This is a genomic window from Pseudoalteromonas sp. HF66 (assembly GCF_011806445.1).
In the GTDB taxonomy this organism is placed as follows: Bacteria; Pseudomonadota; Gammaproteobacteria; order Enterobacterales; family Alteromonadaceae; genus Pseudoalteromonas; species Pseudoalteromonas apostichopi.
Genome location: NZ_JAATOU010000008.1, coordinates 1 through 57,671 on the forward strand (window position 1 = coordinate 1; position 57,671 = coordinate 57,671).

At 41.1% G+C, this 57,671-nt stretch carries 47 protein-coding genes, 3 tRNA genes and 1 other RNA gene (1 of these 51 running past the window's edge); 35 read left to right on the forward strand and 16 right to left on the reverse strand.

Annotation, left to right across the window (positions count from 1 at the left end; all coding sequences use genetic code 11):
* Positions 1–2 precede the first annotated feature (2 nt).
* The 3 genes from HCZ11_RS09595 (at position 3) to HCZ11_RS09605 (ending at position 344) form a co-directional block, all read left to right on the forward strand.
* A tRNA-Gln gene (locus HCZ11_RS09595) sits at positions 3–77 on the forward strand.
* 67 nt (positions 78–144) lie between these two features.
* Positions 145–229: transfer RNA gene (locus HCZ11_RS09600), tRNA-Leu, on the forward strand.
* A 40-nt stretch (positions 230–269) separates the two neighbouring features.
* Positions 270–344, forward strand: a tRNA-Gln gene (locus tag HCZ11_RS09605).
* Between the two features lie 177 nt (positions 345–521).
* Here the strand turns inward: HCZ11_RS09605 and HCZ11_RS09610 are convergent.
* On the reverse strand, positions 522–1,691 hold the full coding sequence (locus HCZ11_RS09610; protein ID WP_130051174.1) for an FAD-dependent oxidoreductase: 1,170 nt from the start codon (positions 1,689–1,691) through the stop codon (positions 522–524).
* A 257-nt stretch (positions 1,692–1,948) separates the two neighbouring features.
* On the opposite strand from HCZ11_RS09610, the gene miaB reads away from it, so the two are divergent.
* Genes miaB through lnt form a run of 5 tightly spaced genes read left to right on the forward strand, consistent with a single transcriptional unit; the run spans position 1,949 to position 7,383 of the window.
* Positions 1,949–3,394: a tRNA (N6-isopentenyl adenosine(37)-C2)-methylthiotransferase MiaB gene (gene miaB / locus HCZ11_RS09615; RefSeq protein WP_167658319.1), complete on the forward strand. Its 1,446-nt coding sequence runs from the start codon at positions 1,949–1,951 to the stop codon at positions 3,392–3,394.
* Positions 3,395–3,443: 49 nt separating this feature from the next.
* Complete coding sequence (locus tag HCZ11_RS09620; protein WP_054551658.1) at positions 3,444–4,496, forward strand: PhoH family protein; 1,053 nt, start codon at positions 3,444–3,446, stop codon at positions 4,494–4,496.
* Entirely contained in the window at positions 4,493–4,948 is a 456-nt protein-coding gene (gene ybeY / locus HCZ11_RS09625) for an rRNA maturation RNase YbeY (RefSeq protein ID WP_130051172.1), read from the forward strand. The genes HCZ11_RS09620 and ybeY overlap by 4 nt, the downstream gene beginning before the upstream one ends.
* A 22-nt stretch (positions 4,949–4,970) precedes the next feature.
* The gene (gene corC / locus HCZ11_RS09630) at positions 4,971–5,855 is read left to right on the forward strand and encodes a CNNM family magnesium/cobalt transport protein CorC (protein ID WP_130051171.1); all 885 of its coding nucleotides are present in this window, start codon (positions 4,971–4,973) and stop codon (positions 5,853–5,855) included.
* Positions 5,836–7,383 (forward strand): apolipoprotein N-acyltransferase, encoded by a 1,548-nt coding sequence (gene lnt, locus HCZ11_RS09635; protein WP_250661028.1) that lies wholly within the window; start codon positions 5,836–5,838, stop codon positions 7,381–7,383. Before corC ends, lnt begins: the two co-directional genes overlap by 20 nt.
* 87 nt (positions 7,384–7,470) lie before the next feature.
* On the opposite strand, the gene HCZ11_RS09640 is transcribed toward lnt, so the two are convergent.
* The 3 genes from HCZ11_RS09640 to HCZ11_RS09650 all read right to left on the reverse strand — a co-directional run bounded on the left by HCZ11_RS09640 (position 7,471) and on the right by HCZ11_RS09650 (position 10,874).
* Positions 7,471–7,947: an FKBP-type peptidyl-prolyl cis-trans isomerase gene (locus HCZ11_RS09640; RefSeq protein ID WP_167658321.1), complete on the reverse strand. Its 477-nt coding sequence runs from the start codon at positions 7,945–7,947 to the stop codon at positions 7,471–7,473.
* A complete protein-coding gene (locus HCZ11_RS09645) occupies positions 7,944–10,346 on the reverse strand; it encodes a Lon protease family protein (protein WP_130051168.1) in 2,403 nt (800 codons plus the stop codon). The genes HCZ11_RS09640 and HCZ11_RS09645 overlap by 4 nt, the downstream gene beginning before the upstream one ends.
* Positions 10,347–10,415: 69 nt before the next feature.
* The gene (locus tag HCZ11_RS09650) at positions 10,416–10,874 is read right to left on the reverse strand and encodes a zinc ribbon-containing protein (RefSeq protein ID WP_130051167.1); all 459 of its coding nucleotides are present in this window, start codon (positions 10,872–10,874) and stop codon (positions 10,416–10,418) included.
* Positions 10,875–11,060: 186 nt separating this feature from the next.
* On the opposite strand from HCZ11_RS09650, the gene leuS reads away from it, so the two are divergent.
* From leuS to lipA, 13 genes are all read left to right on the forward strand, one after another.
* Positions 11,061–13,649: a leucine--tRNA ligase gene (gene leuS, locus HCZ11_RS09655; RefSeq protein WP_167658322.1), complete on the forward strand. Its 2,589-nt coding sequence runs from the start codon at positions 11,061–11,063 to the stop codon at positions 13,647–13,649.
* A 1-nt stretch (position 13,650) separates the two neighbouring features.
* A complete protein-coding gene (gene lptE / locus HCZ11_RS09660; protein ID WP_130051165.1) occupies positions 13,651–14,142 on the forward strand; it encodes an LPS assembly lipoprotein LptE in 492 nt (163 codons plus the stop codon).
* Positions 14,142–15,182, forward strand: coding sequence for a DNA polymerase III subunit delta (holA, locus tag HCZ11_RS09665; protein ID WP_167658323.1), 1,041 nt, complete (start codon positions 14,142–14,144; stop codon positions 15,180–15,182). The genes lptE and holA overlap by 1 nt, the downstream gene beginning before the upstream one ends.
* A gap of 12 nt (positions 15,183–15,194) precedes the next feature.
* Positions 15,195–15,830 carry a nicotinate-nucleotide adenylyltransferase gene (gene nadD, locus HCZ11_RS09670; RefSeq protein ID WP_167658324.1) on the forward strand — a complete coding sequence of 212 codons (636 nt, stop codon included), beginning with the start codon at positions 15,195–15,197 and terminating at the stop codon, positions 15,828–15,830.
* A gap of 56 nt (positions 15,831–15,886) precedes the next feature.
* A complete protein-coding gene (gene rsfS / locus HCZ11_RS09675) occupies positions 15,887–16,204 on the forward strand; it encodes a ribosome silencing factor (protein ID WP_130051162.1) in 318 nt (105 codons plus the stop codon).
* Positions 16,205–16,231: 27 nt separating this feature from the next.
* On the forward strand, positions 16,232–16,702 hold the full coding sequence (rlmH, locus tag HCZ11_RS09680) for a 23S rRNA (pseudouridine(1915)-N(3))-methyltransferase RlmH (protein ID WP_036967350.1): 471 nt from the start codon (positions 16,232–16,234) through the stop codon (positions 16,700–16,702).
* Positions 16,703–16,710: 8 nt separating this feature from the next.
* A complete protein-coding gene (gene mrdA / locus HCZ11_RS09685) occupies positions 16,711–18,591 on the forward strand; it encodes a penicillin-binding protein 2 (RefSeq protein WP_130051161.1) in 1,881 nt (626 codons plus the stop codon).
* Positions 18,588–19,694, forward strand: a complete 1,107-nt coding sequence (rodA, locus tag HCZ11_RS09690) for a rod shape-determining protein RodA (RefSeq protein WP_167658325.1) — start codon at positions 18,588–18,590, stop codon at positions 19,692–19,694. The genes mrdA and rodA overlap by 4 nt, the downstream gene beginning before the upstream one ends.
* Positions 19,694–20,458, forward strand: coding sequence for a septal ring lytic transglycosylase RlpA family protein (locus tag HCZ11_RS09695; RefSeq protein WP_130051159.1), 765 nt, complete (start codon positions 19,694–19,696; stop codon positions 20,456–20,458). Before rodA ends, HCZ11_RS09695 begins: the two co-directional genes overlap by 1 nt.
* 54 nt (positions 20,459–20,512) lie before the next feature.
* A complete protein-coding gene (locus HCZ11_RS09700; protein ID WP_054551673.1) occupies positions 20,513–21,673 on the forward strand; it encodes a serine hydrolase in 1,161 nt (386 codons plus the stop codon).
* A 183-nt stretch (positions 21,674–21,856) separates the two neighbouring features.
* Positions 21,857–22,135 carry a DUF493 family protein YbeD gene (gene ybeD / locus HCZ11_RS09705; RefSeq protein ID WP_054551674.1) on the forward strand — a complete coding sequence of 93 codons (279 nt, stop codon included), beginning with the start codon at positions 21,857–21,859 and terminating at the stop codon, positions 22,133–22,135.
* Between the two features lie 19 nt (positions 22,136–22,154).
* A complete protein-coding gene (lipB, locus tag HCZ11_RS09710; protein WP_167658326.1) occupies positions 22,155–22,808 on the forward strand; it encodes a lipoyl(octanoyl) transferase LipB in 654 nt (217 codons plus the stop codon).
* Complete coding sequence (lipA, locus tag HCZ11_RS09715; RefSeq protein WP_130051157.1) at positions 22,805–23,770, forward strand: lipoyl synthase; 966 nt, start codon at positions 22,805–22,807, stop codon at positions 23,768–23,770. Before lipB ends, lipA begins: the two co-directional genes overlap by 4 nt.
* Positions 23,771–23,828: 58 nt before the next feature.
* Here the strand turns inward: lipA and HCZ11_RS09720 are convergent, their stop codons facing one another.
* On the reverse strand, positions 23,829–24,422 hold the full coding sequence (locus tag HCZ11_RS09720; protein WP_167658327.1) for a TetR/AcrR family transcriptional regulator: 594 nt from the start codon (positions 24,420–24,422) through the stop codon (positions 23,829–23,831).
* Positions 24,423–25,024: 602 nt separating this feature from the next.
* Between HCZ11_RS09720 and HCZ11_RS09725 the strand changes: the two genes are divergently transcribed.
* Complete coding sequence (locus tag HCZ11_RS09725) at positions 25,025–26,650, forward strand: M28 family metallopeptidase (protein ID WP_167658328.1); 1,626 nt, start codon at positions 25,025–25,027, stop codon at positions 26,648–26,650.
* Positions 26,651–26,705: 55 nt separating this feature from the next.
* Here HCZ11_RS09725 and HCZ11_RS09730 read toward each other — a convergent pair whose 3' ends face one another.
* The 4 genes from HCZ11_RS09730 to fabB all read right to left on the reverse strand — a co-directional run bounded on the left by HCZ11_RS09730 (position 26,706) and on the right by fabB (position 34,967).
* The gene (locus tag HCZ11_RS09730; protein WP_167658329.1) at positions 26,706–31,121 is read right to left on the reverse strand and encodes a FimV/HubP family polar landmark protein; all 4,416 of its coding nucleotides are present in this window, start codon (positions 31,119–31,121) and stop codon (positions 26,706–26,708) included.
* Positions 31,122–31,441: 320 nt separating this feature from the next.
* A complete protein-coding gene (locus tag HCZ11_RS09735; RefSeq protein WP_167658330.1) occupies positions 31,442–32,458 on the reverse strand; it encodes an aspartate-semialdehyde dehydrogenase in 1,017 nt (338 codons plus the stop codon).
* A gap of 32 nt (positions 32,459–32,490) precedes the next feature.
* Positions 32,491–33,612 carry a 4-phosphoerythronate dehydrogenase gene (locus HCZ11_RS09740; protein WP_130051151.1) on the reverse strand — a complete coding sequence of 374 codons (1,122 nt, stop codon included), beginning with the start codon at positions 33,610–33,612 and terminating at the stop codon, positions 32,491–32,493.
* A 140-nt stretch (positions 33,613–33,752) separates the two neighbouring features.
* Positions 33,753–34,967: a beta-ketoacyl-ACP synthase I gene (fabB, locus tag HCZ11_RS09745; protein WP_130051150.1), complete on the reverse strand. Its 1,215-nt coding sequence runs from the start codon at positions 34,965–34,967 to the stop codon at positions 33,753–33,755.
* 179 nt (positions 34,968–35,146) lie between these two features.
* Between fabB and mnmC the strand changes: the two genes are divergently transcribed.
* The 4 genes from mnmC to HCZ11_RS09765 all read left to right on the forward strand — a co-directional run bounded on the left by mnmC (position 35,147) and on the right by HCZ11_RS09765 (position 40,537).
* Complete coding sequence (gene mnmC / locus HCZ11_RS09750; RefSeq protein ID WP_167658331.1) at positions 35,147–37,207, forward strand: bifunctional tRNA (5-methylaminomethyl-2-thiouridine)(34)-methyltransferase MnmD/FAD-dependent 5-carboxymethylaminomethyl-2-thiouridine(34) oxidoreductase MnmC; 2,061 nt, start codon at positions 35,147–35,149, stop codon at positions 37,205–37,207.
* 126 nt (positions 37,208–37,333) lie between these two features.
* A complete protein-coding gene (locus tag HCZ11_RS09755; protein ID WP_167658332.1) occupies positions 37,334–37,969 on the forward strand; it encodes an SDR family oxidoreductase in 636 nt (211 codons plus the stop codon).
* A 245-nt stretch (positions 37,970–38,214) separates the two neighbouring features.
* On the forward strand, positions 38,215–39,051 hold the full coding sequence (locus HCZ11_RS09760; RefSeq protein ID WP_167658333.1) for an ABC transporter substrate-binding protein: 837 nt from the start codon (positions 38,215–38,217) through the stop codon (positions 39,049–39,051).
* 7 nt (positions 39,052–39,058) lie between these two features.
* Complete coding sequence (locus HCZ11_RS09765) at positions 39,059–40,537, forward strand: methyl-accepting chemotaxis protein (RefSeq protein WP_167658334.1); 1,479 nt, start codon at positions 39,059–39,061, stop codon at positions 40,535–40,537.
* Here the strand turns inward: HCZ11_RS09765 and HCZ11_RS09770 are convergent.
* Positions 40,527–41,300, reverse strand: coding sequence for a sulfite exporter TauE/SafE family protein (locus HCZ11_RS09770; protein ID WP_167658335.1), 774 nt, complete (start codon positions 41,298–41,300; stop codon positions 40,527–40,529). The genes HCZ11_RS09765 and HCZ11_RS09770 overlap by 11 nt on opposite strands.
* Before the next feature lie 204 nt (positions 41,301–41,504).
* Here HCZ11_RS09770 and HCZ11_RS09775 point away from each other — a divergent pair, with 204 nt between their 5' ends.
* From HCZ11_RS09775 to HCZ11_RS09785, 3 genes are all read left to right on the forward strand, one after another.
* On the forward strand, positions 41,505–42,221 hold the full coding sequence (locus tag HCZ11_RS09775; RefSeq protein ID WP_130051144.1) for an enoyl-CoA hydratase/isomerase family protein: 717 nt from the start codon (positions 41,505–41,507) through the stop codon (positions 42,219–42,221).
* Between the two features lie 272 nt (positions 42,222–42,493).
* Positions 42,494–43,498, forward strand: a complete 1,005-nt coding sequence (locus HCZ11_RS09780; RefSeq protein WP_167658336.1) for an alpha/beta hydrolase — start codon at positions 42,494–42,496, stop codon at positions 43,496–43,498.
* Between the two features lie 68 nt (positions 43,499–43,566).
* A complete protein-coding gene (locus tag HCZ11_RS09785) occupies positions 43,567–44,118 on the forward strand; it encodes a hypothetical protein (protein ID WP_167658337.1) in 552 nt (183 codons plus the stop codon).
* Positions 44,119–44,220: 102 nt separating this feature from the next.
* Here HCZ11_RS09785 and ssrA read toward each other — a convergent pair.
* Positions 44,221–44,579: a transfer-messenger RNA gene (ssrA, locus tag HCZ11_RS09790) on the reverse strand.
* Between the two features lie 277 nt (positions 44,580–44,856).
* On the opposite strand from ssrA, the gene HCZ11_RS09795 reads away from it, so the two are divergent.
* On the forward strand, positions 44,857–46,482 hold the full coding sequence (locus HCZ11_RS09795) for a DUF342 domain-containing protein (protein ID WP_167658338.1): 1,626 nt from the start codon (positions 44,857–44,859) through the stop codon (positions 46,480–46,482).
* Here the strand turns inward: HCZ11_RS09795 and rnt are convergent.
* Positions 46,466–47,146 carry a ribonuclease T gene (gene rnt / locus HCZ11_RS09800; protein WP_167658339.1) on the reverse strand — a complete coding sequence of 227 codons (681 nt, stop codon included), beginning with the start codon at positions 47,144–47,146 and terminating at the stop codon, positions 46,466–46,468. The genes HCZ11_RS09795 and rnt overlap by 17 nt on opposite strands.
* Before the next feature lie 216 nt (positions 47,147–47,362).
* Between rnt and HCZ11_RS09805 the strand changes: the two genes are divergently transcribed.
* The gene (locus HCZ11_RS09805) at positions 47,363–48,241 is read left to right on the forward strand and encodes an OmpA family protein (protein ID WP_167658386.1); all 879 of its coding nucleotides are present in this window, start codon (positions 47,363–47,365) and stop codon (positions 48,239–48,241) included.
* Positions 48,242–48,265: 24 nt separating this feature from the next.
* Here the strand turns inward: HCZ11_RS09805 and HCZ11_RS09810 are convergent, their stop codons facing one another.
* On the reverse strand, positions 48,266–49,171 hold the full coding sequence (locus HCZ11_RS09810) for a DMT family transporter (RefSeq protein WP_130051101.1): 906 nt from the start codon (positions 49,169–49,171) through the stop codon (positions 48,266–48,268).
* Between the two features lie 405 nt (positions 49,172–49,576).
* On the opposite strand from HCZ11_RS09810, the gene HCZ11_RS09815 reads away from it, so the two are divergent.
* Positions 49,577–50,779, forward strand: a complete 1,203-nt coding sequence (locus HCZ11_RS09815; RefSeq protein ID WP_167658340.1) for an aromatic amino acid transport family protein — start codon at positions 49,577–49,579, stop codon at positions 50,777–50,779.
* 63 nt (positions 50,780–50,842) lie between these two features.
* On the opposite strand, the gene ggt is transcribed toward HCZ11_RS09815, so the two are convergent.
* On the reverse strand, positions 50,843–52,501 hold the full coding sequence (gene ggt, locus HCZ11_RS09820; protein ID WP_167658341.1) for a gamma-glutamyltransferase: 1,659 nt from the start codon (positions 52,499–52,501) through the stop codon (positions 50,843–50,845).
* 61 nt (positions 52,502–52,562) lie between these two features.
* Positions 52,563–53,123: a GNAT family N-acetyltransferase gene (locus HCZ11_RS09825; protein ID WP_130051098.1), complete on the reverse strand. Its 561-nt coding sequence runs from the start codon at positions 53,121–53,123 to the stop codon at positions 52,563–52,565.
* Positions 53,124–53,172: 49 nt separating this feature from the next.
* On the opposite strand from HCZ11_RS09825, the gene HCZ11_RS09830 reads away from it, so the two are divergent.
* Positions 53,173–53,541, forward strand: coding sequence for a hypothetical protein (locus tag HCZ11_RS09830; RefSeq protein WP_167658342.1), 369 nt, complete (start codon positions 53,173–53,175; stop codon positions 53,539–53,541).
* 39 nt (positions 53,542–53,580) lie between these two features.
* Here HCZ11_RS09830 and HCZ11_RS09835 read toward each other — a convergent pair whose 3' ends face one another.
* On the reverse strand, positions 53,581–55,803 hold the full coding sequence (locus HCZ11_RS09835; protein WP_167658343.1) for a TonB-dependent receptor: 2,223 nt from the start codon (positions 55,801–55,803) through the stop codon (positions 53,581–53,583).
* A 523-nt stretch (positions 55,804–56,326) separates the two neighbouring features.
* On the opposite strand from HCZ11_RS09835, the gene HCZ11_RS09840 reads away from it, so the two are divergent.
* Together HCZ11_RS09840 and HCZ11_RS09845 are read left to right on the forward strand one after the other, a co-directional pair.
* Positions 56,327–56,920 (forward strand): helix-turn-helix transcriptional regulator, encoded by a 594-nt coding sequence (locus HCZ11_RS09840; RefSeq protein ID WP_205987928.1) that lies wholly within the window; start codon positions 56,327–56,329, stop codon positions 56,918–56,920.
* A 365-nt stretch (positions 56,921–57,285) separates the two neighbouring features.
* On the forward strand, positions 57,286–57,671 hold the start of the coding sequence (locus tag HCZ11_RS09845) for a VOC family protein (protein ID WP_130051095.1). 457 nt of this gene lie beyond the right edge of the window; only the first 386 of its 843 coding nucleotides appear in the window; the start codon lies at positions 57,286–57,288; its stop codon lies beyond the right edge, outside the window.

The window sequence follows — 57,671 nt, forward strand, 5'->3', positions numbered from 1 at the left end:
GTTGGGATATCGCCAAGCGGTAAGGCAGCAGGTTTTGATCCTGCCATTCCCAGGTTCAAATCCTGGTATCCCAGCCACTTTCTCTACCAAGAAAGTGTTGAAGAATGTCTCTAGCTAAGAGTTGAAAGTAGCAACCCTTTTGATGCGGGAGTGGCGGAATTGGTAGACGCGCTGGATTTAGGTTCCAGTAACTTCGGTTGTGAGAGTTCAAGTCTCTCCTTCCGCACCATGTTCTTGATAAGAACCAAAACTATCAACTTATTCTTTGTTGGGATATCGCCAAGCGGTAAGGCAGCAGGTTTTGATCCTGCCATTCCCAGGTTCAAATCCTGGTATCCCAGCCAACTAACTTCCCTTTCTAATTTCTAATTTCTAATTTCTAATTTCTAATTTCTAATTTCTAATTTCTAATTTCTAATTTCTAATTTCTAATTTCTTCAAAATTGTACTCGATTATATCTACATAAAAAAACGGGCTAATTTTCATTAACCCGCTTGTTAGTATTGATTACGAATTTGTATTAATCTAATGTCCCGCTGATAGCATACTTTAACACCCAGTTTTTTGCAGGACCTGTATTATTTGCAAGCTTTAAAAACTTACTGCGCACCCAGCTAAGTGGTTTAACCTCATTTGAAAAGCCAAAGTAACACGCATCCATCATACTCATCATTAGTAAATTAGCGTGACGGCGTTTTTTCTCATAGCGTTTTAATAAATCATGGTGACCAACATCCTGTTGTTCTGCCAAAATATCAGCCAACGCTACGACATCCTGAAAACCTAAGTTCACGCCCTGACCTGCAAGTGGGTTTATTGTGTGAGCCGAATCGCCAACCAAAACTAAACGCCCCTGTGAATAATCATTAGCATGTTGGCGTGCAAGTGGAAAAACGGCATGTTCAAGTACCTCAAAGTCGCCAGGTAGCTCAGGAAAGTGCTCTATAAGCTTTGCTTTCAGTTGTTCATTTGAGAGTTTATGCCATTGCTTTAATACCGCAGCGTCGTGATAGCAAATTAAATTGGCATACGGTGCCTGCATTGGCAAAAATGCCACAGGTCCGGTTGGGGTAAATTGTTGCCATGTTTTTACTTGCTGCGGTGCATCTAATTTGATTAAAACCCCCATGCAGTGTTGGCCGTACTGCCAACCCGTTACACCTAAGCCAGCTTTGGTACGTAATTGGGACTGTCCGCCATCTGCAGCAACAACTAAATCAGCGGTATATTTAGTATCACCATAATGTAAGGTAATTGCATCAGGCGTTTGACTAATATCTGTAATTAGTGACGTTTGTTCTATTACTTCAATGTTGTACTTAGCAAATTGTTGCCAAAGACTGGCTTGTATTAAATTATTTTCTATTAAATGACCTAAATGTGTTTCGCCAATATCTTTGCAATCAAACAATAGATTCTCGTCTTGCTGCTGGTAGGCTTCAAGCTGTTGATAAGGCGCGATGCGATTTTGCCTAAGTAACGGCATTGCACCTAGGTCGTCGAGTAAATTTTCTGAAAAACGATTAATAGCCGAAATGCGAATATCTACTTTATCTGAACTAAGAATGTGATCAGCATCGATAAGGTGCTTTTCAATGACGGTGACATCCCTACCCTGTTTAGCCAGTGTTACCGCTGTAGCAGCGCCGACCATGCCACCACCGACAATTATTACCTTATTTTTATTCATTTAATATTCGCTCATTTGGCTATTAAAATACGCGACAAATTGTAACGTAATTCAATATTGCGTGTCAGTGCATTTACCGCTTATGAATTTCAAAACAGTAACTTGTTTGATTTCACACCACAAAGATAAAAACTATACTTGGATCTGTGCGGGTATCCAGCTAAAATACGCGTCCTTTAGGTCGGCATACTGCCACTTAATCCTGTTTCTAACACATTTTTGTGTCACTACCGAATTGAAAACGAGGCTATATTTCAATGAGTAAAAAGCTGCATATTAAAACCTGGGGTTGTCAGATGAACGAGTACGACTCTCAGAAGATGGCTGATCTACTAGATGCGACTAACGGCTATCAGTTAACTGAAGAAGCTGAAGACGCAGACGTGATCTTACTCAATACCTGTTCAATCCGTGAAAAAGCACAAGAAAAAGTATTCCATCAGCTTGGCCGTTGGAAACTGTTAAAAGACGACAAACCAGAATTAATCATTGGTGTTGGTGGCTGTGTTGCCTCGCAAGAAGGTGACTCGATTCGTCAACGTGCGCCGTTTGTTGATGTAATCTTTGGCCCGCAAACATTACACCGCTTACCAGAAATGATTAAGCAAGTGCAAAGTGGCGACAGCAGTTCGGTAGTTGACGTTTCATTCCCAGAGATTGAAAAGTTCGACCGTTTACCTGAGCCAAAAGCGGAAGGCCCTACTGCGTGTGTATCAATTATGGAAGGTTGCTCTAAATACTGTACATTCTGCGTAGTACCTTATACGCGTGGTGAAGAAGTAAGCCGTCCACTTGATGACGTATTACTTGAAGTAGCACAACTTGCAGAGCAAGGCGTTCGTGAAGTGAACCTACTTGGACAAAACGTAAATGCGTATCGCGGTGAAACTCATGACGGTGAGATTTGTTACTTCTCTGACCTACTACGTTATGTAGCTGCAATTGACGGTATTGACCGTATTCGTTACACCACATCGCATCCTGTAGAATTTACGCCAGATATCATTGATGCGTATGCAGACGTACCTGAGCTTGTTGATCACCTACACTTACCAGTACAAAGTGGTTCAGACCGTATTCTTAATTTAATGAAACGTGGTCACACTGCACTTGAGTACAAATCTACAATCCGTAAGCTACGTAAAATTCGCCCTAACCTAAGCATGTCATCTGACTTCATCATTGGTTTCCCTGGCGAAAGTAAAGCTGACTTTGAAGCAACCATGAACCTAATTAATGATATTGGTTTCGATATGAGCTTCAGCTTTATCTACAGTGCGCGACCTGGTACTCCTGCTGCTGATTTACCTGATGATGTGACAGAGCAAGAGAAAAAAGAGCGTTTATACCTTCTACAGAATCGTATTACGCAAATGGCACAACAAATCAGCCGACAAATGTTTGGTACTGAACAACGTATTCTAGTTGAAGGCCCTTCTAAAAAGAATCCTATGGAATTACGTGGCCGTACCGAGAATAACCGTGTGGTTAACTTTGAAGGCCCTCACTCAGTGATCGGTCAATTCGTTGATGTACGTATTACAGAAGCATTGCCAAACTCTTTACGTGGTGAGTTAATTCGTACAGAATCAGAAATGAACTTACGTCGTGATGTGGCACCTTCAGCTATTTTAAGTAAAGCTGCTGAAGCTGAGGCCGCTGCGGCCCCTAACGAAATTGGCGTTGCTACTTTCGTACCTTAGGGTGACACTTGGTGCAGGCACTGCCTGCACCCATCAATAGGAAGCAATTTTGAGTAATCAGTTAAAAACATTAGAGATTTATTTAGAACCCGCCGACAACAAACGCCTTTCATCTTTATGTGGTCCGTTTGACGAAAACATTAAGCAAATTGAACGCCGCCTTGGTGTTGAGATAGCACACCGTGATAATTTCTTCAGAGTAACCGGTAAACTGCACCTTGCAGCTGCGGCTGTTGAGATCCTAAAAAACCTCTATATTGAAACTCAACCTATTCGCGGCCTGATTGGCGAAATTGAACCTGAAGCCGTACATTTGGCGATTAGCGAATCAAATGCTCTTGAGCAAGATGAAAATCCAGGTGTATATGGCAAAGACATGGTGATTAAAACTCGCCGTGGCGTTATTAAACCGCGCAATGATAATCAAGGCGTGTATGTTGCTAATATTTTGCATCACGATATTACTTTCGGTATTGGCCCAGCCGGTACTGGTAAAACTTATTTAGCCGTTGCAGCAGCTGTTGATGCCTTAGAGCGTCAAGAAATTCGCCGTATTTTATTAACCCGCCCTGCAGTTGAAGCAGGTGAAAAGCTAGGCTTTTTACCGGGTGACTTAAGCCAAAAAATCGACCCTTATTTACGCCCATTATACGATGCGCTATTTGAAATGCTTGGCTTTGAGCGAGTAGAAAAGCTGATTGAGAAAAACGTGATTGAAGTAGCGCCCCTTGCCTACATGCGTGGTCGTACACTGAATGACGCGTTTATTATTCTTGATGAAAGCCAAAACACCACAGCAGAACAAATGAAAATGTTCTTAACCCGTATTGGCTTTAACTCAAAAGCGGTAATTACTGGTGATATTACACAAGTCGATTTACCCCGTGGTGCTCGTTCAGGTCTTCGCCATGCCATCGAAGTATTAAACGGTGTAGATGAAATTAGCTTTAACTTCTTCCAATCACACGATGTGGTGCGCCATCCGGTTGTTGCCCGTATCGTTGAAGCTTATGAGCGCAACGATGAAGCAGAGCGTTTAAAACGTGCTGAGAAACAACGTGCGAAAGAAGCGCAAGCAAACCAACAAGAAGCAAACTCGTGACCGAATTAGATTTACAAATAGCCTGTGAGTTTGACGACTTACCAAGCTTTGAACAATTCCAGCTGTGGGCTGACAAAGCCCTTAGCAATTACCGTGAAGATGCAGAGCTGACCATAGTGATCAGTGATGAAGCGCAAAGCCAGCAGCTCAACAATGATTACCGCGGCAAAGATAAACCGACTAATGTCTTATCTTTTCCATTTGAAGCACCACCGGGCATTGAGTTACCTTTAGTAGGTGATTTAATCATTTGTCCGGCCATTGTTTTAGCCGAATCAATTGATCAAGAAAAGACCTTTCACGACCATTTTGCCCATATGGTTATCCATGGATGCTTGCATTTACTTGGATTTGACCATATAAAGGACGAAGATGCACTTGAAATGGAAAGCATAGAAAAGCAATTACTTGCCGATCTGAACATCGCTGACCCATATCGAGACGATATTTAAATTAACGGAGCAATTAGACGCAATGAGCGACGACAACTCGCAAACTAGCCAGGGTTCTTCTGGCAAAACGTGGCTGGGCCGCATAGCCCAAATGTTGCAAGGGGAACCCCAGAATAGAGAAGAGCTGGTAGAAGTAATTGCCGATGCGCAAGAACGCGACCTTATCGACCCTGAAACCAAAGACATGATTGAAGGGGTACTAGGTGTATCAGAGCTAAAAGTGCGTGACATCATGATCCCACGCTCGCAAATGGTGACCTTAGAGGTTGATACACCTTTAGAAGAACTATTGCCTATGATGGTTGATTCAACACATTCACGCTTTCCAGTGGTGTGTGAAGACAAAGACCATGTTGAAGGTATTTTATTAGCAAAAGATTTATTACCACTGATCATCAATAAAGATGATCAACTACCTTCATTACGTGAATATTTACGCCCTGCGGTTGTAGTGCCTGAAAGTAAACGTGTTGACACGCTCCTAAATGAGTTTCGTCAACAACGTTACCACATGGCTATCGTTATTGATGAGTATGGTGGTGTGTCTGGTCTTGTAACTATCGAAGATATTCTTGAAATCATCGTTGGTGAAATCGAAGACGAGCACGATGAAAGTGAAGACCTACAAGATATTCGCCAAGTTGCAAAGCACGTTTACGCTGTGCAAGCACTGACTGAAGTTGATGACTTTAACGAATATTTTAAAACCGGTTACAGCACCTCTGATGCTGACACCATAGGTGGTATTGTTTTACATGCATTTGGCCATATGCCAAGCCGTGGTGAAACCATCGAAGTAGAAGGCTTACACTTTAAAGTCACTAACTCAGATAACCGCCGCATCTTACAATTGCAAGTCACCATTCCAAAGGCTGATGATAACGACAGTGAAGAAACTGCTAACTAACCTAAGCCACCTTGCAAAAGATAAAAAAGCCTGGCTCGCACTTGTTGCGGGCCTCTTTTTAACCTTAAGTTACGCACCCTATAACCTATGGTTTATAACTTTTCTTTCTCTTGGTGCCCTGCTCTACTGCATAAACCCACTCGCAAACGGTAAATTAGCTGCTAAACAAAGTGCTAAATATGGCTTTATATTTGGTTTAGGCTGGTTTGGCGCCGGCATAAGTTGGGTTCATGTATCAATAGCGACCTTTGGTGGTATGCCGTTAATAGCATCACTATCATTAATGGTGCTGCTATGTGCTTATTTAGCTCTGTATCCTGCATTAGCCGCTTGGCTGACTACACGCCTTGCTAAAGGCCCATATAGCTTTATCTGTTGGTTACTAGCCGCTATAGCAACCACAGAGTACTTACGTGGCACATTGCTGACAGGCTTTCCTTGGCTTAGTTTTGGTTACACGCAAACAGACAGCCCACTTAATTTTTTAGCGCCCGTAATTGGTGAGTTCGGTATCACGCTTGTATGCATGTTAATTGCGTTTGCCTTATATCGTATAGCATACAAAGATACTAAACCACTTATCGCCTCTGTGGCTCTTTTAGCAGGCTTATATACGATTGCAAACAGCAATCAGCTTCACTACCAAGACAAAACTATTAAAACTGTACTGGTGCAGGGTAATATTAAACAGCATCTTCGCTTTGAGCCGTCTGAGTTTTGGACGACGATGAGCAAATACCAAGATATGACTCGCCTACATTGGAATGCAGATTTAATTGTCTGGCCAGAGGCAGCAGTCCCCGAGCTTGAAGCATTATCAACCGAGTATTTAACAGGCCTCAATAGTGCTGCAACGTTTAATAACACTGCACTTATTACCGGCATCGTCGATTACCAATACGACACGCGTAACATTTTTAATACTTTGATTGTGCTGGGTAAAAAAGAACAAGAAGACAGTGAGGGTGATTATCAGTATTTAGGTAAAAACCGCTACCAAAAGCATCAGTTATTACCCATTGGTGAGTTTGTGCCGTTTCAAGATTTTCTGCGCCCAATCGCACCACTGTTTGACTTGCCGATGTCATCTTTCACCCGTGGTGATGAAGTGCAAAACAATTTACGCGCAAATAGCTTAAATATCTTGCCGGCTATTTGCTATGAAATTGCCTTTGCCGATTTAGTTCGTGGTAATTATCGCAGCGATTCTGATATCTTATTTACGGTTAGTAATGATGCGTGGTTTGGAGACTCTCATGGCCCACATCAGCATATGCAAATAGCGCGTATGCGCGCCCTAGAATTACAGCGCCCGTTAATTCGAGTTACTAACAATGGTATTAGTGCCGTTTACGACCCCATCGCTAAATCACAATTAGCTATGCCGCAATTTAAAGCGGATGTACTCGAAGCCAATATCACTTTAATTAAAGGCGATAGTATTTACAGCCAATATGGTAATTGGCCAGTATGGGCCGTAGTCATATTACTCAGTACTGTTGGTTTGATTTTAAGACTCAAAAAATAACAAAATAAAAGGCTTCATTATGAAGCCTTTTTTGTGTTTTATACTCATTCGCTTAACTAAGTGAACAAGTACTATTGCAGATTAAATTTAAGATTCTATCTTTATCAACTCTACGTCAAATATCAGCAATGAACCTGCTGGAATACTGCCTACGCGTTTACGGCCGTACGCAAGCTGCGGCGGGATATAAAAGGTAAACTTATCCCCTTCACTCATGAGTTGTAAGCCTTCAGTCCAGCCCGCAATCACTTGATTTAAGCCAAAGCTGATTGGCGAATTTCTTACCACTGAGCTGTCAAAAACACTGCCATCCATAAGCGTACCATGATAATGAACCTTTACTTTACTGGTTGCATTTGGTTTTGCGTCATTACCTGAACTTTGCTCAATTTTGTATTGCAACCCAGATGCTGTTTCATGAACATCGTCGGCTTTACTATTGTTCGCTAAAAAGTCCGCTGCTAGTTTTTCATTTTCAAGGGCTTGTAGCTTCGCCTTTTTACTATTTTTAAAAATTAAAAAGCAAAAAATACCAATGATCAGTAAAAGTATTAAATTAATCATTCTGCGTCCTTCTCATCATCATTATCGCCATTAACGATATCAGCAATATTGGCAAGCCTTGCTAATGCTAGGGCATTTATTGAGCCATCAGGATAACCTTGTGGTGTCATTTCGCCTGCGTCTTTATCCATTAATAAACTCAGTGCTTGATCAACTGTTTCAACGGCATAAATGTTAAAGCGTCCTTTTTCTACCGCATCGAGCACTTCGTCATCAAGCACTAAATTGACTTGATTTGATTTAGGAATAATCACCCCTTGCTCACCAGTTAAGCCACGCATTTTACAAAGCTTAAAGAAGCCTTCTATTTTCTCGTTGACGCCACCGATTGATTGCACGTCTCCATGCTGGTTAATTGAGCCTGTAAGCGCGATAGATTGGCTAATAGGTAAATTAGTAATTGCCGATATTAGCGCGCAAAGCTCTGCTAATGAGGCGCTATCACCATCAATGTAACCATAGCTTTGCTCAATTGCGATATTGGCACTGAGCGTTAGGCTAAATTGCTGAGCATATTTATTACCTAAGTAACCGGTTAATAGCATCACCCCTTTTGAGTGAATTGCTTTACCCAGCTCGGCTTCACGTTCAACATCAATAACGCCATCTGCACCTGCGTACACAGTGGCGGTAATACGTGCAGGGGTACCAAATGAAGTATCACCAATGTGCAGCACGGTTAAGCCATTCACTTTGCCCACGGCGTGACCTTCAGTAGCAATTAAAATTTGCCCCTCTTTGATATCACTCAACATGGTTTCTGAAATTTGCCCGGTGCGATATTGCTTACCTACAATAGCTTCATCGATGTGATGAGCATCAATCACAGTTTGCCCATCTTGCTTGGCATAAAAACTGGCTTCTGCCACTAATTCTAATACATCAGCAAAACGAGCTGAGAGCTTGTTATGATGTTCAGCTTGACGATAACTAAATTTTAATAACCTCGCCATCGCTGCTTCATTTACTGTGCAATTAAGTGTCTGCTGACAATATTCAGTGACCTTGGTAATGAACTGATATTGCAGTTTGTCACTGCTTGGCAAATAGTAATCAAAATCAGCGAGTACACGAAATAACTCAGCAAACTCTTCGTCATATTCACCTATTGTGTAATAGAGCTCCCGTGAGCCTAGCAGCACTATTTTTACATCAAGGGGAATAAGCTGCGGACGTAATGTAAAGCTACTCCCCACAGAGCTGTCTTGATAAGGTAAGTCGTTTTTGATTTGATGCGTTTTTAAAGATAACTTAAGGCCATCCCACACTTGTGGGTTAGACATAACTTTCTCTGCATCCATAATCAAATAACCACCATTAGCACGGTGCAATGCACCTGGTTGTATTGAACGGTAACTGGTGATTAAAGAGCCTTGCGAAGTCGCATATTCAATTTTTCCGAAGATATTACCAAACGTTGGATTTGGCTCATACACCACAGGCGCTGCATCATCTTCTTTGTATTCTACTAAGATATTTGGCGCAAAGAAGTCTGTGAGCATCCCTTTACGGTCAAAGTCTTCTTTATTTTCGTCGTTTTCATCGTCGTCGAGCCACTCAAGCACTGCATCAATGATTTCTTCACGAATGTCTTTTAAGTAACGTAACACACCAATATGCGTGGCATATTTGTGTTCAAGGGCTTTAATTAGTGGTTTAGTGGCAAGCTCTGCAGTTGATTTTTTAAGGTTACGCAGTTTCTCAGATGACTCACGCTTCCAGCGAGGCAGCTCAATCAGTGCTTCGATTAATGCATCTTCAAGTTTTTCAATGACCTCATAAAACTCAATACGCAATGGCTCTTCAAGGGCTGCAAATTCACTGTCACTCAGTTGTTTACCGTTAACCAAAGGCGCAAAGCCAACGACGCCATTTTCTTCAATCAGAGCCACACTTTGCTCAAGAGCAGCAATTTCGACTGATGTAATTGCCGCATCGTAAGTATCAGTAAACTCACGGTCGATTGATTTTTTCTTACGTTGATAACCAGGATTATCAAAAGCAGCGGGGAATGTATCGAGTACTTCATCAATGAAAGAATCAATATCGTCTGCTAACTGTTTTGATTGACCAGCTTGCATAAATAACGCAATAGGCTCGCGGTGGTCTTCATAGTTATTAACGTACAACCACTCATTAGGCGTTGGGCGGTCTTTTGAATGGGCTGTGAGCTTGTCTTTTACTAAGGTGTAACGTCCGTGCGCCGCTTCACCCATTACATAGACATTATATCCAGGTAATTCCATCCCCAATGAAAAGTCGAGGGCACTTTGTGCACGTTGCTGGCCAATAAATGGTAAGGCTTCTGGATATGGGTTTTGCATGCAAGTGGCAACATGGCTTGCAGCAATCTCAGGTGCTAACGCAGAAACAGGTAGAGGGATTAGTTTTTTTGTCATTCTAACTTCTTATTTCCCAGTTTTGACTGGGCATTATAGGTAACGCCCAGCACAAGCCTGCGTCACTGATTAAGGTTGTAATGCCTTACGGCGAAAATAAATACCGCCACATTCAGTACAAGGAGTAATTTGCGTAGCATGGTAAACATCGTAACTATGCTGACAATTTTTACATACTAATGTGCCCATGGCTATCCATTCTCCTTCTTGATACACACCATTGTGTTTAAAATCTTGGTTTAATGCTTGCCATTCAAGCTGGGTTTTATCTTCGATATGCGACAATTCGTACCAAAGAGACTCTTTGAGCTCTAGCCAAGCGAGTGAGTCATAATGACTGTCGTTTTCTTTGATATGGTCAATATCGCGCTTTAAATAGTCACGATACTGATATAGCTTTTCTTGACCTAAATCTTTAAGTGCCTGCTCTGACTCAACAAATTTCTCCATTGCATCTTTTAGCTCATTCTCTTTTACGTCTTTAAGCCAAGCACTCAAATCACTAAGCCAAGATTTATAATCTGCCATCGTTTACTCCTTCAAAAGTGATGAAAAATCAATCGTTATACTAGTTGAGTATAGGTTAACCTGTCCTGAAAATATATTTCATTGGAAAATTAATAAAAGCGCCTATTTGCCGCTGTGATTAGCATGTATTTTGGGTTATCCTTATCGACAATTTTTTATTAATTTGCAAGAAGTCTGGAATCGTAGATGCAAGAGCAATATAACCCGCAAGACATAGAGTCAAAAGTACAAGCCTACTGGGAAGAAAACCAAGTATTTAAAGTCACTGAAGATGAGAGCAAAGAAAAGTATTACTGCCTATCGATGTTCCCATACCCAAGCGGCCGACTCCACATGGGTCACGTTCGTAACTACACCATTGGTGACGTAGTATCTCGCTTCCAACGCTTGCAAGGCAAAAACGTAATGCAACCAATGGGTTGGGATGCGTTTGGTCTTCCTGCTGAAAACGCGGCAATCAAAAACAACACCGCACCTGCTAAGTGGACTTACGAAAACATCGATTACATGCGCGATCAGTTAAAGCAACTTGGCTTTGGTTATGATTGGGATCGTGAAATCGCAACATGTCATCCAGAATATTATAAGTGGGAACAGTGGTTCTTCACTAAGCTTTACGAAAAAGGCTTAGTATACAAAAAGATGTCAACAGTAAACTGGGATCCAGTTGACCAAACAGTACTAGCGAACGAGCAAGTAATTGATGGTCGTGGTTGGCGTTCAGGTGCCATTGTTGAGCAAAAAGAAATTCCACAATGGTTTATCAAAATCACTGATTACGCACAAGAATTATTAGATGATTTAGACAAACTAGATCACTGGCCTGAGCAAGTTAAAACCATGCAACGCAACTGGATTGGTCGTTCTGAAGGCTTAGAAATCGAATTCAAGCGTGCTGATAACGACGATACATTCAGTGTTTATACAACGCGCCCTGATACCTTCATGGGTGTGACGTATGTTGCTGTTGCAGCAGGTCACCCAATTGCACAAGAAGCCGCTAAAAACAGCGATGCTGTGGCAATGTTTGTTGATGAGTGTAAAAACACGAAAATCGCTGAAGCAGACATGGCAACCATGGACAAAAAAGGCATTGCTACTGGCTTTTATGCGATTCACCCATTAACAGGTAAGCAAGTACCAATTTGGGTTGCTAACTTTGTATTAATGGATTACGGCTCAGGCGCTGTAATGGCTGTTCCTGCACATGACCAACGTGACTACGAGTTCGCATCAGCTTATGGCCTTGAGATCACTCAAGTTATCGCACCAGCTGCAGGTTCTGAAGAAACGGTTGATTTAGACAACCAAGCTTACACAGAAAAAGGCCTGTTAGTTAACTCAGGTGAGTTCGATGGTCTTGAGTTTGAAGCAGCGTTTAATGCGGTTGCAGACAAACTAGAAGCACTTGGTGTCGGTGAGCGTAAAGTTAACTTCCGTCTCCGTGACTGGGGTGTTAGCCGTCAGCGTTACTGGGGTTCTCCAATCCCAATGCTTAGCGACGAAAATGGTGATGAGCTTGCAGCAACTGAAGACATGCTACCAGTTCGCTTACCAGAAGACGTAGTAATGAATGGTGTTACTTCGCCAATCAAAGCTGACCCTGAGTGGGCTAAAACAACTGTAAATGGCGCGCCTGCATTCCACGAAACAGATACCTTCGATACCTTTATGGAATCATCATGGTATTACGCGCGTTACTGTAGCCCTCGTTTTGACGAAGGTATGATTGAGCCAGGTGCCGCAAATTACTGGTTACCAGTAAACCAATACATTGGTGGTATTGAGCATGCGATCTTGCACTTACTTTACTCGCGTTTCTTCCACAAATTATTACGTGACTTTGGTTTAGTAAACTCAGATGAGCCATTTGAGCGCTTATTATGTCAAGGCATGGTACTAGCTGATACTTTCTATCGTAAAGATGAGAAAGGCGGTGATATCTGGATTTCACCAACAGACGTACAAACTGAAACAGACGACAAAGGTCGTGTTGTTAAAGCGTGGCACAAAGAAGATGGCGAGCCGGTATTCTCTGCAGGCATGAGCAAAATGTCGAAATCGAAAAACAACGGTATCGACCCACAACAAGTTATTGCCGAGTACGGTGCAGATACAGTTCGTTTATTCATGATGTTTACAGCACCACCAGAGCAAACTCTTGAATGGTCTGATTCAGGTGTTGAAGGTGCAATGCGTTTCTTAAAACGTATTTGGAAATACGCTGTTGATGTAGAAACAGTAGGCTACCAAGCGCTTGATAAGTCAGCATTAAACAACGACCAAAAAGTACTACGTCGTGAGCTTCATAAAGCAATTGCAAAAGTAACTGATGACGTTGAACGTCGTCAAACATTCAACACCGCGATTGCAGCAATCATGGAAATCTCTAACAAATTATTAAAAGCACCACTTGCAGATAAGCAAGATGTAGCTATTGCTAACGAAGCTCTTGAAGCATTGCTTATCATGCTTGCGCCTATCACGCCGCATATGTGTCACCAGTTATGGCAAGACCTTGGCAAAGAAGGCGACATCTTAGATGCAGCATGGCCAAAGGTTGATGAATCAGCGCTTGTTGAAGATGAGAAGCTAATCATTGTACAGGTTAACGGTAAGCTACGTGCTAAGTTAACAGTGCCTGCAGATGCAACGAAAGAGCAAGTTGAAACGCTAGCATTTGCTGAAGAAAACGTGACTAAGTTCACTGATGGCGTAACCATCCGTAAAGTGATTTACGTACCTGGCAAACTACTTAACGTGGTTGCTAATTAAGATGGCAGCGCTTCAAGCACTGAAAAACGGACTAGCCCTTGCGCTAGTCTGTTTACTACTAACAAGTTGTGGCTTTCACTTAAAGAAAGCCTCTAATTTGCCTGAAGACTTGAAAGTGATCACCCTTGCTGGTGATGATGAAAAATCAGCGCTATTCGAATTAGTTGAGAAAGAGCTTATTGCTAGTCAAGTAAAGCTAAACGAAAGTGACAGCCTATACCCTGAGTTAATCATCCACAAAGACCGTCTAGAGCGTCAAATATTGTCATTATTTGATAATGGTCAGGTTGCTGAATATGAACTTGCCTATAGTGTAAGCTATACCCTAAAGCGACCAGGTCAAAAAGCCATAAATCAAAGCTTTGAGCTGTATCGTAACTACCAAGACGACCCTGACAATGCCCTTGCAAAGGCAAAAGAACTTGATTTACTATTAAACGAAATTCGTAAACAAGCGAGTCGCCGTATCGTTCGTGAGTTATCACAACTCTAATGCGTTGTTATGCAAACCAACTTCCGAGCCAGTTAAAAAAAGGCCTAGCGCCTTTTTACATGGTCTTTGGTGAAGAGCCTTTTCAAATTGAACAGTGTGTCATACAAATTCGCCAAGCTGCTAAACAGCAAGGCTTTGACGAGGTCATTAAATTTACCTTAATGCCAGGTTTTGATTGGCAAGAAATTGTTGCTCAATACCAGAGTATGTCGCTGTTTAGTGCTCGTACCTTAATTGAGTTTGATTTAAACGAGCAAAAACCAGGTACTCAAGGCAGCCAAATCTTTAAACAACTTGTTGAGCTTGCTAATCCCGATACTATTTTGGTTTTAAAAGGTGCCAAAGCCAGCCAAGATATTCAACGCAGTGCTTGGTTTAAGGCCTTAGATAAACAAGGCTTATTCGTTCCTTGTTATCCCCTCACAGGTAATCATCTAAGTCGTTGGTTGGATGAGCAATGTTACCGTTTAAACTTGAACCTTCATAACAATGCTAAACAAAGCTTGATTGATGCCACAGAAGGTAATTTACTTGCCTGTCATCAAGAACTAGAAAAACTGTCTTTACTCTACGGTAGTGAGCTAATTGACCAACAAGCCGTAATGCAAGGACTTCTTAACCAGTCTAAGTTTGATATTTTTGACTTAAGTGATGCTCTATTAAATGGCCAAGCCAAGCAAGCCGTTAAAGTAATGACTAAACTTGCCGCTGATAATACCGAAGCAATGAGTATTTTTTGGGCTATTAACAAAGAAGCTGCAAATTTACTGGCGATGCAACATGGGCGCTTAAATGGTGCCAACATGTCTGATTTATACAAGCAATTTAATATTTGGAAAAATCAACAAGCGATTGTTCAACAAGCCTTAAACCGCTTAAATATTAAAGTACTCGAACAAATTACAGTTCAGTTAGCTCAGTTTGATGCAGCTTATAAACAAGGGAACCTCGTAGCTCCCTACCAAGCATTAATGCACATATGCTTAATGTTTTGCCAACCAGTGGCAATACCTTTACCTTGCCACCCAGTCTTCGACTAAGAGTGACAATTCATGATTGCTATTTTCGGTGGCACCTTTGACCCGATTCACTTAGGTCATATTAATATGGCCCAGCAATGCGTTCAGCAGTGTCAACTTGATACCCTTTACTTCATGCCTTGCGCTATTCCCGCTCACAAAGCTAAGCCAGGAATAAGTGATGAGCATCGAATTAACATGCTGAAACTCGCGATTGAAAACAACCCACATTTTGCTATTGATTATCGAGAGTTAAATAGAGAAGGTGCATCTTATTCGCTACTGAGCTTAAAAGAGCTTCGTGCAGAAAATCCGTCTTCACCGATTATGTTTTTAATCGGCATGGACTCATTCAATAGCCTAGACAAGTGGTTTAAATGGCAAGAAATTGTCGAACTATGCCATATCGTTGTTTATCAACGTCCGGGTCAACACTGTCAAGTAAGTGGTGAGTTAGCGGTTTATAAAGAAAATGCTTTTACTGAGCAGCTCAGCCAACTGCAACAAACCCATGCAGGTAAGTTATTCTTTTTAGATGGCTTACAAGTTAATGCTGCCTCAAGCGAAATCAGAAAAAAGCTGCATTTAAATGATAATATAGCGGAACTTTTACCTACCACGGTAAGTCAATACATTGCGCAGCATCATCTTTACCAAACAGATGAATAAATACTGTCTGCGTGATAAAATAACAAATTAAGATTATTTATTTTTGAGATAACACTTTGGATTCTAAACAACTACTCGCATTTGCCCTTGATAAAGTCGACGATATGAAAGCCCGTGATGTGGTGCAACTTGATGTTCGTGGTAAGTCTGATATTACTGATTACTTATTAGTATGCTCAGGAAACTCTAAACGCCACGTACAATCTATTGCGGATCACGTTGCTAAAGAAGCACGCCATGCTGGAGAAGAGCCTCTCGGTTACGAAGGCCAAAACGAAGGCGAATGGGTGCTGGTTGATCTAGGTGATGTGGTTGTGCACGTAATGCAAGACCAAACTCGCGACTTCTATGATCTAGAAAAACTTTGGGGCTAACCCTTAGCAAGGACATAGGTAACCATTTTGAAAATACAATTGATTGCTGTTGGCACCAAAATGCCAGCATGGGTTGAAACCGGATTCACAGAATACCAACGTCGCTTTCCGCGTGATATGCCGCTTGAGCTTATTGAAATCCCCGCTGGTAAACGTGGTAAAAATGCTGATATCAAACGTATTTTACAACTTGAAGGTGAAAAGACCCTTGCAGCTATTCCTAAAGGTAACCGTATTGTTACTCTTGAAGTAACGGGTAAACCCATGGATACCCACCAGTTGGCGAAAAGCATGGAAAAATGGCAGCTTGATGGTCGTGATGTCAGCTTGTTGATTGGTGGACCCGAAGGTTTAGCACCAGAGTGTATCGCAGCCTCTGAGCAAAAGTGGTCATTATCAAACCTTACACTACCGCACCCATTGGTGCGCATTATTGTTGCAGAAAGCCTATACCGAGGCTGGAGCTTGAATAACAACCACCCTTATCATCGCGAGTAGTAAAACCAATGCGAAAACACAGACCCACGATTAGAGACCACTCGGCTGAGGCAAACTTATTTGCTCGCCGTGCCTTTGTGGGCTTTGTGTTTGTTACATTGTTAATTGGTGTGTTGCTATCTAACCTGTACAACATCCAAGTTATTGATCATCAAGATTATCAAACACGTTCGAACGATAACCGAATCAAGGTCATTCCTATTGCTCCTAACCGAGGGCTCATTTACGACAGAAATGGCGTATTATTGGCTGAGAACAAACCTGTTTACAATCTTGAAGTGATCCCTGAAGAAGTTGACGATCTTGATAAAGCTCTAACAGAAGTAAAACAGATCATCGAAATTAGTGAGCAACAAAAGGCCGACTTTTTAGATGATATTAAGCACAATCGCCGTTTCAAAAGCCAAGTATTAAAGGCCCGTCTAGACGAGACTGAGGTAGCAAAGTTCTCTGTTAATCAGCATAAATTCCCTGGTTTTAGCATCGAAGCTCGGTTAGCTCGTTTTTACCCCTATGGTGATACCCTCACCCATGCCTTAGGTTATGTTGCCAAACTCAACAAAAAAGAACTCATTAAGCTTGAAGCAGAAGATCAAGCGACTAATTACCGTGCAACTCACGACATTGGGAAGCTTGGTATTGAGAAATATTATGAAGAGCTCCTGCATGGCATGGTGGGTTCACAGCGTGTTGAAGTGAATAACCGTGGCCGAGTTATTCGTACATTGAGCCTTACTCCACCTGAACCAGGTCATGATTTAGTACTCACCCTGGATATTGGCCTGCAACAAATAGCCCAGCATGCTCTAAAAGATATGCGTGGTGCCGTTGTCGTACTTGATGCAAAAGATGGTGGCGTATTAGCTCTGTATTCAAACCCCAGTTATGATCCGAACTTATTTGTACATGGGATCAGTAGTACCGACTACAAAAAGCTGCTCAACCCGGACCGGCCACTTATAAACCGAACTACACAGGGTCGTTACGCACCAGCATCGACAGTAAAACCTCTCATGGCTATTTTAGCGCTTGAGGAAGGCCTGGTTACCGAGCAAACACAAATGTGGGATCCGGGCTTTTTTCAGATTCCAAATGTCGATCACAAATGGCGTGACTGGAGGCGTTGGGGTCATGGTCATGTTGATGTTTACAAAGCCATTGAAGAGTCTTGCGATACCTACTTTTACGACGTTGCGTATCGTTTAGGCATTACTAAAATCAGTGATTTTATGTATCAATTTGGATTTGGTGAGTTATCTGGTATTGATATCCATGAAGAAACTTCTGCAATAATGCCATCTAAAGAGTGGAAAGAAGGTCGCTTTAGAGAGTCTTGGTGGCGTGGCGATACAATTTCAGTGGGGATCGGGCAAGGTTACTGGACTGCCACACCAATGCAAATTGCTAACGCAACCAATATATTGGTAAACCGTGGACTCGATCATCCACCACATCTTGTGCAAGTAGCCAAAAAAGAAAATGAAGTAACGCAAATAAACAATGACGAAAAGCCCCCAGTGGAACTAAAAAATCCTCATCATTGGCAAATTGCTCTCGATGCTATGCATAATACAGTGCACAAAGTCACTGGTACTGCACATAAAGCATTTAGAGGGGCAAGTTACGACCCTGCTGGCAAAACAGGTACTGCGCAGGTGGTAAGTATCGCACAAGGTGAACGTTACGACGCTAAGTCGCTAAAAGAGCGTCAACGAGATAACGCTATCTATGTTGGTTTTGCACCTTATAACGACCCGCAGATTGTTGTCTCTGTAGTTGTAGAAAACACTGGGGGTGGTAGTACGGTTGGAGCTCCTATTGCTCGTCAATTAATGGATTACTACTTCTCAGCTAACCCAATTCAAATTACCCAAAGTGACGCGCCATGATCCCATTAAATAAAAAGCGCTCAATTTGGCAGCGTCTACACCTCGATTTACCGCTACTTGTAGCCCTTTTGGCTATGATGGTTGCAAGTTTAGCGATTGTATACAGCGCCAGTGGCCAAGACTCTGCAATGATGATACGCCATGCAACGCGTATGTTTGGCGCTATTCTCGGTATGTTCATTCTCGCTCAGTTTTCGCCTAATACTTTAAAAAGCATGGTAATTCCGCTTTACTGTGTGGGGCTACTAATGCTGGTAGGAGTGTTATTATTTGGGGTTAGCTCAAAAGGAGCGCAGCGCTGGCTTGACCTAGGTGTAACCCGTTTCCAACCATCAGAATTAATGAAAATTGCTGTGCCTATGATGGTTGCTTGGTATATTGGTCGCAATCATCTTCCCCCTCGCCCACTGCATTTAATTATTGGTTTTGCCATAGTGATGGTGCCAACCATTTTAATTAAAGAACAACCCGATCTCGGTACCTCTATTTTGATAGCTAGTTCAGGTATATTTGTATTGTTTTTATCTGGGCTTAGTTGGCGCTTAATTGGCTTTTTATCAGCCTCAGTGGCATTAGCAGCTTGGCCATTTTGGCATTATGTTATGCTTGATTATCAAAAGCAGCGAGTACTTACCTTTTTGGACCCAGAAAGTGATCCTCTTGGCTCTGGGTATCACATTATTCAATCGAAAATTGCTATAGGCTCCGGAGGAATTGAAGGTAAAGGCTGGTTACAAGGAACTCAATCGCAATTAGAGTTTTTACCCGAACGTCACACCGATTTTATCTTTTCTGTTCTAAGCGAAGAGTTTGGCCTTTTTGGGGTTTGTTTATTGCTGTGTATGTACTTGTTTATTATTGGTCGTGGCTTGTATATTGCGGTAAACGCGCAAGATGCTTTTGGTAAACTTCTTGCCGGTGCATTAACCCTTACCTTCTTTGTTTATGTATTTGTAAATATTGGTATGGTATCTGGGTTACTGCCTGTTGTAGGCGTTCCGTTACCTCTGATAAGTTATGGTGGCACCTCAATGGTGACCTTAATGGCTGGGTTTGGCATTATTATGTCGATCGCCACCGATAAAAGGATGCTTTTAAAATAATGACACAGCGAGTCAATTTCTTATTAATAGCGTTATTCTCAATGCTGCTAGCAGCATGTAGTTCTTCGCAGCAAGGTCGCTATGCTATGGAGCATGATGCTGCGCCGCTTCGTAAACCGACCGAACTTGAAATGCAAGATGCGATAGTTACCCCTGTTGTTAAAAGTGCCAGCGCCAGTCGCCCTTACGAAGTTCGTGGTAAACGCTACACGCCAATGCTTGATGAAACAGGCTATGCAGAAGAAGGCATCGCTTCATGGTATGGCCGAAAATTTCATAATTATCACACCTCAAACGGTGAAGTCTACGATATGTTTGCAATGACAGCAGCTCATAAAACACTCCCTCTACCAAGCTTTGCCAGAGTAACAAATTTAGATAACGGTAAATCAGTGATTGTTCGTGTTAATGACCGAGGACCGTTTCATGAAGATCGGATTATCGATTTATCTTATTCTGCGGCCTATAAATTGGGTTATTACCGACAAGGTACAGCCCGTGTTAAGGTTGAGGCTGTTACCCTTGCAAATTCTGCCCCTCGTTTAAGCTACATTCAGGTTGCAGCGGGAAGTACTCTTGCTAATGTTGAGGCGCTCGCGTTTCAACTTCGTCAGCAATATCATGTGCCAACAAACATTGTTGAAAAAGATGGAATCTATCGATTACGTCTTGGTCCAATAAAAGATGCCGCAGAAGCACAGGCTGTTTTAGAAAAGCTAAAACAAAACCAATTTCAGAACGCGTTCTTGCTTTACAGTGAGTAAGACCTTTAGAATAGGTCAACGCAACATGTTTAACTTTAACCATTAATGAGTACGATGAAATCTATAAAATATAAAATCTTAAGTGGCGTTTGTGGCCTTGTTTGCACTGCTAGCGTATTTTCTGCAACAGCCCAAATTATCCCTGCCCCACCTCAAGTTAATGCGAAAGGTTATTTCTTGGTTGATTTCACCACAGGTAAAGTAATTGCCGAAGGCGAAGCTGATACAAAGCTAGCACCTGCTAGTTTAACCAAAATGATGACCAGTTATGTTATTGGTACTGAAATCAAAGCAGGTAATATTGCTCCAACCGATATGGTTACAGTGAGTGAAAAAGCTTGGGCAAAGAATTTTCCTGAGTCATCAAAAATGTTTATTGAAGTAGGTAAGCAGATCAGTGTTGATGACCTTAATCACGGTATCATTATTCAATCTGGTAACGATGCCTGTGTAGCTATGGCAGAACACATTGCTGGTAGTGAAAGTGCATTTGCTGATTTAATGAATGCGCATGCTGAAAAACTTGGCATGACTAACAGCCACTTTGTAAATAGCCACGGTTTAGATACTAACGAACACTTCACAACACCACGCGATATGGCAACATTAGGTGCAGCTCTTATTCGTGATGTACCAGATGAATACGAAGTATACGCTAAAAAATCATTTACCTTTAATGGTATCAAGCAGTACAACCGCAACTCACTGTTGTGGGATGAAAGCATGAATGTTGACGGTATTAAAACTGGCCATACGTCTGAAGCTGGCTATAGCTTAGTCACTTCAGCAACTAAAGACGACATGCGTTTAATCGCGGTGGTTATGGGCACTGAAAGCGAGCGTGCACGAAAAGTTGAAAGCAAAAAGTTACTTAACTATGGTTTCCGCTTTTTCGAAACAATTACCCCATACAAAGCAGGCGATAGCTTTGCAGAACAACGTATTTGGATGGGTAACAAAGAAAACGTATCGCTAGGTATCTTAGAAGACACGCCAATTACTATCCCGCGTGGTCAGCGTAAAAACTTAAAAGCAAACTTCGAGCTTGATAAAACGTTAGAAGCACCACTGGCTAAAGGAACTAAAGTAGGCACGCTTTTCTTACAGCTTGAAGGTGAAGAAATTGCTCAATACCCACTAGTTACACTAGAAGAAGTGGAAGAAGGTAGCTTCTTTAGCAAGATCTACGATTACCTGCGTTTACAAATTCAGTAATCTGCTAGTAAAGTTTATAAACGCCTTGCACCGCAAGGCGTTTTTTTTTGTCTGAAAAATGATAGAATGCGCCCCATATAAGTCGCGCTGGGTCGAGTGCGTCGTAATCTAAGTTTGCTTAACGCCAAGAAATGGCAGAGAACACCTCTATTAAGCATACTCACTGTTTGAGGAGTCACCGTCGTGGTTCAACCTGTAAAAAATACTAAGTTTGACGAGTATTTAGATTTTCCTTGCCCATTCACATTTAAAATCATGGGTTTAGCTAATGTAAATCTAACAGATCAGATCCTAGAAAAGCTGCAACCAATTGCACCTGGCGATTATGCGCCAAAGGTAAAACCAAGCAGCAAAGGTAATTACGAATCTGTAACGCTTGTAGCTACCGTTACAAGTAAAGAGCATATTGAAGAAATTTATAACGTGATCAGCAACATCGATGACGTACGTCACATGCTATAGACCGATTACGGAGTAAATCGTGAGCGAAAGAGAATTAATCGTTCGTCAATTAGGTCGTCAGCGTTACATGCCAATTTGGCAAAAAATGCAATCTTTTACCGACACCCGTGATGAGCACACAGCCGATGAAATTTGGCTCGTTGAGCACGAGCCTGTATTTACTCAAGGCCAAGCTGGTAAAGCTGAGCATTTATTAAATACCGGTGATATCGAAGTGATCCAAGTGGACCGTGGTGGCCAAGTGACATACCACGGACCAGGCCAGCAAATGATGTATGTGCTGTTCAACTTACGTCGTTTAAAAATAGGTGTAAGAGAGCTAGTTACATGGCTTGAAGAGTGTATTATTGACACGCTAAAAGAATATGACATTGATGCCTACGCCAAAGCAGATGCACCTGGTGTCTACGTAAACGATAGTAAAATCGCCTCATTAGGCCTTCGTGTTCGCCGCGGTTGCTCTTTCCACGGTTTAGCACTTAATGTAAACATGGATCTAGCGCCATTTTTGCGTATAAATCCATGTGGCTATGCTGGCATGAACATGGTGCAAACAACCGACCTTAACGGTCCGCAAAACCTCGAGCAAGCAGGTGCAGGGCTTGTAAAACACATGATTAAAAAGCTTAATGCTACTGTGGTTAAGCATACTGAAGGGTTTGAAAACGAATGAATAAACCAGTCAAAATGGAACCAGGCGTAAAACTGCGTGATGCAGAAAAAATGGCGCTGATACCAGTTAAAGTTTTACCGACTGAAAAAAACGAAATGTTACGTAAGCCAGAGTGGCTGAAAATTCGCTTACCTAAATCAACCGAACGTATTGATGGTATTAAACAAGCGATGCGTAAACATGGTTTGCACTCAGTTTGTGAAGAGGCATCATGCCCTAACCTATCTGAATGTTTCAACCATGGTACAGCTACCTTTATGATTTTAGGTGCTATTTGTACTCGTCGTTGTCCATTCTGTGATGTTGCACACGGCCGTCCATTAAAGCCAGATGCAGCAGAGCCTGAAAAGCTAGCGCTGACCATTAAAGACATGAAGCTTAGCTATGTTGTTATTACCTCGGTAGACCGTGATGATTTACGTGATGGTGGTGCACAGCACTTTGCTGACTGTATACGTGAAATTCGTAAGCACAACCCAGAAATCACCATTGAAATTTTAGTGCCAGATTTTCGTGGTCGTATGGACAGAGCCCTTGATATCTTAATCGAGACGCCGCCAGATGTATTTAACCACAACCTAGAAACTGCACCGCGTTTATACAAATTAGCGCGTCCTGGTGCTGATTATAAGTGGTCACTTGAGCTTCTACGTCGTTTTAAAGAAGCGCACCCTAATGTGAAAACTAAATCAGGTTTGATGGTAGGTTTAGGTGAAGAGATTAGCGAAATCGAAGAAGTGTTACGTGACTTACGCGAGCATAACGTTGATATGCTAACAGTAGGCCAATACTTACAACCTTCTAAGCACCACTTACCTGTTAAACGCTATGTGCCGCCAGCAGAGTTTGATGCATTAAAAGACTATGCAGACGAAATTGGCTTTACTCATGCGGCCTGTGGTCCATTTGTTCGCTCAAGCTACCATGCTGACCAACAAGCAGCTGGTAAAGAAGTGAAGTAAGACTTCTTATAAATATAAAAAGCCCGCATCAAGCGGGCTTTTTTTATGAAACAGACAATCAGCGCCCATATCGCGCTAAGAACATTTTCACGGTTTCACTAATCACTTTACTATCAGAGTCGCCAGCTTGACGTTCAAAGCCATACAGCAATGGATAAAAAATTAAGGACTTTAATTGATATACAAATTGTTTTGCAGCGAACTCAACATCATCAATACTTAAAGCCTGCGCTTGGTTTCCTGCTTCTAAAAACGACACAAGATCTTGCATGCAGCCCATGTTGTTACTAGCTAATGATTTAGCTAAATCAGGCTGTTTTAACATTTGCATGAAGGCTACTTTCGCCACTTTTAAAAACTCTTCAGAGGTTAGTAGCGCTACTTCTTGCTCGGCAATACAGGTTAACTGCTCTGCTATTGGCAAAGAAGCATCAAACACAACAGCTTGCTCTTGGCGTACTTTTTCAAACATAAACACAAGAATAGCCTGGAACAACACATCTTTATTTTCAAAGTGGTTATATACCGTACGCTTAGAGGCGCCTGCCAAGCTTGCAACCTGATCCATACTTGTATTCTCAACACCCTGCTGAAAAAATAATGTCTCTGCTGCATTCAAAATATCTAATCGCTTTCTCTGTGATAGTTTCATGTGCCCCTCCAATCAAGTTACTAGTGTACCGTAAAAACAAAAAATGCACTAGACAGTTTACTTTTACAACAAGCCACAAAAAACTACACAGGACATTTACTTATAATAAAAATTGAGATTTTCAAAAATGGTTAGCAATCGCCACTCTATCTTGATATAACCCAATTAACCCCTCAACAAAAAGCATACCAAGCGCAAGTATCATTCAGTACCCAGTCGTTGCCGAGGTTTTAGAACTCAAGATACCAAGATTAATAACACTTAATCGTTCACTTGATAGAGTAATACCAATTCGCTCATTAAGTGGTCTATTTTGAGGCAATAAACCCTCGTTGATAACAAGCCAAAAATTTCGTTATTTAGTTGTGATCGACAATTGCTCCTGCATGCTACCTTCTGCATCCATGCCGTCGTAAATAAGAAATTTTAACGCAGGTAGCGACAGGTTTAATCCCTCAAAATGATTAAGTATTATTGCGGACTGGTATAAAAGTGCATTATTACCCTTTCATCCTGAATAATTAGTTATTTGCAGACTCTTTCTGGACAGCCCCCCTTCTCGTCCCATATAGTGAAACCTTGTGCAATCAACCAGAAAAACTATGACAACTCACCTTAAATATGCAAGCTTGGCACTTGCAGTTGGTTTATTCGGCTGCTCTGAGCAACCAATATCTAGCGCTAATAAGCCAAGTGCTGAAAACCATGAAGCCGTTAACATTGCCAATGTGCGCTCACATATTAAAACACTTGCCTCTGATGAATTCTTAGGCCGTGGCCCTTTGACTGAAGGAGAAACGCTGACCATTAACTATTTAGCTGACGAGTATAAAAAACTCGGCTTAACAGGTAGTTATAATGGCGAGTTTTTACAGCCAGTTACTATGGCAAAACTCACCCCAGATCAAAACATGACCCTAAAAGTGGGTGATTTAAGCTTTAATGCTGGCAGTGATTTTACCGCCCGCACTCAGCAAATTAACCCTGAGATTAATATTGATGGTTCTGATGTTGTGTTTGTTGGCTATGGCATTAATGCACCAGAATATAACTGGGATGATTTTGCTGATATTGATGTCAAAGGCAAAACCATTATCGTACTTGTTAATGATCCAGGTTTTGCGACCCAAGACGAAGCACTTTTCACAGGTAATGCCATGACCTACTACGGCCGTTGGACTTACAAATATGAAGAAGGTGCACGACAAGGCGCAAAAGCGGTATTCATCGTTCACGAAACAGCTCCTGCGGCATACCCTTGGAGCGTAGTTGAAAGCTCGAACACTGGCAGTAAATATACCTTAATCGACCAAGAGAAAAATGTTTCCGACATTCCTGTTATGGGTTGGATTGATGAGCAAGCTGCAAATGAAATCTTTGCTCAAGCCGGCCTTGATTATCAAACTGAAAAAGCCAATGCATTAAAAGCAGATTTTAAACCCGTAGATTTAAACGCTAAGGCAGAGCTGACACTGCAAAGTGATATCTCTCAAGCTCAGTCGCATAACGTTGTTGCAACCCTAAAAGGCAGCGAAACTCCTGATGAGTACATTGTAATTGGCGCACACTGGGACCACTTTGGTACGAAGCAAACTGATGACGGCGTAAAAATCTATAATGGTGCTGTAGATAATGCATCAGGTAGTGCAGCAACAGTGGAAATAGCCCGAATTCTTACCGAAATGCATAAGAACAAGCCATTCAAGCGCTCTATTATCTTTGCCAACTTTACGGCTGAAGAAACGGGGCTTATTGGTTCTCAGCAATTTGCGACTGGCGAAATTGTACCAACCAAACAAATGGTCGCGTTGCTTAATATTGATGGTATGAACGTGCTAGACGGCGTTGACTACATATTACAATACGGTAAAGGCATGTCTGAGATGGAAGACTACCTTGCAGATGCAGCTAAAGCACAAGGTCGTCATGTAAAAATGGACCCTCGCCCTCAAAATGGCTTGTTTTTCCGTTCAGATCACTTCTCACTAGCTAAACAAGGCGTTCCAAGCTTACTATTTATGAGCCTAGGCGATACAGATCCTGATTATATTGCTCATAAATATCATAAAGAAGCTGACGACTATTCAGCCGAGTGGTCTATGGGTGGTGTTGAGCAAGATATTGAACTGATCGTTGATATTGCAGCCAAGCTTGCTAATAACGGTGATTGGCCAAAATGGAAAGCCGAGTCTGACTTCAAAGCTCGCCGCTTACAAGACAAGCAATAGCCTTCGCTTAGATATAAAAAACCGAGCTATTAGCTCGGTTTTTTATTGATTAATATTACTCACTTATCTTAGCTTTTAATGACTGTGCTTCTTCTTGCACTTCATCAGGGCCATTCGCTATCACATCTTCAATAGCTTGCAGTGCTGCATCAAAGTCGTCTATTTCGATATATGCCCTTGCTAGGTCCAGTTTAGCTGAGTAACCACCACTTTCGGCATCAACATCAGTTGGATTATCACCTGCAAGTAAGTCATTAAAATCACTCAATCCTACATCCATATCAACCTCGTCATAAGGTTCATGGTCTAGAGCTTCATCATCACTTTGTTCAAGTAATGAATCAATATCTACAAACTCATCAGCTGTAGCTTGTTGCGCTTGTTCATCTTGATCCTCTAAGGCCGCTACTTCAGGTTCAACTGTCTGTTGACTTTCACCCTGTAAGTCTTCATTTAATAGGGCATTAAAATCAACATCAAATTCACTGGCATCAGCAATATCAGCTTCATCTGGCTCTGCTAATTCATTTAACAGCGCATCAAAGTCTGTTTGAGTGAGATCAGCCATAAAATCATCATCGATTTCATCATCTGACAGCTCACTTAAATCAGCCTCGTCAGCTAAATTAGACTCGATATCAGCTAATGTTTGCTCAGCTTCTGCAGCATCATCAAGTTCAATATCGTCTAATTCGAATTCAGGGAAATCCTCTAATTCGTCTTGGCTTTCAGCAACCTCATCATCAATTGGCTCTTCGCTAGTTAACTCTGTTGTGCCTTCATTTTCTGATTGTTCCGGCAAGTCGCCCTCAGAATCAAGAACATCATCTTCTGTGAATTCATTATCAAGCAAGATGTCATCATCAAAATCATCGTCTAACTGACCAAGCTCATTACCCGTTGCTAATGAGTTAGCAAGGTCTTGCTCTGCCTGACTTAACTGTAATGGCTCATCTTCGTCTAACTGATTAGAAGTGTCTTCATCAGATTCATCTAATTCAAAACCTGCTTCATCTAGCTCAAGTTCTGGATACTCTTCCAACTCTTGGCTAGGAGTCACCGTATCTTGCTGTAATGGCTCTTCATCGGCAGTTAAATCAAATTCATCGGTTAGGTCTTCATCTGCAAGTGGATCATCGCCTAAATCAATTTCAACTTCTTCAATGTCTTGCTCTGGTTCATCTATTGACCAATCTGGTGCTTCGACATAATCATCTTCTTCACCAATTTCATTTAATAACTCATCAACGCTTTTCAGTGATGAATCATCAAATTCATCTAGACTATCATCTTCATCTAATAGCTCATCGCTATCTTCATTAAACTCTTGATTTAACGCCTCATCAATATCAACTTCGTCACTATCATCCGCGTCATCAACCAACTCAGAGGCAATTGATTCAACATTCATGTCATCAACAGCTTGATCTGCATCGGCTAAATCTTCTAGCGACTCTTGTAGATTCTCATCATGCTCTGCACTGTCACTCTGTTCATGGCTTAAATCTGAGATCTGCGCTTCGGTGTCTTGCTTCAGCTCATTTGTTTGCTGAATAAGCTCTTCTAGCTCATCATCAACGTCAGAGTCCTGCTCATCACTGCTCTCTTCATCAAGCAAAGGGTCGATATCTGCTACATCTAGTTCATCATCTTGCGCAGCATTGTCATCAATATCTGAATCACTATCATCTGTTAACTCAGGTTCTTCTGACTCTGCATCAACCTCATCGAGTAATGAGTCGATGTCATCAGTATCAAACTCATCGCTTAAATCATCTGTAATAGGCTCTTCGGTAGGCTCTTCAGCGGATTCTTGTTCTGGCTCTTGTGCTTCATCTAATAATGAATCAATGTCGTCAACATCAAGAGCATCATCAAGCTCGCTTTCATCGATTAAATCGTCTGCACTAGGTTCTTCGCTTAGCTCTTCAACAAGCTCTGCTTCAGGTTCTTGCTCGTCTTGTGCCTCATCTAATAATGAATCAATGTCGTCAACATCAAGAGCATCATCAAGCTCGTCTTCATCGATTAGATCGTCTGCACTAGGTTCTTCGATTAGCTCTTCAAGAAGCTCTGCTTCAGGTTCTTGCTCTTCTTGTGCCTCATCTAATAATGAATCAATGTCGTCAACATCAAGAGCATCATCAAGCTCGCTTTCATCGATTAAATCGTCTGCACTAGGTTCTTCGCTTAGCTCTTCAACAAGCTCTGCTTCAGGTTCTTGCTCTTCTTGTGGCTCTAGATCGTCTTGTGCTTCATCTAATAACGAGTCAATATCGTCAACATCAAGAGCATCATCAAGCTCGTCTTCATCGATTAAATCATCTGTACTAGGTTCTTCGGTTAGCTCTTCAACAAGCTCTGCTTCAGGTTCTTGCTCTTCTTGTGGCTCTGGATCGTCTTGTGCTTCATCTAATAACGAGTCAATGCCATCAACATCCAGTGCATCATCAAGGTCATCGTTTTCTAATGCATCATTCGCTTCAGCTATTGGCTCTTCTGTTTGCGCTTCATCAATTAAGCTGTCGATATCAAGGTCATCTTCATCAATGAGTTCATCTGCACTTGCCTCTTCGACAGGCGCTTGTTCTTGATGAACTTCATCTAATAGCGAGTCAATGTCATCAACATCCAGTGCATCATCAAGGTCACCGTTTTCTAATGCATCATTCGCTTCAGCTATTGGCTCTTCTGTTTGCGCTTCATCAATTAAGCTGTCGATATCAAGATCATCTTCATCAATGAGTTCATCTGCACCTGCCTCTTCGACAGGCGCTTGTTCTTCTTGAACTTCATCTAATAGCGAGTCAATGTCATCAACATCCAGCGCATCATCAAGATCGTCGTTTTCTATTGCATCATTCGCTTCGGCTGCTGGCTCTTCTGTTTGCGCTTCATCAATTAGGCTGTCGATATCGAAATCATCTTCATCAATAAGTTCTGCTTCAACGTTAGTTGTTGCGGCATCATTATTTTCATCTAGTAAATCATCAATATCGTCTAGGTTTACTTCTTGATTAGAATCTGTGTTATTTTGCTCATCAATTAAGCTATCAATGTCAAAATCATCTTCAGCGTCATCTTCTGCGAGCTCTTCACTAAGCGCTGCCATTTCATCATTCGCGTTATCTAACGAGTCATCTTCATCAGTATCAAATAAGTCGTCAATATCGTCAGCACTTAAAATATCACCAGATGAATCAGCTTGAGGCTGCCCACTATCAAGATCAATTTCATCACCCAAACTGTCGTCATCGGTTTGATCGAAATCTTGCTGCAAAAATGCATCTAAATCATCATCGTCAGCATTACTTGAAGACTCATCATTAAACTCGATGTCATCACTTAATAGCCCTTCTAGCTCATCTTGATTTAGAACACTGTCGTCTTCATCAAAGCTATCATCAATGCTGTCGTCAAAAATGATGTCATCATCTGGCAACATGTCTTGGTCTAAGTCATCATCTAAACGAACACTCAAGTCATCATTTTCTTCAACCGGATCTGGAACTAGTGGATCATTTTCTACTATCGACTCTAACTCATCATCAGGATTATAACTTGGACTTTGTGGTAAAAATTCATCGTCGTCACTGCCATCAGTGTCATCGCTAGAGTTGTTACGTTTTTTCAAAAACATCACAACAGCAGCAATGATTAGTAATGCAGGAATAAACATTAATGCACCGAGAACAAATGGGTTACTCAGTAAATCCGAAAAGTTGAACCCACTGTCCTCTTCAATCTTTTTTGCTTTTTGCTGCTCTATGATTTCATTTTGTTTAGTGATCAGTTCTTTCAGCTGCTTTTGAATTTCACTGTCTTGGCCAAGTTGATCTCGAACGGTTTCAAGCTCTTTAGAGATACCTGTAAGTTGTTTTTTGAGCTTATTGTTCTCTGCTAAGATTTCTTCAACATTTTCAACCGACGATTTAAACTGCTTTTGTAACTCGACAAGCTGCGTGCCCTGTTCTGTTTTAATGGTGTTGATTTCTTGCTTAAGCTCTTGCTTTGCTTCGTCTACATCAACTTTACGGGCTTGGGTGACTTTCTTTTGCGATTCATTGATTTCAGCGGTAGTCAAAGTACCGTTTTTCTTCTTTTCCCATAGCTCATCATCTTGTTCAGAACGCGCTTTTGCTAGCGTCGGATTGACCGCACGCATTTCGGCAATAGTTGGGATTTTTAGATATGCGCCATCACGCATATGATTAAGGTTTTGGTCTAAAAATGACGATGGGTTTTTGTCATACAAAGCTTGCATGACCTGATAAATACTTACAGAGTTGTCAGGGCGAATTTTAGCGGCAATGCGCCATAATGTATCGGTCGGTTTAATTGGACCAATAGAGCGCCCCTGCGCACCGTAATCGACACCTTTAGGGCCTTTAAGTGTGGTGCCTTCATCAGAGTATGTCGGTGTTACCACCAATGCAGACGCTAATATGAAGAGTGTTGCTAAACCGCGCATGCTGATCCTTTATGTTTTAAATGTTAACACAGCAACCTTAGTTGCTTAAACATCAAGTAATTCTTGCAGAATTGATTCTTAATTATGTTTTCTTGCAAGCTCTATTCCAGCTGCAAACTATAACTTAGTTGCCTTGCAATATCTATTGCAACACCTTGATAGTAAATAGCTTAAATAATAGCGGCTGAGAGGCTTTTTTATTGTTATCGTTAAGTTTATACGCTTTTACAACGTATGCGGCAATAATTTGGCAGTGAATTCACAAAAAAAGCGGCAAATTGCCGCTTTTTCTCAAATTTAGCTCAGCCTAAATCATCAGTTTACAAGTAATTTGCGATTAGCTCTTCAGCAATCTGCACACTATTTGTTGCTGCACCTTTGCGCGTGTTATCACTAACAACCCACATATTTAAACCATGTGGATGCGAAATATCAGCACGTAAACGACCCACGTAAACCGTGTCATTACCACTGGCGTCTGACACCGCTGTTGGATAATCGGCTAAGTCTTCAATAAACTCTACACCTGGTGTATCGTTTAATAGCTGCTTAACATGTTCAATATCTACTGGCATACGCGTTTCAATATTAATCGCTTCACTGTGACCAAAGAACACGGGTACACGAACACAAGTAGGGTTAACCACAACACTGTTATCACCTAAGATTTTTTGTGTTTCGTTGACCATTTTCATTTCTTCGCGGGTATAACCGTTATCTTCAAAACTGTCGATTTGTGGGATCACGTTAAAGGCGATTTGTTTAGGGAAAACGGCATTATCCATTGGGCGTGCATTCATTAAGTTCGCTGTTTGTTTAGCTAGTTCATCAACCGCTTCTTTGCCCGCACCTGATACTGCTTGATAAGTTGATACGTTAATGCGGTCAATACCATAAGCGTCATAAATAGGCTTTAACGCCACCAACATTTGAATAGTTGAGCAGTTAGGGTTTGCAATGATGTTTCGGTTTCTGAAATCCGCTAAGCTTGATGCATTCACTTCGGGAATAATTAATGGTACGTCAAAGTCATTACGAAAGTGTGATGTATTATCAATCACCACACAGCCTGCGTCTGCCGCAATGGGTGCGTATTTTTCAGAGACACTACCGCCTGCTGAAAATAAACCAATGTGAGCTTGGCTAAAATCAAACTCTTCAACATCGATTACTTCAAGGCTTTCACCGCGAAATTGAATTTCTTCACCGGCACTACGGCTACTTGCGAGTAAAAATAATTGGTCTACCGGAAACTTACGATCTTCCAAAGTTTCGATAATTTGACGACCCACTAAACCTGTGGCACCTAATACGGCTACATTAAATTTTTGCGACATGTGTTTTCCTCTTTTGAATAAAGCAAATGACTTTATTCGTTAATTCTAAATCCCAGTGCAGCTAATGCGCCTTCACATGCACTGTTAGCAGCCACCGACAAAGTACTAAACTCTCGTCGTGGCGGGTAATTCTTACGCAAACTATCAAAGCCTTCGCTTGCTAATTTACTTCGTAAAATGCCATCGTCACGACGTACATCATAAATTAAGTGCACCAAGCGGCCGATATCGTCTTGGTTAAAGGTTTCACCTAATGTGACAGAATGACTAATTGGCTCTGGTAAAAAGTCGTCCAGAGATTTAAGTGCTGCGATACCTTCAAGCTCACATACTTTCTGATACAGCATTTGTGTACCGCGGGCCTTACCTTCGAGTGTATGCCCTGCAATATGCACGCTGGCATAACGCACATAATCAAGCAGAGGAGTCAGTATATTGGGTTCGTTTTCCCAAACATCAAGCACGCAATCTAATTTTGCGCCTTGTTTAAACAGTGCAAGCAATGCTTTGTTATCAATCACATCACCACGGCTTGCATTGATAATAGTCATTCCAGGCTTAAGTGCCTTTAAGCGCGTTTCGTCTAGCATGTGCAAGGTTTTATGTGGCCCTTGCTTAACCAGCGGCACATGAAAAGTTACGATATCAGCTTGAGCTAATAATGCGTCTAACTCAATATGCTCTGCCAACTCACCGGCTTCATGTTTTGGTGGATCGCATAGCAGCACATTCATACCAAGCAGGCTTAGCTTATCACGTAAACAGCTGCCTATGCTGCCAACGCCAACTATACCTATAGTTTTACCTTGTAATGAGCTGGAATTTTCTTGGCTCAAAGAATATAAACTGCTAATAACATATTCAGCGACTGCAACTGCATTACAACCTGGTGCGCTACTAAATGCTATATTTCGCTCAGCGAGTAGTTCGGTATCAATGTGATCAACACCTATAGTTGCAGTGCCCACAAATTTTAATTTATCTGCTTGAGTTAATAAGCTTTTATCTACATTCGTAACAGAGCGGGTTAACAAAATATCGACCCCGACAAGCTGCTCTGGCTGTAGACTACGACCATCAAATCGCTCAACATCACCAAAATCGGCAAAGTACTGCTCAACCAATGGCATATTTTGATCTGCAAGAATTTTCATTTGTGTGTCCGAAAGGCAGAAAGTGGCGCTATTGTAGCGAATTTATCAGTATTCGGATAGGTAACAACTAAGACGATTTTGGGGTTATTTATGTGAAAAAGCCGAGCAATTGCTCGGCTTTAAGCAAATACTGGAGAGGTTTAACCTTTATATTTGCTCATTACTAGTGTGGCGTTAGTGCCACCGAAACCAAAGCTGTTAGACATTACATTGTTAAGTTCAACGTCTTTACGCTCAGTTACGATATTTAGACCTGCAGCTTGCTCATCTAGTTCATCAATGTTGATAGATGGAGCAACAAAGTTATGCTCAAGCATTAATAACGAGAAGATTGCTTCGTGAACACCTGCTGCACCTAAAGCGTGACCTGTCATCGCTTTGGTTGCACTGATCATTGGTGAATTACCACCAAATACTTCTTGAATAGCACCAAGCTCTTTAACGTCGCCAACAGGTGTTGAAGTACCGTGGGTATTTAAGTAATCAATACCGCCTTCAAGACCTTGCATTGCTTGTTTCATACAACGAACTGCGCCTTCACCTGATGGAGCTACCATATCGTAGCCGTCAGATGTTGCACCGTAGCCTGTGATTTCTGCGTAAATATGCGCGCCACGAGCAAGTGCATGCTCAAGTTCTTCAACAACAACGATACCGCCACCGCCAGAGATAACAAAACCGTCACGGTTTGCATCGTATGTACGTGATGCTTTCTCTGGTGTTTCATTGTACTTAGTAGACAATGCACCCATTGCATCGAATTCCATAGCGAGTGTCCAGTGAAGCTCTTCACCACCACCTGCAAAAATTACGTCTTGCTTACCTAGTTGAATTTGCTCAACCGCATGACCAATACAGTGTGCTGATGTCGCACACGCAGAACTTATTGAATAGTTAACACCTTTAATTTTGAATGGTGTTGCAAGACACGCTGAAGTCGTACTCGCCATAGTACGCGGTACCATGTATGGACCAACACGTTTTACGCCTTTTTCACGTAAAATATCAGCCGCTTCAACTTGCCATTTAGATGAACCACCACCTGAACCCACTAATAAACCAGTGCGCTCATTTGAAACTTGCTCTTCACTAAGGCCTGCATCTGCAATTGCTTGAGACATTGAAATATAAGCGTATGCAGCAGCATCGCCCATAAAACGCATTGCTTTACGATCAACAAACTCTTTAACATCAATATCGATTTTGCCAGATACATTACTACGTAGGTTGTAGTCAGCAAATTCTTGGTTGAACGCAATACCACTACGGCCTTGTTTTAATGATTCTAATACTTCTTCTTTGTTGTTACCGATGCTTGAAACAACACCGATGCCCGTAATAACGGCTCTTCTCATGGGTAATTACCTTAGCTCTATACTAAATTGTGTTCTATTTTACGCTGAAATTACTTTCGAAGTGGTCAGCTTTCTAGCGTACACATGTACTCTGAATGTCTAGCTTATAAATAACGCCAGACTATTTCAAAGAAAACACGTAAAATAATGAAAAAAGTTTGTAGTTAATTAGTTAAACCATGATCAAAAACGCACATATTCATTTTAATCACCTTGGTACCCCTGTCGCCGATCAGTTTGACGATGTTTATTTCTCTAATGACGATGGCTTAGCCGAATCACATTATGTGTTCTATCAACAAAACCATATCCCGCAACGATTACAAAATCATGACCGTAACCACTTTACGATTGCTGAAACAGGCTTTGGTACGGGGCTTAACTTTTTAAATACTTGGCAACACTTTGCTGCTTACCTTGATAGGCAGCATGCAGAGCTAGAAGTTCAAAATCAACACGACCTTAGTGGTAAAAAAACTGACAAAAAAAGTGTTAACCGCCTGCACTTTATCTCTTTTGAAAAGTTTCCTATTAAGCGTGATGATCTCGCCCAAGCACTCAAAGCCTGGCCTAATTTAAATGAATATAGTGAGCAACTGATTGCTCAATACCCTATTAATCTGGCAGGTTGTCATCGCCTTGAATTTGCAGGCGGCAAACTAATACTCGATCTTTATTTTGGTGACGTGCAAGACAGTATTGATACCATGAGCTACCCAAGCGAAGGGGTTGTTGATGCGTGGTATTTAGATGGCTTTGCACCAAGTAAAAACCCAGATATGTGGCAGCAAAGCTTATTCAACAAGATGCGAGCTATCTCAAGAGCAAACGCCACACTCGCCACTTTCACGGCCGCAGGCTTTGTAAGAAGAGGACTCATCGAAGCGGGCTTTAGCATGAGTAAAGCAAAAGGCTATGGCAAAAAGCGCGAAATGCTGATTGGCGAGCTCACCGAACCTAATGAGCAACAATCAGGGCCTGCGTATTTTGCTCATCAGCAAAGTGAACTGAGTAATGTAGCTGTTATCGGCGGCGGTATTGCCAGTAGCAGTGTACTGTATTCACTGGCAAAAAGAGGCCTAAAAGCCACGCTTTTTTGCCAAGATGAAGCGCTTGCCATGGGCGCTTCACATAATGTGCAAGGAGCTGTTTATCCGCATCTACAAGCGAAGAATTCACCGCACAGTGAAATGTTTGCCCATAGCTTTTTATATGCGATGCGTCTTTACCAGCAATTACTTGATGATGGTTTTGACTACCCTCACCAGTGGTGTGGTGTATTGCAACATGCAGTTAAACAAGGTCTAGCAGATAAACATCAAAACCTTGCCGATAAAGCGCTTTGGCCAGCTGAATTAATGCGTAATGTAAGCGCTGAAGAAGGTGACGAAATTGCCGGCGTGGATACGGGTTATTCAGGTGTATTCTTTGCAAAAGGCGGCTGGGTAAATCCACCAGCTCTGGTTATAGCACTATTTTATGCCGCAAATTCTTTAAGTGCGACTACCAATAATAAAATGGACAGTCACTTTAATTGCCATATTGAAAAGTTAGAAAAAACCGCTGATGGCTGGTTATTACACTCTAAAGAGCAAACATTCGGACCATTTAGCGATGTAATTAACTGTGCTGGTGAACACAGCGATCAGTTCAGTCAAACTCGCGCTCTGCCCGTTGTGGGTGTGCGCGGCCAAGTCTCGCATGTGCAAGCAAGCGAGCAGTCAAAACGCCTAAAGACCGTGCTTTGCCATAAGGGCTATTTTACCCCTGAATATCAGGGTCATCATTGTATGGGCGCGACCTTTGAAAAAAACTCAAAAAGCCGTGAAGTTAAAGAGCAAGACAACCACACCAATCGCGAACAACTATTAAGTTTTTACACAGACAGCGAGTTTGCAACGACCTTAGGTGAGATAACAGCGGCAAAAGCAGCAGTAAGATGCACCTTCATCGACCATCTACCCATGGCTGGTGAGTGGGCTGAACAAAGTGATTATGTAAGCGCGTTTGCTAATCTTCGCTTAGGTAAGCGATATCAGTACCAAACTTTAACGAAACCTCTGCAAGGCTTGCATGTACTCACTGGCTTTGGTGCAAGAGGCCTGTGCAGTGCCCCTTTATGTGCAGAGCATTTAATTGCTTGTTTAAACAATGAACCAAGACCATTTAGCGAACGCGTGAGTCAAGCTATTCACCCCGCCCGCTTTATTGTACGCGACCTAATTCGTAATAAAATTTAATGATTCGATGGGGCTTTAATTAGCCCCGTTATTTTTCTTGATTACAATTTCGTTCTTAGTTTCCCCTTTAAAAATAAATTCACACCCCAAGGTCTTTACTTACAAAGCAATTAGAAGGAGTTTGATATGAAGACCTTAATCATTGGTGCAACGGGTCAAATAGGTAAAATGACCACCGAAAAAATGCTGGCAAGTGGTCATGACGTGGTGGCTTTGGTTCGAGATAAAAGCAAGCTGAGCACGCTTGAAAGTAGTCATTTAACGATTGTCGAGCAAGACCTCGAAAACGATTTTAGTCGCGCCTTCGAAGGCGTTGAACAAGTTATTTTTAGTGCTGGCTCTGGTGGGTCAACGAGTGCAGATAAAACCTTACTGATTGATTTATGGGCTGCAGTAAAAGCGATTAATTATGCGGTTGATGCCAAAGTTAAGCACTTTATTATAGTCAGTTCAATTGGCGCTGACGCCCCAGATAATATCGAAAGCAGTATAAAACCGTATTTAGTGGCAAAACACATGGCTGATCAACATTTGATCAATAGCGAATTAAACTACAGCATAGTCAGACCCGGCACACTGAAAAATGATGCAGCAACTGGATTATTAACAACTACGCGACCTGCAACCCGCCAAGATGCGGTGATCAACCGTGAAGATGTAGCAGATACCCTGCTATACCTTGCTGAACATACACCGAAAAAACCACAAGTGTTTGAATTATTTAATGGTGATAAGTCAATCGACAGTCTACTGAACGATTGATACCAATTTGCTTAATTAAGTGGTCTATTTTGAGGCAAGAAAACCTTGTTGATAGCAAGGCAAAAATTTCGTTATTTAGTTGTTTAAATCAGAAATTTTTAACGCAGATAGCGACAGGTTTAATCCCTCAAAATGATTAAGTATTATTGCGGATTGGTATGAATACGTATGCATAAGAAATAAGATTGAGAAAGCGCGTAAAGCACTTTAGTTTATTATTTACATAATAATAACAAAGGTGCTTTATGCGTCATTTTGCTTTTCTTTTTTGCTTTGCTTTTACATCTGCTTGTTATGCCGCACCGGTAAAAGTACAGAGCTACAGTGGCGATACCTCCCTTCCCCACAAATTATTGATCAGCGCCATTGAACGGGCTGGCTTAGATTATGTTCACCCTTACGAAACCAATAAAGATATCTCTAACGCGCGTATCCTAAACGATGTAAAAAACAACCAGCTTGATGTGATGTGGAGCATGACATCAACTCAGTTAGAGCAAGATTATCAGGCCGTTTATATTCCTTTGTTTCGTGGCTTACTTGGCATGCGAGTAGCAATTGTAAAAGCTCAAAACCGCGAGCTGTTTAGCTCGGTAAATAGCTTGCAAGATTTAAAACGCTTCACCGCTGGGCAAGGTAAAACTTGGCCAGATACTAAAATATTAAAAGCGAACCAATTGCCCGTTGTTACCACATTAAAATACCCTAACTTATTCCCTATGCTTGAAGGCGAACGTTTTGATTACTTCCCACGTGGTGTGAATGAGCCTTGGGATGAAATTGCCAACCACTCAGAACTTAACCTTACGGTTGAACCACACTTGGTAATTAAATACACCGCCCCTCTTTACTTTTTCGTCAACAAAAACAATCACACACTACACAAGCAATTAAATGATGCCCTAAAAGAGATGATTGAAGATGGCACATTTAACGCGATGTTTTTGGCAGACAGCCAAGTACAAACTGTTTTATCAAAAGCCAACTTAAGCTCGCGTCGCGTTATTGAGCTAGATAACCCAACGTTATCGTCGAACACACCCAATAAAAATAGCCCTTTGTGGTTTAACCCATTTCAATGAGCGCACAATGAAATCATTAAAATATAAAATGACCTTGGCACTGTCTTTGTGCCTTTTACTTAGCGTGATCTTCGTGATCAGCGCAAACTACCTACTTGCAAAATCGAATCAAACACAACAATGGCAAGAAGACATCACTGCCCTTAATGAGCAAATGCAGGTTATTTTAGCTGAACCGGTATTCTCTTATGACGAGCCGTTAATCAATCAGATTATTAAAGCCTTTTCGCAAAACAAACATGTACATAGTATTTCAGTGACAGATCATCGCAATAAGCCACTTGCCGCTATCACTAAGCAAAGCAATAACGCATCAGTTAGCAAAACTATTGATTTACACTATTTAGATAATTTAATTGGCCATATAAAAATTGGTTACTCACAACAAGCACTGCATAGCACCATTGCTGAGTCGACACGCACCATGTTTATTACCTTGCTGGTCTCTTTTATCGCCTTGGGTACGGTGATTATTTATATCGTGCGACTGTTAGTGATAAAACCTATCGATAGCGTAAACAGCCTTGTTGATGAAATTGTCAAAGGTGAAGGCGACCTTACAAAACGTATTAGCTATCAATCTAGTGATGAAATTGGCTATTTAGTTGATGGTTTCAATCGATTTATAGCGCAGGTGCAAGAAATCATCACTGAGTTAGGCAGCACAGCCAGCGAGCTTGAAATGATTGCCAGCACAGTAAACGAGGCCTCAGTGCGCTCTAAAAACGAAGCTGAGCTTGAATATAACCGCACAGATTCTGCAACCAATGCGCTTAGTCAGTTAAGTGAGGCAACCAAAGAGATTGCCCAAGGAGCCAATCAGACTGCGCAGCAAACCACCGACGTACATCGCTTATGCCAACAAGGCGAACAAAACATGAATGCCAATGGCAACATGGTGGATGAGTTAGCAGCACAGCTCGACCATACATCAAACGTAGTTAAACAGCTAAACGCCAGCAGTAATGAAATTAGCCAAGTGCTCGATGTTATAAAAAGTATTGCTGAGCAAACCAATTTACTGGCTCTAAATGCTGCTATTGAAGCGGCTCGTGCTGGTGAATCTGGCCGTGGTTTTGCCGTGGTGGCCGATGAAGTAAGAGCGCTTGCTAGTAAAACCTATGATTCAACGTCTGAGATTGAGTCGATTATTATATCGCTACACAATAATACCTCTGACTGCGTAACAGCAACAGAGCAAAGTAAGTCACTCAGCGATAAAGTGAGCCAAGCGAATCAAAAAAGCCAAGCGGTATTTAAAGATATTGCTAAACAAATCAATACCATTAATCAAATGAACGAGAGCGTTGCAGCAAGTTCTGAAGAGCAAACCAGTGTTACCGCTGATATCTTAAATACTATGCAGCTTATTAACCAAGGCGCTAAGAGCCTATCGCAAGAAGCTCAGCACCTTGATAACACCATAGGCCAACTCAATGAATTAGAACATGGCATCGTTGCCAAACTGGGTTTGTTTAAATATTAAAAGCCATGATCCCCTGCCACGCGAGTTGCAGGGAAAGCACTGTTAACACTAAACGAAAAATCTTTTTAAATTTGTCTGACGAAATGCGGTGCAATAACTTAAGGCCAAGCCAAGTGCCTAATGCACCGCTCACTATCATGAGCATAACCAAAGGCAACCACTGCCAAAATGCAAACCCCACAGCCCCATATAAAATCGCTTTTAAGGTATGTTGCACTGTCATACAGCTTGAAAATGTGGCGGTAAATTTAAGCTTATTATAATTATTTACATATAAGCAGCTGCCAACCAAAGGCCCACTTGCTCCTACAAACATCGAGATAAACGTGGTCCAAAGCCCTGCAAGAACGCGCCATAACTTTGAGGTTTCTCTAAGCTTTGGCGTCACACCCCACAGTAAATAAAGTACAAAGGCAGCGACCACTATTTTCATTAATTCAAGCGGTATTGATGTGACAATCGTTGAGGCAACCAACGCCCCGATGACTCCCCCTAAAGAGAAGTACACAAACATCGACGTATCAATATGTTTAAACGTGAATAAAAAGCGATTTGCGTTCGAGCCTAATTGTACTAAACCATGCACAGGAATAACCAAACTCATAGGTAGTATTGATGCCATGATCACCAGCAGCATTAACCCACCACCTGCACCAAAAGCCGCTGAAATCATTGAAGTAAAGCCCGCAACTACAATGAGCATTATTGTGCTGATCGGACTTAATAAATCTCCACCCAAAAACTGCCAACTGATCAAATCCATTGTTCTGCTTTAAATAATCTGTTTAACCTAAAGCTACCATGACTAATCACTATTAGCGACAAATTGGAAAACCCTTTCGACTAAAAGACCATATCAACCAAAAGAGAAGTGCCCCTAAATTCACGACTGGTCAGACTTGTGGTTTATTTTGTCAAGGCGATGGTATATAACTATGCCCACGACACAATAAAATAAAGGCGTAGCATGACACTGATGAATGTAAGTACACAAGGATCTGTTGCTATTTTAACGATGACAACAGCTGAAAATCGCCACAACCCTGCTTTTGCAGAGGCTTTTTTAACTAGCCTTGACGAAATCGAAAGTAACCCTGAGCACAAAGCACTAGTGATCACTTCAAGCAGCGAAAAATCATGGAGTTTGGGCATAGATACTGATTGGCTTATGCCCGCATTAAAAACACAAAAATTTGCAGAAGTAAGTGGCTTTATGCATTCAATGGATGCTGTATTTAAACGCTTATTACTCTTCCCAATGCCAGTTATTGCAGCGATCAATGGCCACGCTTTTGGTAACGGCGCAATTTTATCGTGCGCTTGTGATTTTAGATTTATGCAAAGCGATCGTGGTTTTTTCTGCTTCCCCGAAGTTGACTTATCAATCCCGTTTTTACCGGGCATGCTCGCCTTTATTAAAAAAGCCATTCCAGACTATCGCTTTAACGAGATGATGCTAACAGGGCGCCGCGTTACCGCAGGCGAACTTGCTACTGATCATGTAATCGAACAAGCCTGCCCAGACAACGAAACTTTATTTAATACCGCCCTCGAATTTGCCAGCCAGTTCGATAAAAAACGTGCTATTTTCGCAGAGCACAAAAAGCGCCTACACAAACATATTATCGACACCATTGATATAGAAAACAAACCGATTATTGATGCTGTTCAGTTGGTTGTTTAGAAAACAATCGCTGTAACTGGACAAAGGTGTCTTCGAGTTGAAGGCACCTAAAACCAAATCATTAAAAATAAAATAAAAAACAACCCAATTAACCCAGATAAAACTCAAAAGCGGTTTTAACAAACCTAATAAAAAGAAACTAGAATTTTTTATAGAAAGCTCTAACCCCACCATAAATATTACTTATTTTTATAATAAAACACCCAAAAAACTTGATTAAAAAACAAACGATGACAACTTTTATATTTACCAATATAAAAGGAGTTATAATCATGATTTCGAATTTAATCATATGTACTAGAGATACCAAAAAGAAAGGTAAAAAAGAGTTTTTCATTTCAGAACCTGGTGCTACTAGATATCTAGAAGTAAACGATGGAAATTTTAATCCCCACCCTACTGAAACAGCTTTAAATAGAGGTGACTGGCTTGAAAAAGTAATTAACAGAGCAACTAATAATATGAAAAGAGTTCACCCCAAGGGACACCCACTTGAAGGGTATACCTACGGTGACATCCTAATATTTGTACATGGATATAATAATAGTATTAAAGATATTATGATTCGCCATGACTTATTACAAAAGAACTTAAACAAGCTAGGGTTTAAAGGTGCGATAGTTAGTTTCGATTGGCCCAGCGCTAACGCTGCACTAAACTACTTAGAAGACCGAAGCGATGCTCTAAAAACAGCTGAGAGTTTAGTAAAAGACGGCATTATGCTTTTAGCTATGAATCAAGCTAATGAGAATAATCTGAAGTGCGATGTAGATATCCATTTGATTGGCCATAGTACTGGTGCTTATGTAATCCGGGAAGCATTCTACAAAGCAGACCAAAACAGAAAGCTAGAGCGTATAAATTGGAATGTCAGCCAAGTAGCTATTATTGGTGGCGATATTTCAAGAAAATCAATGCAAAGCGATGATAAAAAATCCAGTTCTTTATTCGCTCATGCGACAAGAATTACTAATTACCAAAACCCAAGAGACTCTGCTTTAAAGCTTTCAAATGTTAAACGCTTTGGCACGCAACCACGAGTTGGCCGTGTTGGAGTACCTGATAACAGCCCTTCCAATGTAGTAAATGTCAATGTAGAGAAGCACTGGTTAACATTAGAAAAAGTTAAAAGTAGTGCTAACTGGTCACACTCTTGGCATTTCTATGATGAGTATTTTTGCGAAGACCTGCTCTTTACAATTAATGGTGACTTAGATAGACATTCAATACCAACAAGAGTTGTTGAAAACGGGAAGCTTTATCTTAGAAAAAATTAAAATTCACTTATTTTTAAGTTACTTCACAACATAAGTTGCAAACTTCTTACTATTTAAAGGAGTATATAGTGGACAAGAAAAATAAAGTTTGGAATAGCCTCGAAATAGCAAAACTAATTGTCGGAATTGCCATGCCAATTTCCATAGCTTCTTTTGGAGTAATAACTAATATGACATTACAGGAAAGTAATCATAACTTTAGCTTGAATAAAATTATAATAACCAAGAGAGCAGAAATATACGAAAAAATCGGAAAAAAGCTAAACAATATATATTGCTATATTGAAGAAGTGGGCGAATATAAAGATATGACTCCAGAAACAATCTTAAAAGATCGCAGAGACTTAAATAGTAAAATGCATTCACATAGAGCTTTTTGGTCACCTGAAACATTTGACTTGTACTTAAACTATATGGACAGGGAAGCTTTTGCTCTATGGCAAGGAGAAGTAACAGATGCTCGTATAAAAGATGACCCAGGACAAAAAAGGTCTCTGCCCTCTTGGCAAGAAGATTGGAATAATAGATTTACAGGGATGGAAAGTCCGACTCACAAACAATCTTATGAGTTACTTTTAAACTCCATAGCAAGTGATTTAGGAATAAATAACTCTCGTTAAAATAGTCCAACGAATCTGGCCCTGAATTTAAACACCTTAATGGGTAATTTAATTTCTAAAGACAATAAAAAAGGCCGCTCTGAGAGCAGCCTTTTTCATATTTGGTGGAGCTGGGGGGATTTGAACCCCCGTCCGAAAAGCCTCGACCTTTGGTACTACATGCTTAGTATCGTCTTTTAGTTAACCTTATACAGCTCGGACGAACACGATCTGCAAAGGCGAGGCCGCTTAGTTTTAGCCCTTCAACCCCGGCCAGGGTTTCCGTAGCGAGTCCGTGTAGGGTGACACTTCAGAACCGGGTCCACAGACATACACCGGAGAAGTGCTAGCGGGCTATTATGCCGCTAGAGCGTAGTTATCGTCGTTTGCGATTACTTTAAATTGCGGCTTTTTTACGAGGCCAACCGCACCTCGACATGCACCTCGGGCGTCTTGAATTCCGTCGAATCCTAATCAGCCCCTGAATTTGGTATCTCATTCAGAGTGTTCACGCAGTATAACTGAGTAGCCTATTCATACTCAAGGTATTAATCGGGAAATTTTTGCTAAGTGCCTTTAGATGCTGAATTTTTAAGCAAGAAAAGTCTCTTTTTATACATATTTTTACATTTAATGCATACATTATCTTAACATAGTACAAAAGTTGTGCTGAAATAGGAAACGTTGTTACCCTTCTCTAAAATAACCTGTAACAACACATAACTATAATAACAGGCAGTTTTTTACAGGGCTTTTCAGATGTCGATGTTTTCATTCGATGAACAAAGCGGCTATGTCTCTTTGTGTGAGCATCCTCGAGATGCGGGTTTTCCTACTACCAGTACTCAGTTAATTGAATTACTTGAGCAATCTCCTTATGCCAGCTACGAATATATTGATGCTAATATTGGCAAGTTGTTTATACCGAGCAGCCAATATCAAACCCAATCTTTGGTAGTTGCTAAAGCGGTTGATGCTCATCTTGAAGTTAAAGTTGATGCTAAAAACATGGTGGTTGAAGCAAATCTAACAACGGCGCGTGGCGGTCAAATTGTAAGTATGGATATGGCTCAAGAGGTACTTGCAGAAGCAGGTGTTATTAAAGGCATTAGTATGCGCGCCCTCGATACATTCTTAGGCCAACAATTTAAACAACCACCAGGCGCGCATTACAGCGCAATAGTAGCCCATGGCAGAATGCCCAAAGAAGGCACTGATGCTAAATTCGTTCGTTTATGCTCAACAGCACAAGACCGCGTACTGAGCCCACAAGCTACCTCTGGCGGTAAAGTCGATATGCGTAATTTGGGTGCCATTATTACTGTTAAACCTGGCACGCCATTGATGCAAAGAGTTGCTGCAACACCCGGTGAAGATGGCTTTACGGTATTTGGTGATGTAATGCCTGCAAAACCCGGTAAAGACTTCCCCCTTGAGCCATTCGAAGGGACGCGTATTGATCCAAATAATAGTGATATGCTGATTGCCGATGCTAAGGGTGTGCCTGTTGCCCTACCCCGCGGTATGCGAGTTGATGATGTATTGTGTTTTCATCATGTTGATGTAAGTACTGGTCATGTGGAGTTTGATGGCAGTGTCATTATCAGTGGTGATGTAAAAGATGGAATGCGAGTTAAAGCCACGGGTGATATCACCGTATTAGGTTTTGTTGAATCAGCCACAATTGAGAGTAAAAGTGAAGTCACCGTTATGCTAGGGGCTGTTGGTAGAAAACGTGAGAACGTCGAAAATTTTACTTGCAACATAACGGCTTCGCGCACTATTTCTGTTGGTTATGCTCAGTACTGCCATATAAAAACAGAGCAAGATTTATTCATCGAGCGCCAAGCCTTACATTGTGATTTAAGCGCTCGCCGCCTAATTCGTGTTGGCAAAGCCAACAATCCGCGAGGCAAAATTATTGGGGGTAATATTTTAGATGCCATGCGAATTGAAACTGGCGAGCTCGGGGCACCATCTGGTACTAAAACACGAGTATTCATTGCTCAGTACTGGCATGATTTACGCCAGAAGCAGCAACAAATTAATGATTTTGAAAAGTTATTAGCAACGAAAGCAGCTGCTTTACAACAAGCGCGAAAAAAAGCCAATAAAATATCAGACCCAGCCCAGCGTGCTCATTATATTAATAAGATTACAGCCAGCGAGCAGCAGATTAAAATAAAATCGGCAAATACAAAGAAAAAGAAACACTTAGTCAAAACTAAGATTGCCCGCTTATTAGCAACAAGTCGTTTAAAAGTGAATGAATTAATGCATCCTGGGGTGGAACTTAAGATTGCGCAAGAGAGTAAACAGTTTTCACGTATTTACCCTCCTAACATGGTGCGGTTTTTTGAAGGAAAGATCACTCAGTCGTTTTAGCGGCTGAGTCTTGCTCTTCTTCTGTTGCTTCAGTTTCAGGCAATGGCCAACCACCTAGTTGTTGCCAGCGGTTTACAATTAAACAAAACAATTCTGCTGTGCGCTCGGTATCATAAAGTGCTGAGTGAGCTTGTTTATTGTCAAACTCAATACCGGCAGTTCTACACGCTTTGGCTAAAACAGTTTGTCCTAATGCAAGCCCCGCAAGTGATGTGGTATCAAAGCTAACAAATGGATGAAATGGCGTACGTTTAATTTTACAACGCTCAATTGCTGCATTTAAAAAGCCATGATCAAACGCTGCATTATGGGCCACTACAACTGAACGCTGACAACCTGCTGCTTTTTGTGCCTTACGCACTACTTTGCAGATTTCTTTAATCGCTTCTTCCTCAGGTACAGCGCCACGAAGTGCAGAGAAAGGGTCAATACCATTAAACTCAATGGCTGCTTGTTCGATATTAGCGCCTTCAAATGGCTCAACATGAAAATGCACAGTATGATCAATACTTAACACGCCATTGTCATCCATTTTAAGTACAGATGCAGCAATTTCTAATAACGCATCGGTCTCTTTGTTAAAACCTGCGGTTTCAACATCAATCACAACAGGAAAAAAGCCACGAAAGCGTTTTGCGAAAAGAGTTTGTTCAGTATTTTCCATAGTCTTCTTGGTTTGCCAGTGTAAGCTGGCTATTATGTCAAAAACCACGGCTACTCTGCTAGAGTAAATAGTGTGAAATCGCAGATTCTTACTTAGCTTTTAGGCACATTACTTGCTTTAAAATAATCAGCTAGCCCAGTGTTTAGTGTTCTTATGCTATTAAACACAAAAATTGCCAATTATTTGGCATTGATGATTTGTTGGAGAATTACCGTGATGAAGCTTTCATTACTTCCTTTAAGCCTAGGCCTATTAACCTCAGTTGCAAGTATAAATGCGCATGCAGCCATGCGTGAATATACCGCTAATGCTGATATGTCGAACTGGCAAATGGTTAAAACATCTCGCTTAGAATGCCAATTAAATCATGAAGTTCCTTACTATGGTGAAGCAATTTTCAGAACCACTGCCAGTAAAAATAAAGACGTAAACTTTAACCTTGATATGGTCGTACGCCCAGACAACTACAGTATTGCAGGTCTAAAAGCTGTACCTCCTAGTTGGCGTGCAGGAATGCCTGCTCGCGACTTGGCGAATATGAAGCTATTACGTAAGTTTGATGGCGAGCTTGGCAATAAAACCGCTTGGGAAATGCTTACCGAACTTGAAAAAGGTTATCAACCTACATTTTATTACCAAGACTGGCAAAACAGTGCCGATAAAATTGCCGTTGGCTTATCGAGTGTTAACTTTAAACAAGCATATTGGGCGTTTTTACAATGCCGAGATGCTATGCTGCCATACAGCTTTGAGGATATTTCGTTCACAATCATGAATTATGAACCTAATACCAGCAAGCTAACTAAATCATCGCAAAAACGCTTGGATAAAATTGGCGAGTACTTAAAGTACGACACCAACATTGAATCTATTTCAATATCATCTTACACCGATAGCTACGGTGGTCGCTGGAACAACCTAGAGTTATCGAAAAAACGCGCGAAGGCCATTAAAGATTACATTGTTAGTTTAGGGATTGATGAAAGCAAAGTAGATACCGATGGTTACGGTGAAAAGCGCCATGTCGCCAGCAATGACAACATTTTAGACCGAAACAAAAACCGTCGTTTAGTCATTCAAATTGCAAAAATGTAGTAGCCGCCGTAGCGGCTACTTGCCTTAACTTATTTCTACCGACTTCACGCGTTTAAAGCGCTTTAGCCACTTATCGCCAAACTGAAAAAACGCTAGGCTAACCATAATGATTGTCGCGCCAACAATCAGTGCTTGGTCAATTGGTTCAGCGTTAAGCAAACCACCAATCGCGATTGCAAAACTTGGCGTGATCAAAGTTGTTAACGCTACTGTGCTGGCGTTCAACTTTTGCAAGACATGAAAATAAGCCAGCGCACCTATTAATGAACCAAACACGCCTAAGTAAACAATTGAGTACAGTGACTTTGCACTCCATACTTGGCTATTTAGTTGACCATCTACAAGCAACCAAGTAATAAAAAACAGTGGGGTTACAAATACCAAAGCACCAAATGTTGTAGCCATTGGGTGAATGGCTATTCTTACTCGCTTGATCATCACACCACTTAAGCTAAAAAAGCACACTGCCATAAACACATATAACAGGCCACTTAACTGCTCTACTCCACCTTGAATATGGCGTTGGCTCACTAAAAACAAACCAATTAAGGCACAGCCAAGTGCGCTAAGCTTAATGGCACTAAACTTAGGCTCGTTCAGAATCTTTTGCGCAAGTAAGCCCGATAAAATCGGTGCAAGGCCAAACATCAATGATATTAAGCCTGAAGGCACAGTTTTAGCAGCCATGTAGCTTAATAACATACCACCAAAAATACCTATGCTTGAATAGCCATAAAGGAATAAAGCACGCCGATGCCAAGGTACTCGAATGTTGGCTACAGCAACGACAAACGAAGCCAACACCAGCCCCACCAGCATGCGTAAAAACACAGCCAGGGTTGGTGCTACCGTTTCACTACTCCAAACAATACCCAGTGGTGTTGTTGACCAAATCACCACCATTAAAAAATATGAGGCTTTAACAGGCACAAGCTTATTCCTTTAAAAAGGCGAAAAAAGCGGAAGAGAATTTAAAAGGGAAATAACCAACCGCTTAGAACGCGGTTAGTAAGACTTACTTAATTAACCGCAGTGCATCACAGACCACACGACTGACATAAGCAGGCGCGTACAATTGTTTGTTGGTCGTTGGTTTAGTTGCATCACGGTATTTAAAAAGTAAGTTGAAGAAGCTTAAGAATCTGCCTAAATGGTGATTTTGTCAACACTGATACTCATGCTATTTGGCAAAAAGTTCTTTGCTGATTTCAACAGCCTGTTTGCACATGTAAATCATAGGTTACATTTAATTTCTTTGATTTATAACAAAACTATTTAAGTTTTGTTAAACAAGTTATATCTTGCTTGCCTCTCACGAAGTTTAAGGGTCATAAAGTGCTTAAAAATAAAACAATAGGTAGCATGTTAATTGTTGCTGGCACCACCATAGGTGCAGGGATGCTGGCATTGCCTATAGCCTCTGCTGGGCTTGGTTTCACAACAGCGTTATCACTCATCTTTTTAACTTGGGTTTTAATGACCTACACAGCATTACTGATGCTAGAGCTACATCAATATGCCGACAGAGATGCAACCCTCAATACGTTAGCTAAATCATGGTTAGGTAAACGTGGGCAATGGGTGGCAAACTTTTCAGTAATGTTTTTGTTTTACGCATTATGCGCCGCGTATATCGCAGGTGGCGGCGCGCAATTACAAGAAAAGCTCAACAATGGTTTATCGCTTTCTTTAGCGCCACAAGTTGGTTCAGTTATTCTGGCTATTGTGATTGGTACTGTGGTGACACTCGGTACCAGCAAAGTTGATAAGCTTAACCGCGTACTGTTCACGATTAAAGTGTGTGTATTAGCCAGCTTATTTTACATGCTGACGCCTTATGTTCACGGCCAACACTTACTTGAAATGCCGATTGAACAAGGTCTGATTTTATCTGCAATCCCGGTGGTGTTTACCTCGTTTGGTTTTCATGGCTCTATTCCGTCGATTGTGAAATACGTGGGTTTAGATATTAAAACACTTCGTAAAGTAATGGTGGCAGGCGCAGCACTTCCTTTAGTGATTTATATTTTTTGGCAATTACTAAGCCAAGGTATGATGAGTCAAAGCGATTTACTTCAAAGCCAAGGTTTACCTGGGTTTGTTAGCAGTGTCGCTAGCATTGCTCACAGCCCACATGTTGCCACAGCTGTGAACATTTTTGCTGATTTAGCATTAGCTACGTCTTTCTTAGGGGTAAGTTTAGGTTTATTCGACTTTTTTGCTGATGCATTTAAAAAAGGTAATGGCAGTAAAGATCGAATCAAAACCGCCTTGATCACCTTTATTCCACCACTAGGCTTTGCGCTATTCTATCCACAAGGGTTTATCATGGCACTTGGCTACGCCGCCATTGCACTGGTTATCTTAGCGGTGTTTTTACCGGTTGCTATGGTCTATAAGCAACGAAGCAGCAAACCTGATGCGGGTTACCAAGTTAAAGGCGGTAATATTGGTTTAGCACTCGCCGCCCTGTTTGGTGTGCTTATTATTAGTGCTCAAGGTTTACAAATGGCGGGGCTTATTCCAGCTATTGGTTAAACAGCTCATCAAATCGAAAAAAGCACCCTCGGGTGCTTTTTTTGTATCTGGTTTAAAGTTTAATTAAAACACCATCGCCTTACCACGGCCAGATGCTTCAGATGCAGCATCTAATTTACCGTCTTTATTGATGATTACATGCATATCACCAAAATGGCGTTCATCAAGTGTATAACCCATTTTCTCTAGGGCTTTAACAACCTTTGGTTCAAGACCTGTGTGGTATCTAATCACATTTTTAGGCCATAACTGGTGATGAAAGCGTGGGCTGTCTACCACTTGCTCTGCAGTCATATCAAACTCAACCGCATTTAAAATAGACTCATACACAGAGCTAATAATCGTGGTACCACCCGGAGAGCCAGTTACCATTTTAACTTTATTATCTTGAAGTAGAATGGTCGGTGTCATTGAGCTTAACATACGTTTATGAGGTTGAATTTCGTTAGCTTTGCCTCCAATTGCACCAAATACATTCATCACACCTGGTTTGGCACTGAAGTCGTCCATTTCATCATTCAAAATAAAACCAGCGCCCGATACAACCACACCACTACCAAAGCTAAGGTTTATCGTCGTGGTATTAGCGACTGCATTGCCCCATTTATCAATAATGGAAAAATGCGTTGTTTGCTCGCTTTCATACAAACCTGGTTTGATATTCTCGGTTGTTGAAATGACATCTGGGCGAATTGTTCTTGCTCGTTTAGCAAGGTAATCATCTGCAAGTAGAGCTGTTTTTGGCACTTCATAAAAATCTGGGTCACCTAAATATTCAGCTCTATCAGCAAACACGCGTTTACCTACTTCAGCCAAAATATGTACATACGCTGTAGAGTTGTGTTCAAGATTTTCCTTTGGTTTTGCAAGGTCATACATTTTTAGCCACTGTAAAATAGCAATACCACCAGAACTTGGCGGTGGCGATGTGAGCACTTCGTAACCGCGCCAATTGCCTTTGATTGGTGTACGTGATTTAGCTTGATAGGCTTTTAAGTCTTGCTCGTTAATAATACCGCCATGTTGCTTCATAAAATCAGCAATGATCTTTGCAGTCTCACCTTCATAAAAGCCAGCCTTACCTTGATCACGAATACGTTTCAGTGTGGCGGCAAGTTCCGGCTGCTTGAATACCTTGTTTGCTTTGGCATCAGCAAAGTAATCTGCAAAGTTAATGTTGACCGACTTGTTAGCCATGCGCTTAATGTAACGCTCAATGCTGGCGGCTAATTTGGGATGTACCACAAAACCTTGTTCTGCTAACTTAACTGCAGGCTCTAGCAAAGTTTTCCACTCTAAACTGCCGTGCTTTTGATGTGCAAGCCACATACCAGCAACGCTTCCCGGAACACCGCTTGCGTGAATACCATATACCGACATGTTGTCAATAACATCGCCTTTATCATCAAGGTACATATCGCGATGAGCTGCAGCAGGTGCTGTTTCGCGGTAATCAATAAAATCACCTGTGCCATCTTTTTGGATCAGCATAAAGCCACCACCACCTATATTACCTGCTTCAGGCAGGGTGACAGCTAATACAAATTGTGCAGCTATTGCAGCATCAACAGCGTTACCGCCCTGCTCTAAAATAGCGCGTGCAGTATCACTGCTGTAACTATCTGGCATAGCGACAGCTGCTTGCTTTGCAAAGCTTAACGGATGAAAGAATATCGCGGTAACGATGAATAGATGTGCCGCGTATTTGACTAAATTTGCCATGGTACTTCCTTTTTCTTGATGTTATTTTGACCATTTAGACATGTGTAACCCTTAAGGTCAATTAGTTACGATTAACTTGCCCAAGCTGCTCTTTAAAACACGAATAAAGTACAGCTGGTATGTCGCCATGCTCATCATTATGCATATAATCCTTTACATGAGTTAGACCCAACTTTTCCATCACTTTTATAGACCCTACATTTTCTTTCAATGCAGTCGCTGAAAGCGATTTAACTACAGGGTCCTGACACACCGTATGCGCAACAGCTAGTGCTGCCTCAGATGCATATCCCTTGCCCCAGCTCATTTGCTTAAAGCGCCAACCAATTTCTAAATCACTGAAATCAGGCTGTTCAAAGAAACCCATGGGCCTTACCAATACCCAACCGATAAAGGTATCGCTGTCGTTAATATTTACTTGCCATAGCCCCCATCCTTTTTGCTCATTTCGATAAGCATTCATACGAGGAATAAATACCTCTTTGATTGTCTCCATACTGCTTACTTTGCCACGAGTTAAATATTTCATTACCTCAGGGTCGTTATCGAGTTCATAAAGTAGATCGGCATCATTTTCATCCATTAACCGAAAACTTAATCGTGCTGTTCTAGCTATATTCATTTTTTATTGCTTATACTGCTTAATAGTTGATTAACCATTAGAGAAAAATATGAACAAATTAGCAAGCTTAGTTTTATTTGGCTGTATTGCCTTAACGGGTTGTGATGATGTAGAGCAAGCCAAAAAAGATGCCAACGAAGCAAAAGATGAAGTAAAGCAGGCGCTAACCGATGCTTGGAGCGATGTAAAAGACGCCACCAATGAGTTTAACGACGACTCGCTGCAAGAGTTACTCGAAGAGAGTAAAAAGATGGGCTTGAGCATGTATGACGACGGTAAAGAAATTGCCTTAGATGCATGGATTGAAAGCAAAGAAGCTGCTGGTGAGCTTTCTGAAAAAACCAAGCAAAAAGCAAAGGAACTTGCTGAAGAATTGAGAGAAGCACGCGAAAAACGCGAGCAAGAGAAAAATAATTAAAAAGAAGGGCAAGTATTTACTTGCCCTTTTTTGTATCAATTAAAGCTCAAATTCTTTTTTGAATTTTAAGCCAAATTCACTGCGGTCATTGCTGCGCATTACACCAACAAAACCAGATTGTTGTAAACGACCCACATCGTATACTTCGTTTAACACGTTCTCACCGTAAAGAGTTACTTCAAAGTCACCATTCGGGTTTAAGTAAGAGATATTAAAACCTACTAATTCACGAGAATCAATGTGTTCACTTTGGTTGTAAACTGATTGGCCTTGCATATCGCTACGGTATGAGTAGTTAGCGTTTACAGCAACTGTGCCACCGTTACTTAAATCAATGAAATAAGAAGGTGCGACCATAACAGTCCAGCGTGGTGTGAGTGCTGGTGAATCACCTTTACCAATACCTAATACACCGTCATCAACTTCTGTAATTTCTGAATCTAGGTAACCAATTGCGCTGCGTAGAGTAAAGTCATCAGTGAATGCGATAGTTGTCTCAAGCTCGATACCTTGTGCTTTAGACTCTCCGGCATTTTCTACGATAGTAACAAAGCCGCCACCTGCAGTTGGATCTGAGAATGGTAATGCAAGGTCTGTGTAGTCAGTAACAAACACAGCAAGCATCATAGATACGTCTTCATGTATCTGACCTTTAAGACCTAGCTCATAGTTAATCGCTTTTGTTTCATCGAAAGAAACAAATTGATCAGGGCCACCAAATGGACGCGGTGGGAAACCACCTGTTTGATAACCTTTTTGGATTTGGCCATACACGTTCATGTTATTGCTAAGCTGGTACGATGCATTTAAATCCCATGTTACTGCATCAAAATCTGCACTTACATATTTACGTGCCGCAAAGGTTGGGAACAAAGCATCGGCTTCTTTTTTATCTTTCGAATAACGTAGACCACCACCTACAGTTAAATCGTCGCTTAGATCATAACTTGCATTAATATAAGCCGCGTATGAGTTAGTCTCTTGATTAATATCAAAGTAACCGTAATCACCAAACGACGCTGTAGTACCATCATTCAGAAAGCCATCTGGTGTATTAAACGGGCTAAATACAAACGGACCAGAGCTTGTGAAACCATCTTCATTAAAGAAGTATAAGCCAGATACAAAATCCATATTATCAAAACTACCGTTTAATTGGATTTCGAATGAATATTGATCTGCGCCGCCTTCTTCAGGGAATTCAGATAAGTTAAGAGCAACAGCGTCATCATCCAGACCACCTTCATACTCTGAGCTACGGTAGCTGGTAATGAACTTAGCTGTGTAAGTATTATTTATGTCCCAATCAGCAGTTAAAGATGACCCCCAGCCTGAGTAGGCTGTCGACTCAATACCCGCTACCGTTGATGCTAAGTCATCAGGATCGCTTGGTAACATATCTTCTGTTAGCAATGGAAAATCACCATTGAATGGGTCATTCGGATCCAGTGGCGCGGTTAATTCAATTGTATATGGCGATTGGCCTGACTCGTTATCAACACCATCAACAGAGAACACAAAAGATAAATCGCTGCTTGCTTGCCATTTAAGCGCCATACGACCGCTTAGTTCTTGCTCTTCACCGATTTCTTTTTCTGGGTTAGCAAGGTTAATCGCTTCACCTACACCATCGCGTTGCTTATAAGACACGCTTGCAGACATGCTTACAGTGTCGGTAAGGCTGTTATTAAAGTAAACGTCACCGGCTAAACGACCACGGCTACCTACTTTTGCCGTTGTCGTTACAATGCCTTCGTCACCAGGTTGCTTAGTAATAATATTTACTGCACCACCTAACGTGTTACGACCATACAAGGTACCTTGTGGACCACGTAATACCTCTACACGCTCAACATTTGGTAATGATAAGTTTGAGCCCATTTGACGGCCTAGGTAAACACCATCTAAGTAAACACCTACACCCGGATCAGTTGTGATCACGTGGTCTTGTAAACCAATACCACGAATAAATACAGATGCATGGGCCGCATTACCTACACCATAACGAGTGATGTTTAGGTTAGGTACGTATTTACCAATGTCTTCTAGGTTGCTCATGTTCGCTTTATCAATCAGGTTTTCGCCGATTGATGTCACTGCAGTTGGCGACTCAAAAATGCTTTCTGTACGCTTACGCGCTGTTACTTCGATTTTTTCGAAAGCATCTTGTTTAGCAGTGGTTTTTTCTTGCTCAGCAAAAGCTGAAGTAGATAATGCAGCAACAATAGCTACAGTTAACTGTGAGAGGTGACGTAATTTCAATTAAAACTCCAAAGGATACCGTGTGTGTGTATTTTTACCCGTAAATTTCAGGCATAAAAAAAGACGCTTAGGTATAAGCATCTTTCCTCTGGAGGGGTATTATATGTCAGTTTTGTGAAAATATGTATATTTTTTTTAATTTTTATCAAAAATTGTATAAATAAACCACATTAACATCTCATTTCAGAATTATAAGTCATCGCAGTCTTTGCAAATAGTAAATAAAAATAAATGTTTAGTTTTGTTTTAGTTCAAGAACCTAACTCCGTAACACAATTTAAATGAACAAACATGAAGCAACCTTTACTAATATTCATATAAATAACGACAATTTTCAGAAATTTCTCGCCTTGTAGGAGATACTTTCTTCAGCTAATGTTTAATTAAATACTCCTAAGCAATCAAAAGCTAACTAAACATTAATTTGCTCAACATTTTCCTATGTTGGCATTCCATTATTTAAAAGTAATAATCAGGAACACAAATTACTTGTTATCATTTAGCGGTAGTTATTGACGTGAATATGGATTTTCTAATTAATAAAAACGCGGATGATTCTGTATCATCTGTTTTAATTCATCCTTACTGTGTTGCAAGCGATGATAAAACTCTACTACTCAATTACGACTCTTTAGACACTTTGACTAATCGTGAATTAATAAGTGAGTTTATGAAAGCTCATGGATATCATCATCTAGTTATTTTTAACATGCCCCATAGAGCTGACGTTCTATCTCTTAAAGACTGGCCAAAATTGAAAGGGCTATTTTATAAAAACACCAAAACAGATATTTTTGAACAAGGACTGCAAGAAATTAAAAAGGGTTCGCTGTGGTTTCCAAGAACAGTCAGTGATAAATGGATGAGAGAAATGCTGGAAACTGAGCAAAAAAATCAAATCCGATCAAATAACTTAACGTTTAAAGAATCTAAAGTACTTCATTTGCTCTCCTCTGGCGCAACATGCCATCAAATAGCTGATACGTTGTTCATTAGTGAAGCAACTGTTCGAGTTCACCTGCACAAGATATACCAAAAAATTAATGTTAAAAATAAACAAAAAGCTCTACAGTGGTGCAAGAGGAATATTAATAAGATCAATAAGCTTGCAGGCTAATCTGCAGGCGAATTGTACCCCTGTACTGCCGATGAACCACCTTAAACATCCTGACCATTTTGATTAGATGGTAACTGGCACTTAAGCGATGACTGGGTGATTAATTTTCAAAATCAATATTAACTCGCTAACACAGATAATAATTAACTTATTGCTTTTATGATGAATTCTTATTAAGAGGCTAAATACATTCAAACGATGACTTTCAACTGATTTATACAAAACAGTTAATAAGACTAAAAACACAATTATAAAAATAGTGGCAAAGCATCAAAATGAGGTCATTAAACAACTGTTTTTTGATTGAATAACAAACAAATAATGGTCTATGCTTTTATTTGACCCTATTTTGCAAGGAGCAAATTTTGAAATTACCCACTCCCTTACGAACTGCGATTTTATTGGCTGTTTCAGCGGTATCATTGGTAGGTTGCCAGCTTACCTCAAGCGAACTTCCTGCAATCAGTGATTCAGGAACAAAAAACTCAGGTCACGTTGTCTGGCACGATTTAATCACCCCCAATTTGGCTCAATCTCAAGCATTTTACGCCAGTGTGTTTGGTTGGCAGTTTAAAGAAGTTAACGACAACTATACACTAGCATCACTAGAGGGTAAGTTAATTGCAGGCATTGCTGAGCTCGATAATAAGCAAAATGCCAGCCATTGGCTGAGCCTTATCAGTAGCAAAGATATAGCTGCTGTCAGTGAAAAAACTATCAAAGCCGGAGGTAAAGTCTTAGTAAGCAGTAC

Excerpts from the sequence above, each read along its gene's own strand:
- rodA (WP_167658325.1), top strand. The coding sequence starts at position 18,588 with ATGATCCCATTAAATAAAAAGCGCTCAATTTGGCAGCGTCTACACCTC.
- HCZ11_RS09805 (WP_167658386.1), top strand. The coding sequence starts at position 47,363 with ATGAAGCTTTCATTACTTCCTTTAAGCCTAGGCCTATTAACCTCAGTT.
- HCZ11_RS09770 (WP_167658335.1), bottom strand. The coding sequence starts at position 41,300 with ATGGATTTGATCAGTTGGCAGTTTTTGGGTGGAGATTTATTAAGTCCG.
- ggt (WP_167658341.1), bottom strand. The coding sequence starts at position 52,501 with ATGGCAAATTTAGTCAAATACGCGGCACATCTATTCATCGTTACCGCG.
- HCZ11_RS09730 (WP_167658329.1), bottom strand. The coding sequence starts at position 31,121 with ATGCGCGGTTTAGCAACACTCTTCATATTAGCGTCTGCATTGGTGGTA.
- rnt (WP_167658339.1), bottom strand. The coding sequence starts at position 47,146 with ATGGAAAATACTGAACAAACTCTTTTCGCAAAACGCTTTCGTGGCTTT.
- HCZ11_RS09840 (WP_205987928.1), top strand. The coding sequence starts at position 56,327 with ATGGATTTTCTAATTAATAAAAACGCGGATGATTCTGTATCATCTGTT.
- HCZ11_RS09765 (WP_167658334.1), top strand. The coding sequence starts at position 39,059 with ATGAAATCATTAAAATATAAAATGACCTTGGCACTGTCTTTGTGCCTT.
- lipA (WP_130051157.1), top strand. The coding sequence starts at position 22,805 with ATGAATAAACCAGTCAAAATGGAACCAGGCGTAAAACTGCGTGATGCA.
- mnmC (WP_167658331.1), top strand. The coding sequence starts at position 35,147 with ATGATCAAAAACGCACATATTCATTTTAATCACCTTGGTACCCCTGTC.
- HCZ11_RS09640 (WP_167658321.1), bottom strand. The coding sequence starts at position 7,947 with ATGATTAATTTAATACTTTTACTGATCATTGGTATTTTTTGCTTTTTA.
- HCZ11_RS09830 (WP_167658342.1), top strand. The coding sequence starts at position 53,173 with ATGAACAAATTAGCAAGCTTAGTTTTATTTGGCTGTATTGCCTTAACG.
- HCZ11_RS09780 (WP_167658336.1), top strand. The coding sequence starts at position 42,494 with ATGATTTCGAATTTAATCATATGTACTAGAGATACCAAAAAGAAAGGT.
- HCZ11_RS09610 (WP_130051174.1), bottom strand. The coding sequence starts at position 1,691 with ATGAATAAAAATAAGGTAATAATTGTCGGTGGTGGCATGGTCGGCGCT.
- corC (WP_130051171.1), top strand. The coding sequence starts at position 4,971 with ATGAGCGACGACAACTCGCAAACTAGCCAGGGTTCTTCTGGCAAAACG.
- HCZ11_RS09650 (WP_130051167.1), bottom strand. The coding sequence starts at position 10,874 with ATGGCAGATTATAAATCTTGGCTTAGTGATTTGAGTGCTTGGCTTAAA.
- HCZ11_RS09735 (WP_167658330.1), bottom strand. The coding sequence starts at position 32,458 with ATGTCGCAAAAATTTAATGTAGCCGTATTAGGTGCCACAGGTTTAGTG.
- HCZ11_RS09775 (WP_130051144.1), top strand. The coding sequence starts at position 41,505 with ATGACACTGATGAATGTAAGTACACAAGGATCTGTTGCTATTTTAACG.
- mrdA (WP_130051161.1), top strand. The coding sequence starts at position 16,711 with ATGCGAAAACACAGACCCACGATTAGAGACCACTCGGCTGAGGCAAAC.
- nadD (WP_167658324.1), top strand. The coding sequence starts at position 15,195 with ATGATTGCTATTTTCGGTGGCACCTTTGACCCGATTCACTTAGGTCAT.
- HCZ11_RS09695 (WP_130051159.1), top strand. The coding sequence starts at position 19,694 with ATGACACAGCGAGTCAATTTCTTATTAATAGCGTTATTCTCAATGCTG.
- HCZ11_RS09755 (WP_167658332.1), top strand. The coding sequence starts at position 37,334 with ATGAAGACCTTAATCATTGGTGCAACGGGTCAAATAGGTAAAATGACC.
- miaB (WP_167658319.1), top strand. The coding sequence starts at position 1,949 with ATGAGTAAAAAGCTGCATATTAAAACCTGGGGTTGTCAGATGAACGAG.
- HCZ11_RS09795 (WP_167658338.1), top strand. The coding sequence starts at position 44,857 with ATGTCGATGTTTTCATTCGATGAACAAAGCGGCTATGTCTCTTTGTGT.
- holA (WP_167658323.1), top strand. The coding sequence starts at position 14,142 with ATGCGTTGTTATGCAAACCAACTTCCGAGCCAGTTAAAAAAAGGCCTA.
- HCZ11_RS09725 (WP_167658328.1), top strand. The coding sequence starts at position 25,025 with ATGACAACTCACCTTAAATATGCAAGCTTGGCACTTGCAGTTGGTTTA.
- leuS (WP_167658322.1), top strand. The coding sequence starts at position 11,061 with ATGCAAGAGCAATATAACCCGCAAGACATAGAGTCAAAAGTACAAGCC.
- HCZ11_RS09700 (WP_054551673.1), top strand. The coding sequence starts at position 20,513 with ATGAAATCTATAAAATATAAAATCTTAAGTGGCGTTTGTGGCCTTGTT.
- HCZ11_RS09740 (WP_130051151.1), bottom strand. The coding sequence starts at position 33,612 with ATGAAAATTCTTGCAGATCAAAATATGCCATTGGTTGAGCAGTACTTT.
- HCZ11_RS09825 (WP_130051098.1), bottom strand. The coding sequence starts at position 53,123 with ATGAATATAGCTAGAACAGCACGATTAAGTTTTCGGTTAATGGATGAA.
- HCZ11_RS09720 (WP_167658327.1), bottom strand. The coding sequence starts at position 24,422 with ATGAAACTATCACAGAGAAAGCGATTAGATATTTTGAATGCAGCAGAG.
- HCZ11_RS09645 (WP_130051168.1), bottom strand. The coding sequence starts at position 10,346 with ATGACAAAAAAACTAATCCCTCTACCTGTTTCTGCGTTAGCACCTGAG.
- fabB (WP_130051150.1), bottom strand. The coding sequence starts at position 34,967 with ATGAGAAGAGCCGTTATTACGGGCATCGGTGTTGTTTCAAGCATCGGT.
- lptE (WP_130051165.1), top strand. The coding sequence starts at position 13,651 with ATGGCAGCGCTTCAAGCACTGAAAAACGGACTAGCCCTTGCGCTAGTC.
- HCZ11_RS09760 (WP_167658333.1), top strand. The coding sequence starts at position 38,215 with ATGCGTCATTTTGCTTTTCTTTTTTGCTTTGCTTTTACATCTGCTTGT.